The 57,671-nt window shown below is 39.0% G+C and carries 46 protein-coding genes, 1 tRNA gene and 1 pseudogene (2 of these 48 running past the window's edge); 34 read left to right on the forward strand and 14 right to left on the reverse strand.

Translation table 11 applies throughout. The features are described 5' to 3' along the window. The 12 genes and pseudogenes from R2Q84_RS21335 to R2Q84_RS21390 form a co-directional block, all read left to right on the forward strand. Window positions 1–968 carry the 3' portion of a HAMP domain-containing sensor histidine kinase gene (locus tag R2Q84_RS21335; RefSeq protein ID WP_316818631.1) on the forward strand. The gene continues 415 nt to the left of window position 1, outside the view, so the window shows 968 of its 1,383 coding nt (coding positions 416–1,383); its start codon lies off the left edge, out of view; the stop codon is at window positions 966–968. A 92-nt stretch (window positions 969–1,060) separates the two neighbouring features. Beyond that, complete coding sequence (locus tag R2Q84_RS21340; RefSeq protein ID WP_316818632.1) at window positions 1,061–2,203, forward strand: porin; 1,143 nt, start codon at window positions 1,061–1,063, stop codon at window positions 2,201–2,203. Between the two features lie 51 nt (window positions 2,204–2,254). Beyond that, window positions 2,255–2,557 (forward strand): urease subunit gamma, encoded by a 303-nt coding sequence (ureA, locus tag R2Q84_RS21345; RefSeq protein ID WP_316818633.1) that lies wholly within the window; start codon window positions 2,255–2,257, stop codon window positions 2,555–2,557. A 17-nt stretch (window positions 2,558–2,574) separates the two neighbouring features. Further along, window positions 2,575–2,871 (forward strand): annotated as a pseudogene (ureB, locus tag R2Q84_RS21350) (urease subunit beta); the annotation flags it as partial. An 87-nt stretch (window positions 2,872–2,958) separates the two neighbouring features. Next, window positions 2,959–4,809 (forward strand): urease subunit alpha, encoded by a 1,851-nt coding sequence (gene ureC, locus R2Q84_RS21355; protein WP_316818635.1) that lies wholly within the window; start codon window positions 2,959–2,961, stop codon window positions 4,807–4,809. Between the two features lies 1 nt (window position 4,810). Then, window positions 4,811–5,302, forward strand: coding sequence for an urease accessory protein UreE (locus R2Q84_RS21360; RefSeq protein WP_316818636.1), 492 nt, complete (start codon window positions 4,811–4,813; stop codon window positions 5,300–5,302). 1 nt (window position 5,303) lies between these two features. Continuing rightward, complete coding sequence (locus R2Q84_RS21365) at window positions 5,304–5,990, forward strand: urease accessory protein UreF (protein WP_316818637.1); 687 nt, start codon at window positions 5,304–5,306, stop codon at window positions 5,988–5,990. 9 nt (window positions 5,991–5,999) lie between these two features. Beyond that, the gene (gene ureG / locus R2Q84_RS21370; RefSeq protein WP_316818638.1) at window positions 6,000–6,614 is read left to right on the forward strand and encodes an urease accessory protein UreG; all 615 of its coding nucleotides are present in this window, start codon (window positions 6,000–6,002) and stop codon (window positions 6,612–6,614) included. 12 nt (window positions 6,615–6,626) lie between these two features. Next, on the forward strand, window positions 6,627–7,439 hold the full coding sequence (locus R2Q84_RS21375; protein WP_316818639.1) for an urease accessory protein UreD: 813 nt from the start codon (window positions 6,627–6,629) through the stop codon (window positions 7,437–7,439). A gap of 5 nt (window positions 7,440–7,444) precedes the next feature. Then, on the forward strand, window positions 7,445–7,786 hold the full coding sequence (locus R2Q84_RS21380; RefSeq protein ID WP_316818640.1) for a hydrogenase maturation nickel metallochaperone HypA: 342 nt from the start codon (window positions 7,445–7,447) through the stop codon (window positions 7,784–7,786). Between the two features lie 14 nt (window positions 7,787–7,800). Further along, window positions 7,801–8,508, forward strand: coding sequence for a hydrogenase nickel incorporation protein HypB (gene hypB, locus R2Q84_RS21385; protein WP_316818641.1), 708 nt, complete (start codon window positions 7,801–7,803; stop codon window positions 8,506–8,508). Then, window positions 8,498–8,983, forward strand: coding sequence for an urease accessory protein UreE (locus tag R2Q84_RS21390; protein ID WP_316818642.1), 486 nt, complete (start codon window positions 8,498–8,500; stop codon window positions 8,981–8,983). The genes hypB and R2Q84_RS21390 overlap by 11 nt, the downstream gene beginning before the upstream one ends. A 292-nt stretch (window positions 8,984–9,275) precedes the next feature. Here R2Q84_RS21390 and R2Q84_RS21395 read toward each other — a convergent pair whose 3' ends face one another. After that, window positions 9,276–9,485 carry a hypothetical protein gene (locus R2Q84_RS21395; RefSeq protein ID WP_316818643.1) on the reverse strand — a complete coding sequence of 70 codons (210 nt, stop codon included), beginning with the start codon at window positions 9,483–9,485 and terminating at the stop codon, window positions 9,276–9,278. A gap of 918 nt (window positions 9,486–10,403) precedes the next feature. Then, window positions 10,404–12,275 carry a RagB/SusD family nutrient uptake outer membrane protein gene (locus R2Q84_RS21400; protein WP_316818644.1) on the reverse strand — a complete coding sequence of 624 codons (1,872 nt, stop codon included), beginning with the start codon at window positions 12,273–12,275 and terminating at the stop codon, window positions 10,404–10,406. A 408-nt stretch (window positions 12,276–12,683) separates the two neighbouring features. Here R2Q84_RS21400 and R2Q84_RS21405 point away from each other — a divergent pair, with 408 nt between their 5' ends. Next, a complete protein-coding gene (locus R2Q84_RS21405; RefSeq protein WP_316818645.1) occupies window positions 12,684–13,625 on the forward strand; it encodes an alpha/beta hydrolase in 942 nt (313 codons plus the stop codon). A 349-nt stretch (window positions 13,626–13,974) separates the two neighbouring features. Here R2Q84_RS21405 and R2Q84_RS21410 read toward each other — a convergent pair whose 3' ends face one another. Beyond that, complete coding sequence (locus R2Q84_RS21410) at window positions 13,975–14,745, reverse strand: ABC transporter ATP-binding protein (protein WP_316818646.1); 771 nt, start codon at window positions 14,743–14,745, stop codon at window positions 13,975–13,977. Beyond that, on the reverse strand, window positions 14,742–15,764 hold the full coding sequence (locus R2Q84_RS21415; RefSeq protein WP_316818647.1) for an iron ABC transporter permease: 1,023 nt from the start codon (window positions 15,762–15,764) through the stop codon (window positions 14,742–14,744). Before R2Q84_RS21415 ends, R2Q84_RS21410 begins: the two co-directional genes overlap by 4 nt. Before the next feature lie 180 nt (window positions 15,765–15,944). Between R2Q84_RS21415 and R2Q84_RS21420 the strand changes: the two genes are divergently transcribed. The 8 genes from R2Q84_RS21420 (at window position 15,945) to R2Q84_RS21455 (ending at window position 31,343) form a co-directional block, all read left to right on the forward strand. After that, window positions 15,945–19,100 carry a sugar-binding domain-containing protein gene (locus R2Q84_RS21420; protein WP_316818648.1) on the forward strand — a complete coding sequence of 1,052 codons (3,156 nt, stop codon included), beginning with the start codon at window positions 15,945–15,947 and terminating at the stop codon, window positions 19,098–19,100. Between the two features lie 550 nt (window positions 19,101–19,650). Further along, window positions 19,651–21,768 carry a DEAD/DEAH box helicase gene (locus tag R2Q84_RS21425; protein ID WP_316818649.1) on the forward strand — a complete coding sequence of 706 codons (2,118 nt, stop codon included), beginning with the start codon at window positions 19,651–19,653 and terminating at the stop codon, window positions 21,766–21,768. Window positions 21,769–21,870: 102 nt separating this feature from the next. Next, the gene (locus R2Q84_RS21430; RefSeq protein WP_316818650.1) at window positions 21,871–22,449 is read left to right on the forward strand and encodes an RNA polymerase sigma factor; all 579 of its coding nucleotides are present in this window, start codon (window positions 21,871–21,873) and stop codon (window positions 22,447–22,449) included. A gap of 89 nt (window positions 22,450–22,538) precedes the next feature. Further along, on the forward strand, window positions 22,539–23,699 hold the full coding sequence (locus R2Q84_RS21435; RefSeq protein ID WP_316818651.1) for a FecR family protein: 1,161 nt from the start codon (window positions 22,539–22,541) through the stop codon (window positions 23,697–23,699). Between the two features lie 275 nt (window positions 23,700–23,974). Next, entirely contained in the window at window positions 23,975–27,514 is a 3,540-nt protein-coding gene (locus tag R2Q84_RS21440) for a SusC/RagA family TonB-linked outer membrane protein (RefSeq protein ID WP_316818652.1), read from the forward strand. A gap of 18 nt (window positions 27,515–27,532) precedes the next feature. Continuing rightward, entirely contained in the window at window positions 27,533–28,945 is a 1,413-nt protein-coding gene (locus tag R2Q84_RS21445) for a RagB/SusD family nutrient uptake outer membrane protein (RefSeq protein ID WP_316818653.1), read from the forward strand. Next, window positions 28,946–30,130, forward strand: coding sequence for a thioredoxin fold domain-containing protein (locus R2Q84_RS21450; protein ID WP_316818654.1), 1,185 nt, complete (start codon window positions 28,946–28,948; stop codon window positions 30,128–30,130). It abuts the gene before it with no gap. A 25-nt stretch (window positions 30,131–30,155) separates the two neighbouring features. Next, window positions 30,156–31,343, forward strand: coding sequence for a thioredoxin family protein (locus R2Q84_RS21455; protein WP_316818655.1), 1,188 nt, complete (start codon window positions 30,156–30,158; stop codon window positions 31,341–31,343). A gap of 6 nt (window positions 31,344–31,349) precedes the next feature. Here the strand turns inward: R2Q84_RS21455 and R2Q84_RS21460 are convergent, their stop codons facing one another. Both R2Q84_RS21460 and R2Q84_RS21465 read right to left on the reverse strand, forming a co-directional pair. Next, window positions 31,350–31,637 (reverse strand): chaperone modulator CbpM, encoded by a 288-nt coding sequence (locus R2Q84_RS21460; RefSeq protein ID WP_316818656.1) that lies wholly within the window; start codon window positions 31,635–31,637, stop codon window positions 31,350–31,352. 11 nt (window positions 31,638–31,648) lie between these two features. Next, window positions 31,649–32,575, reverse strand: coding sequence for a J domain-containing protein (locus R2Q84_RS21465; RefSeq protein WP_316818657.1), 927 nt, complete (start codon window positions 32,573–32,575; stop codon window positions 31,649–31,651). A gap of 202 nt (window positions 32,576–32,777) precedes the next feature. Here R2Q84_RS21465 and R2Q84_RS21470 point away from each other — a divergent pair, with 202 nt between their 5' ends. The 9 genes from R2Q84_RS21470 (at window position 32,778) to R2Q84_RS21510 (ending at window position 43,072) form a co-directional block, all read left to right on the forward strand. Beyond that, on the forward strand, window positions 32,778–34,049 hold the full coding sequence (locus R2Q84_RS21470; RefSeq protein WP_316818658.1) for a Gfo/Idh/MocA family oxidoreductase: 1,272 nt from the start codon (window positions 32,778–32,780) through the stop codon (window positions 34,047–34,049). Window positions 34,050–34,098: 49 nt separating this feature from the next. Next, window positions 34,099–37,521 (forward strand): family 16 glycoside hydrolase, encoded by a 3,423-nt coding sequence (locus R2Q84_RS21475; RefSeq protein ID WP_316818659.1) that lies wholly within the window; start codon window positions 34,099–34,101, stop codon window positions 37,519–37,521. A 29-nt stretch (window positions 37,522–37,550) separates the two neighbouring features. Further along, window positions 37,551–39,008 carry a Gfo/Idh/MocA family oxidoreductase gene (locus R2Q84_RS21480; RefSeq protein WP_316818660.1) on the forward strand — a complete coding sequence of 486 codons (1,458 nt, stop codon included), beginning with the start codon at window positions 37,551–37,553 and terminating at the stop codon, window positions 39,006–39,008. Window positions 39,009–39,239: 231 nt separating this feature from the next. After that, window positions 39,240–40,115 carry an RNA polymerase sigma factor RpoD/SigA gene (locus tag R2Q84_RS21485; protein WP_316818661.1) on the forward strand — a complete coding sequence of 292 codons (876 nt, stop codon included), beginning with the start codon at window positions 39,240–39,242 and terminating at the stop codon, window positions 40,113–40,115. 137 nt (window positions 40,116–40,252) lie between these two features. Continuing rightward, window positions 40,253–40,429, forward strand: coding sequence for a histone H1 (locus tag R2Q84_RS21490; RefSeq protein WP_316818662.1), 177 nt, complete (start codon window positions 40,253–40,255; stop codon window positions 40,427–40,429). A 61-nt stretch (window positions 40,430–40,490) separates the two neighbouring features. After that, the gene (gene dinB / locus R2Q84_RS21495) at window positions 40,491–41,591 is read left to right on the forward strand and encodes a DNA polymerase IV (protein WP_316818663.1); all 1,101 of its coding nucleotides are present in this window, start codon (window positions 40,491–40,493) and stop codon (window positions 41,589–41,591) included. A 57-nt stretch (window positions 41,592–41,648) separates the two neighbouring features. After that, window positions 41,649–41,870, forward strand: coding sequence for a hypothetical protein (locus R2Q84_RS21500; protein ID WP_316818664.1), 222 nt, complete (start codon window positions 41,649–41,651; stop codon window positions 41,868–41,870). 126 nt (window positions 41,871–41,996) lie between these two features. Further along, window positions 41,997–42,581 carry a hypothetical protein gene (locus R2Q84_RS21505; RefSeq protein WP_316818665.1) on the forward strand — a complete coding sequence of 195 codons (585 nt, stop codon included), beginning with the start codon at window positions 41,997–41,999 and terminating at the stop codon, window positions 42,579–42,581. Window positions 42,582–42,670: 89 nt separating this feature from the next. Further along, a complete protein-coding gene (locus tag R2Q84_RS21510; RefSeq protein WP_316818666.1) occupies window positions 42,671–43,072 on the forward strand; it encodes an OsmC family protein in 402 nt (133 codons plus the stop codon). A gap of 47 nt (window positions 43,073–43,119) precedes the next feature. On the opposite strand, the gene R2Q84_RS21515 is transcribed toward R2Q84_RS21510, so the two are convergent. Then, a complete protein-coding gene (locus tag R2Q84_RS21515; RefSeq protein ID WP_316818667.1) occupies window positions 43,120–43,524 on the reverse strand; it encodes a PleD family two-component system response regulator in 405 nt (134 codons plus the stop codon). Between the two features lie 108 nt (window positions 43,525–43,632). Between R2Q84_RS21515 and R2Q84_RS21520 the strand changes: the two genes are divergently transcribed. Next, on the forward strand, window positions 43,633–45,003 hold the full coding sequence (locus R2Q84_RS21520) for an exonuclease domain-containing protein (protein WP_316818668.1): 1,371 nt from the start codon (window positions 43,633–43,635) through the stop codon (window positions 45,001–45,003). Window positions 45,004–45,089: 86 nt separating this feature from the next. Further along, window positions 45,090–45,163, forward strand: a tRNA-Arg gene (locus R2Q84_RS21525). Window positions 45,164–45,323: 160 nt separating this feature from the next. On the opposite strand, the gene R2Q84_RS21530 is transcribed toward R2Q84_RS21525, so the two are convergent. The 7 genes from R2Q84_RS21530 to R2Q84_RS21560 form a co-directional block, all read right to left on the reverse strand. Next, on the reverse strand, window positions 45,324–47,042 hold the full coding sequence (locus R2Q84_RS21530) for a recombinase family protein (RefSeq protein WP_316818669.1): 1,719 nt from the start codon (window positions 47,040–47,042) through the stop codon (window positions 45,324–45,326). 613 nt (window positions 47,043–47,655) lie between these two features. Next, window positions 47,656–48,294, reverse strand: a complete 639-nt coding sequence (locus R2Q84_RS21535) for a hypothetical protein (protein WP_316818670.1) — start codon at window positions 48,292–48,294, stop codon at window positions 47,656–47,658. 147 nt (window positions 48,295–48,441) lie between these two features. Then, window positions 48,442–48,864: a hypothetical protein gene (locus R2Q84_RS21540; protein WP_316818671.1), complete on the reverse strand. Its 423-nt coding sequence runs from the start codon at window positions 48,862–48,864 to the stop codon at window positions 48,442–48,444. Between the two features lie 48 nt (window positions 48,865–48,912). Continuing rightward, on the reverse strand, window positions 48,913–51,252 hold the full coding sequence (locus tag R2Q84_RS21545) for a DEAD/DEAH box helicase (protein ID WP_316818672.1): 2,340 nt from the start codon (window positions 51,250–51,252) through the stop codon (window positions 48,913–48,915). Further along, window positions 51,249–51,947 carry a hypothetical protein gene (locus R2Q84_RS21550; RefSeq protein ID WP_316818673.1) on the reverse strand — a complete coding sequence of 233 codons (699 nt, stop codon included), beginning with the start codon at window positions 51,945–51,947 and terminating at the stop codon, window positions 51,249–51,251. Before R2Q84_RS21550 ends, R2Q84_RS21545 begins: the two co-directional genes overlap by 4 nt. Window positions 51,948–52,299: 352 nt before the next feature. After that, window positions 52,300–53,286: a retron St85 family RNA-directed DNA polymerase gene (locus tag R2Q84_RS21555; RefSeq protein WP_316818674.1), complete on the reverse strand. Its 987-nt coding sequence runs from the start codon at window positions 53,284–53,286 to the stop codon at window positions 52,300–52,302. Window positions 53,287–53,474: 188 nt separating this feature from the next. Beyond that, window positions 53,475–54,422 (reverse strand): retron St85 family effector protein, encoded by a 948-nt coding sequence (locus tag R2Q84_RS21560; protein ID WP_316818675.1) that lies wholly within the window; start codon window positions 54,420–54,422, stop codon window positions 53,475–53,477. An 867-nt stretch (window positions 54,423–55,289) separates the two neighbouring features. On the opposite strand from R2Q84_RS21560, the gene R2Q84_RS21565 reads away from it, so the two are divergent. Together R2Q84_RS21565 and R2Q84_RS21570 are read left to right on the forward strand one after the other, a co-directional pair. Further along, on the forward strand, window positions 55,290–57,062 hold the full coding sequence (locus R2Q84_RS21565; RefSeq protein ID WP_316818676.1) for an AAA family ATPase: 1,773 nt from the start codon (window positions 55,290–55,292) through the stop codon (window positions 57,060–57,062). Between the two features lie 95 nt (window positions 57,063–57,157). Then, window positions 57,158–57,671, forward strand: partial view of a DUF262 domain-containing protein gene (locus R2Q84_RS21570; RefSeq protein WP_316818677.1) — the 5' end (the start) only. The gene runs 1,376 nt beyond the window's last position; the window shows 514 of its 1,890 coding nt (coding positions 1–514); its start codon is at window positions 57,158–57,160; the stop codon falls past the right edge of the window.

A 57,671-nucleotide genomic window follows, 5' to 3' on the forward strand; every position in this document is an offset into this window, starting at 1 on the left:
TGGTTTCTTCAGCAGTGGATGAATTTGGGAAAGCTGAACATACCGATCTCAACCAGGCTTTGATATCGGGCGTGGCGATCTTCTTATTTTTTATCGTTTTGATCTCTTTCTATTTTGCTGATCGATTGTTGAATCCGATTGCCTCTATCAATAAAAGGATCGGATTGATCAATATCAGCAACCTTAATCTGAGGTTACCCCATAAAGCAACTAAGGAAAAAGACGAGATTGAAGTCTTGATTTCCAATATCAACGACATGTTGAACCGCCTGGAAATAGCGGTAAAATCTCAGCGTAGTTTTATCAGCAACGCATCACATTCATTGCGGACACCTATGACAATTATCAGTGGTGAATCTGAACTGGCACTGAATAGCCTGGACCCTAAACATCCTGCACATTACTCTCTGGAGATGGTTTCCAGAGAAGTTGACCGGATGAATTTGATTGTCAGCAACCTGCTTTTACTTTCTCGTACAGGATATGATGGTAAGGTGCAGAACATGAGTCATATAAGGGTTGATGAATTACTCTATAGTGTGAAGGAGTCTGAAGGATATCTGAATGATAACCATCGCATCTATCTGGACTTTTCGAACATCCCAGAGGATAGTAATTTACTAACCATTTATGGCAACCAGGACCTGCTTTTTATAGGGCTTTCCAACATTATTTCCAATGCCTGTAAATATGGCAATGACAAAGAGGTGAAGGTAAGTATTGAAGTGGTCAATTCGAAGATTGTTATACGGGTAACTGATCAGGGGATCGGAATTCCCGACCACGATAAACCACATATATTTGAATCTTTTTTCAGGGCCTCAAATGTGGGGAGTATTTATGGAAATGGGCTGGGGTTAGTGCTCGCGAAAAACATTTTTGAACTTCATGACGCTACCCTGACGATCGATTCTACTGAAGGAAAAGGCACAATTGTGACCATAACCTGTCCAATCGCCGATTTCTAATTTCGCTCTTATTTCTTACTAATTATACGTTAATCTTCGGTTTAGCGCATTTTTAGGTTAGCTGCCTATACTTGTATCGTAAGTTTAACGATATGAAAATCAGAACAAGTATAGGTATAGTTTTATGTGCAGTTTGTCCAATAGTATCATGGGCGCAAGCCCCCCGTGATTCTTCTATTTTTAACCTTAATATACTTGGGCGTACCTCATTTAATATCGGAGAAAAAAACGGTAAGGATTTAAATGCCGGCTTTAGACTGGATGAAACCAGACTGCTAATGAGTGGTCATGTTAATCCAGATCTATCTTATAAGGTGCGTTTCCGGTTGAATAGAGCTTTCAATACGACCAGTCAGGACAATGGATCAAGAGCGCTTGATTATGCACAGGTTAACTATCAATTCGGTAAACACAAAGAATGGGAAGTTGCCTTAGGTAAACAAGCCGCCGCGGTAGGAAGCTATGAATTTGTCAACAACCCGGTTTATGAATATGTATTCACCGATTATGTAGACCGTATTCTTAATCTGTTTGTAGTGGGTGCAACCTTCTCCTACAAAGTAAACCCAAACCATAATTTTCATTTACAAGTTTATAATACTTCTACTGAAACTTTTGATCAGCTGATCAAAAGCGCTGGTTATGGCGCAGGTGAATTGAAACCATCCGAAAGTCCGCTTGGTGCTTATTTAACCTGGGAGGGGAGTTTCCTCAATAAAACTTTCCATACCAAATGGTCATATAATTATTCGCAATTGGTAGCTGGAGCAGATAACCAGGCCATTTCACTTGCCAATATGTATAAGTCAAAGAAGACAAAAGTGTATTTAGACCTTCAATATTCCGATTATGGGGTGGATCATACCATGCTGGCATCTAATCCTGTTCATTCATTTTATGGAACTACGGGAACAGATAGAACCATGCTTAGGGATATTGCTTATAAAACTGCCGTATTGAGGGTAGATCAACAATTTAACAATAGCTGGAGCATTTCTATGAAAGGAGCCTATGAAACAGCTAGTGCGCGGAAGGACAAACAAATAGGTAAAGACTTTAGAAACAATTGGACAGGATTTGTTGCATTGGAACACAGACCGATAGCGAATAAAGACTGGAAACTTTTTGCAGGATACATTGGCAATACGGTTAGTTATAAAAATCGGATTGGATTACCTGCAGAAAGGAACAACCGCTTTATCCTCGGTACCTTTTTTAACATAACTGCTATTTAGTACAACGACAAAAATCATATAGATAATAAACTTTTAACATTATAAAATTTTATGCGTTTAACACCCAGAGAAACCGAAAAATTGATGCTGCATTTTGCAGGAGAGCTTGCTGCCAAACGCCTCAAAAGAGGAGTGAAGCTAAACTATCCGGAGAGCATCGCTTATATCAGTGCTGAAATTATGGAGAAAGCAAGAGATGGAAAAACTGTTGCGACCCTTATGGAATTCGGGACCAAGTTATTGAGTAGAAAACAGGTGATGGAAGGTGTTCCTGAAATGATCCATGATGTACAGATTGAAGTTACATTTCCAGATGGAACAAAGTTGGTAACCGTTCACAACCCTATTCGCTAATCCTTAAAATAAGAACAATGATACCAGGAGAATACATTATAAAAAAAGAAGATATCAAGGCCAACGAGGGATACCGTACGGCCCCGTGTTCAGTAACTAATACTGGCGACAGACCGATACAGGTAGGTTCCCATTATCATTTTTTTGAAGTAAACAGACATTTGCGCTTTGATAGAGAGCGCGCATTTGGGATGAGGCTCAATATTCCGGCAAGTACAGCGATACGTTTTGAACCTGGAGAAAGTAAAGACATCATCCTTGTTGAGATTGGTGGTAATAAAGAGATTCACGGATTCAATGGTCTGACCAATGGTAAGTATACCAATGAAAAGGTGAAAGCCGCTGCTATAGAAAAAATGGTAACAGAAAAGTATAAAACCGTAAAATTAAGATAAGATATTATGGCAGAATGGAATAGAAGAGAATGGATTAAGGTAGTTGGTATGACTGCCGTAGGTAGTGTAGTTGGTTTAAGGTCGCTAGGATTAGAAAAACTAGGCCTGGAAGCTGGTTCCGTTAAATATATTGATGGAGACCTTTACATACCCAGAGCAAAATATGTAGCCTTATTTGGTCCTACTACAGGTGATAAAGTAAGATTGGCCGATACAGAATTGTTTATTGAGATTGAGAAAGATTTCGCTGTATACGGAGAAGAAAATAAGTTTGGTGGTGGTAAAACCATCCGTGATGGTATGGGACAGTCGGCCCGTGCATTAGCAGATGAAGGCGTGCTGGACTTCTGTATCACTAACGTAATGGTTATCGACCATTGGGGTATTGTAAAAGGTGATGTTGGTATTAAGGATGGAAAAATTGTAGGTGTAGGAAAGGCAGGAAATCCTGATGTTCAGGATGGTGTAACCAAAGGAATGGTGATTGGTGCTTCTACCGAAGTACACAGTGGTGTAGGAATGATCCTTACCGCAGGTGGTATTGATACCCACATCCACTTTATCAGTCCAACGCAAGTTGATACGGCGCTTTATAGCGGAGTAACTACCTTTATCGGTGGTGGTGCCGGACCGGCAGATGGTACGCATGCTACTACAGTAACTTCTGGTAAATGGTATATGGAAAAAATGCTTCAGGCATTTGAAACGTTGCCAATTAACGTCGGTTTATTTGGTAAAGGAAACGTATCAACCATGACGCCTATTGAAGAAATGGTAGAGGCTGGTGCACTTGGTGTGAAGATTCACGAAGATTGGGGCGCTAATCCTGTAACGATCGATACAGCGCTTAAGGTTGCAGATAAATATGATGTACAAGTGGCTATTCACTCTGATACACTAAATGAGGCTGGTTTCCTGGAAGATACAGTTCGTGCAATTGACGGACGTGTAATCCATACTTTCCATACTGAAGGTGCTGGTGGGGGGCATGCTCCGGATATTATGAAAATTGCCATGTATCCTAATATTTTACCTGCATCTACGAACCCAACTAAGCCATACACCATTAACACGGCAGAAGAGCATTTGGATATGTTGATGGTATGCCATCACCTAGATAAAAATGTAAAAGAAGATGTAGCTTTTGCGGATTCAAGAATCCGTCCTCAAACTATCGCTGCAGAAGATATTCTTCAGGATATGGGGGTATTTAGTATCATGAGTTCTGATAGTCAGGCAATGGGTAGAGTAGGCGAAGTGATCACCAGAACATTCCAGACTGCTCACAAAATGAAGGTACAACGAGGTCCACTTAAGGAAGATCAGGGAAATGGCAATGATAATTTCAGGGTAAAACGTTACATCTCCAAGTACACGATCAACCCAGCTAAAGCGCATGGAATTGATACTTATGTAGGATCAATTGAGCCCGGTAAAATTGCAGATTTGATCTTATGGAAAGCAGAAATGTTTGGCGTAAAACCGGAGATCGTAATCAAAGGAGGAATGATCCTTGGTGCAAAAATGGGAGATGCCAATGCGTCTATTCCAACACCTCAGCCTATCGTATATAGAATGATGTTTGGTAACCATGGAAAAGCATTATCCAGTACCTGCTTCAACTTCGTTTCAAAGGTTTCTTTAGAAAATGGAAGCATTGATAAATACGGATTGGCACGTACCAGTTTACCGGTAAAAGGATGTAGAACTGTGATGAAAAAAGATATGGTTCATAACGATGCCATGCCGGATATTTCGGTTGATCCGGAAACTTATGATGTACGTGTAGATGGCGTAATTGCTACCTGCGAGCCTTTGGCTGTACTTCCTATGGCACAACGTTATTTCCTTTTCTAATATGATAAAGGTAGATCGGGTTATTGCTAATCTATATGACGATGCTAAGCGTTACTCCAACTGTAAAATTGATGTTTTACAAGTGGAGTGGTACGACACAACAAAGGGAATCCTGCGCATGCTAACAGATGGTGGACGTGAAATTGCGATCCGTCATCTGCCACAGGAGCAGCTTTATCATGGTGATATTGTGTACCAGGAAGGTAGAGATATCATTGTGGTACAGATTATCCCTGGCCCTTGTATTGTATTTAAGCCGGCTACATTGAGAGATATGGCCATCGTATGTTTTGAAATCGGTAACAAGCATATCCCGGTCTTTATAAATAAAGACAAAGAAGTCATTATCGCGTTTGAATCTCCCCTTTACCTGTTCCTGAAAAGGGGGGGATTTAAGCCGCGAAAGGAGGAGCGGATAATTGAAAGAACCTCTACGCTGATGATTCATAAATGGAGTACCTCAGGACAGGTTATTTCTTTAGCAAGCAAGTAAGATGAATGCACTACTGACACTATTACAGATTAATGACTCTGCATTTCCAATCGGCAGTTTTACACAGTCTTATGGATTGGAAACCTATGTAAGCAAAGGAATTGTGAACGATAGCAAAGCGGTAAAAGTTTATGCGGAAACGATGCTGCAACACAACTTTTATTATAATGATGCCGCATTTTTTATGCTGGCCTGGAAGATGTGTGAAAGTAATGCTACGAAAGCAAAAGTGCAGGAACTGGACGAACTGATCAGTGCTTATAAAGCGCCTTTTGAAATCAGAGATGCCAGCAGGAAACTCGGCATCCGCTTTTTAAAAGTGACAGAGAATCTTAAACCTGTACCGCGTTGTACAAAATACCTTCAGGCAATTAAACAAGGCGAGGTACACGGGCACTATGCGATGGCTTTTGCCATGTATGCGCATGCTGCTAAGATCCCGATGGAGGATGCATTACATGCATTTTATTATAACACACTAAACGGGATTGTAACCAATTGTGCCAAGCTGGTACCCATCAGCCAGATGGACGCTCAAAAGATCTTGTACAACCTTCATGGTTTAATAGATCAACTGGTGGAAACACAGAAGCAAATGCCCGAAGAACTGTTAGGGAGTTGCTGTATCGCTCAGGATATCAGATGTATGCAGCATGAAAAATTATATACACGGATTTACATTTCATAATGATATAAAATGGCAAAGAGAAAATATGTAAAAATAGGGGTCGCAGGCCCCGTAGGGTCGGGAAAGACCGCGTTAATTGAAAGGTTGACAAGAGCAATGTGTACATCATATAGTATTTGTGTGGTGACCAATGATATTTATACACGTGAGGATGCTGATTTTCTTCAAAAAAATTCATCACTACCAGCAGAGCGTATTGCTGGTGTAGAAACTGGCGGTTGTCCGCATACTGCAATTCGGGAAGATTGTTCCATGAATATAGAAGCAGTAGAGGAGCTGGCCGAGAAATTTCCCGATGTGGAGTTGATTTTTGTGGAGAGTGGCGGGGATAACCTAACTGCTACATTCAGTCCGGATCTGGCCGATTTGACCATTTTCGTGATTGATGTAGCTGAAGGTGAAAAAATACCTAGAAAAGGTGGCCCTGGAATTACCAGGTCAGATCTATTGTTGATCAATAAAATTGACCTTGCTCCTTATGTAGGTGCAGATCTTTCGATCATGCAAAGCGATGCAAAACGTATGCGTGGAGAACGTCCATTTATCCTGACCAATATGATGACCTTACAAGGTTTGGATGAGGTGCAGGATTGGATTAAGAAATATGCTTTATTAGAAGGGTAAAAGATAGATATCATGGATAGTGCAATAAAGATTAGCGTATGTGTAGAAGAGGAAAAGACTGTCCTGAAAGACAGCTTTTACAATATGCCATACAAAATAGTGCCTTATGGCGCTCAGCGTGATCACCAGCATCTGGAGTTAATCATTATGAGTTCTTCTCCGGGAATTATGGATGGAGATCATTTGAAAATTGATATTCAGGTAGGAGAGCAGGCCAATCTTCATCTGTACTCCCAGTCCTATAATAAGCTGCACCCCATGAAAACAGGGGCTACACAACAAACTGTAGTTAACGTGGGGAAAGATGCCTTTTTTCAATATATTCCATATCCGATTACACCCTTTAAAGATTCCATATTCCATACGGCGAATGAAGTGTATCTGGAAAAGGGAACTACTTTGCTTTGGGCTGATATCATCTGTGCGGGTAGGGTACATCGTGAGGAGGTCTTTCAATTTGAGAAACTGCACAGCACCACTAAAATATATAAAGAAGGTAAGATCGTTTATGTAGATAATCAGGTTTTGCAGCCTGCAGCTCAGCCTATCGATAAAATGCTGTTTCATGAGGGGTATACCCATCAGGCAACACTGATTATCGCTTCAGACTTTGCTTCAGCATTCAAGAAGGAACTGGATGAAATCTTTACAGGTGAATATGAAGACATCACTTTTGGATTTACCACCTGTGCCAAAGATATGATTCTTGTGCGCGCCTTAGGAAACAATGGAGACCTGCTCTATAATTTTTTGAAAGCAGTTGCCAGTATGTGTACAGAGTTTATCGAACATCAAACACCTGTAGCAGCGCTTACCGAAAGCTAATTATTATGCACGAAATAGCAATAGTGAAGGATATTTTTAAAACCCTGGAGCAAGCGTATCCAGAAACCTATGAAAATATCGCCAAAATAACAGTACAGGCTGGGTTATTATGTAACGTACAGCCTATTCTTATTCAAAATGCTTTCGAAGCATTTGTTTTAGAAGAAACGAGTTTTAAAGAAACGGAACTAGAGATTGAATTGCTGCCAATTATCGCTTACTGCAGACAGTGTACTTCGTCATTCGAGGTTCGCTTTCACAAATTTGTATGCGTGTGTGGCACTTCTTCAGATCAGATTGTGCAGGGAGAAGAACTTCGTATTAGTCAAGTAATTTTTAAAGATTAAATAACAATATAAACATGACAGCAACACCGAAAAGTAATCAAATGCCGGTAGGGTCGGTACAATGTGACAATACAACCTTGAATTTGTTGAAAGCTAACGATTATGTAGCTAAAGCAGTTCGCGATAAAATTCCTGGTATCTGTGTCATCAATATCTGTTCTTCTCCAGGTTCTGGAAAAACGACATTGATGCAGGAGACTGGTAAACGTTTAGGGAAAGATCTTAAAATAGCAGTGCTGGTAGGAGATCCTGAAACAGAGAGAGATGCAGTCCGTATGCGCGACGTTGGAATCAATGCCTTACAGATTGTAACAGGTGGCATGTGCCATATCGAAGCACAAATGATTTTGCAGGCTTTAGATCATATCGATCTGACAGATTGCGACCTGTTGTTTATCGAGAACGTAGGTAACCTGGTATGTCCTGCGGCTTTCGATCTTGGAGAAGACTACAGGGTAACCGTATTGGCTTCAACTGAAGGTGATGATAAACCTAAGAAATACCCACGTATGTTTTTAACCAGCGAATTGATGTTGGTTTCCAAAGCAGATTTATTGCCTTACGTTCCTTTTTCTGTAGAAGCGGCAGCTAAAGATGCCAGAGAAGTTAACCCTAACCTGGAAGTGATCTCTATCAGTAGCTTAAATAATACAGGGATGGATGAGTGGTGTAATTGGTTAAAAGCTAAAGTAGAAGAAAAAAGAGCGAAGAATGCTAAATAATGAAGTGATCAGGATAGACAGATTGCCTGTCGTACAACCTTTGAATAATCAGGAAGAAGATAGTCTGATCCTGGAATGGTATGAAGTAAATCGTACTATCATCAAAAGAGAAAGCATGGCAGGCAGGATGATTCACCTGGATAAACCTTCATCAGTAGTACTTAAACAAGGTTTAGTGATCTATCAGGATGCGCATGTCGTCATCCGGATATTCATTAAACCTTGTACCTGTATGGTGCTCCAATCTAACAATATGGAAGTGGTTGGTTTGTTTTGTTTCGATGTAGGAAACAGGCATTTGCCGATTTATATGATCGATGATAACAAGATTGCAATTGCTTATGATGGCCGGTTGTTTCCGGCCCTTCAGCAAAAATATGGTTCATCGGTTAGTTTAGCTAATTATAGGCTGGATCCAGCGCAGGTTATCAATTGTTATGGCAATATTTATGCGCAGACGGGTAAAAACAGTTAGATGTATCAATGTATAACTTAAGGTTTTGGGTTCATGGTTCGAACCCAGTTGGGGCCACTGCTTAAAAAGCCGTTTTTCGATAAGAAGAACGGCTTTTTTCGTTTCTAAATATTGATTTTTGTCGGCCAAAATGAGTTCGATTTTAGAATATAGTGTTACTCATATGTAACGTAAGCTTTTTGCATTCTTAAAGAAGACACTTATTTAGGGCTCTGCCTAACTGAAACGGTGATTTTTACTCTGATATAGAAAAGTGTTTACATTCTTTCATGCCAATTTATTTGTTTCCTTTTTAAATTTGACTTGGAAGTGATTTAAGGATAAATATTATACCGACCATAGTACAGATAACAACACTACCCCATAACCCAATATATGTTGAAAGCGTAGGGCCAATCCAATTCGTCTTTTCTGAACTTGGTTTTTCATTTTTAACATTCCGATATATAAGATATGCTGCTATTAAAAAGCCGATACCAGTAAAAAATAACTTTAAATCCATCTCATATATTTTTGGTTTTTCATGTATTGAATGTTTTATCTACTTGTAATTTGATCGTGATCTTGAAAGACACTTTTAATAGGATATCTTGAGTCGATCGCTTTAAAACTACTATTTTTAATTACACGTTTACAAAAGAGTTCTACATTTTTTCCGGCAGGTCAATAGTAATTATAATAAAGGATTTATTTTGACTAACAAATTCGCGAATAAACCTAAATCAGACAAGAAATGGTTCGAGAAGCACCCAGTTGGGGCCACTGGTAAAAAAGCTATTTTTCGATAAGAGAACGGCTTTTTCGTTTTATTAGCTGCTAAATTCGATTTAAGCCATATTTATGTGTATTCTGGTGACAGACATGCTTTTGTTGCGTAATTAACAAAACATGATTTTTAAATCCCTTGTACACTTGATATTTAGTACCTTTCATCACTGTAATGCAAATATGATGAATTCAGCTCTGTATCGATCCTTTTTAATTTCTTTCTCTTATGTATTCATGGGGACTATTGGAGTATTATCTGTTTACCCATCTTCACCTTTGTATGGAGATTGGGTGGTCTTTACGTTATTGTTAACCTTCCCTGTAACAATAATCAGTTTTGGCGTAATGTACGCTGAGCCGGATGCTACTATAATAGTATTAATTATTCAGCTATTTATGTTCCTAATAACATGGTGTCTTCTTTATAGATTTTTACAAGAGAAAAATAGTGATTAAAGGATGATTTTATAATGTCTTTCTAATTTGGAACGCAGTGAGTTCCGAATTGGCTTTAGTCAATTGTTTTATAATCAAATCATTGATTAAACCTAAATCAGATAGGAAATGGTTCGAGAAGCGCCCAGTTGGGTCCACAAACAAAAAAGCCGTTTTTCGATAAAAAGAATGGCTTTTTTGTTTTTAATCATATTTATTAATACCCTGGGTTTTGCATTATATATATGTTCAATATCATTTCCTTTTGAGGTATCGGAAATAGCTTTTGATAAGATTGAATACCTAAATTTGATTCCGCTAAACTATTCCGCTTCAAGAAAGCAAAAAATACCCCTTCATTATTCAGATCATCTTTTATTTCTTCCTGCAACAGAGGTAATATGTTGTTTTCGCTTGAAGCAATAGTTATTTTTCCATTTCTAACTCGTACTTGATTCAGTAAAGAAATAGCTTCTTCTTTATTATTCAATTTCAGATTGATTTCGGAAGCGAGGAGAATGACATCAGTATATCTGATGACATTACGATAATTCCCCTTTCCATATAAATTATAATCATTAGGTTTTGTAATACCTACAAATTGATCATAATCAACCCCGAAAATACTTTCATTAGCAGTAGTATGAACTTGAGGTTTACTGGCTAACTTATACTTTTTACTGTCTATAATTTGACTCAAATATTTTTTAGCAGCCGAATGATCTCCATTATCAGCAGCTATTCTCGCTGCAACAACTTTGGCAAAATCAGCGTCCTTTTCAAGATTATCTAAATTTTGAATCGTTTCATCCAGACCAGCTATCAACAATTCTGATATTTCCTTTACGTTAGTCCTTGCACGATTATCTTTATAATCTCGATAATTCTGACTATTAACAAACGGTACGTGTCCCCAAAAATTCATCAGAACCCAATAATTATAGGCAAAATATGGATAAGATTTATACTTAAATAATTTAAAAGAAGAAGATTTCGCAGCATTATCAATTATTGTATTTGCCCTGCCGATACTTTTGTACAGACCTGAATACAAACTAGCAATATTGGAATTGTTGGGAACAACCCTATGGAGATAAAAATCATTTTGCGGTAATCCGGAGATGGTTTTGCTAAATAATCCTTCAAGTTTGAAATATTCTTCCGTTGCCTTGGTAGTCTCAATCACCAAACTATTATAAGCAGCTAGATATGCCTGCTCGTTGGTAAAAAAATTATCAACGATTACATCATCGCTTCCTTTCAGCTCAACAGAAAAGACCTTACCTATCGAGAAGTCAGCTAAAGTAGTATTAAGCGCTTTATATCGGTTCTTCATATGATCAGAGATAATTTTAGAATTTAAACCTTCTAACCCCTGCTTTATCACTTGCTTTAAAGATTCTTCTATTAAACCATCGTTATCCATGTCTGTAGATAGGATACTCAAAAGTTCTGTTAATTTAGCATTATCTGATTGAGAGATATTCAACAATGCGGCAGAGATACCCAATAAAATATTAGAATTGTCATCGTTGTTTGTTAATGAGATTAATTCGCTACTTGTTGTAGGCGATGTTTTAACAAAGAAAGATGAGTAAATCTCACTTAGCGCTTGTTTCTTTGCTTCGTTAAAACTTTTCTTCTCCTTCTTCATTAAAGATCTAACTCTTTTCTCTTCAAGATGGCTCAGTACATTTACGTTTATATATTTGTTATTAGTAATATCGGCAATAGCATTTAATGTGATTTGAGAAGTAGAAAGATTTCCATTTAATTCGTTGAAGTAATAACCATTTACCGACAATTGAACATAATTAGATGCTAACTCAATATTAGCTAAAGAAAAGCCTCCTTTATCATCTAGTATTTCCGATTTAAAAGACCTACCTGTTGGATTCAGTTCTGAATTAAGTTCGTAGACTGTTACTACAGACCCTTGAACAAAAGGACCTTTCTCTACTGCTCCCTGAATAGTTGTTTTTTGTGGTGGCTCATTTATTGGCCCGTTCTTTTTAGAACAGGATAAGAAGAAAGTAATAGTTAATAATAAAACAAGTGGTCTAATATACCGGCTGATTAAGAGAGTCATAATGATGTTTTTATCGCAAAATAATAAAAAATATGTACTTCTTATTTCTAATAATTAAAGCTGACTGACAAATCACTAATTAAAAGCAAATAAATCAGATAGGAAATGGTTCGAGAAACGCCCAGCTGGGTCCATAAACCCTCTTTACAATGCGTAAATAGATTTTTGTTTTTACAGAAAATGTCATTCGTCACATTTTTCTCCCATTCCGTCACATTTTAACGAAAGCAAATTCCTATTGATCTAACTTTAAATTACGAATTCTAAAAGAGATTAAAACTAATTAGATTTTATCAAAACTTTTCCTGTTAGATTGTCTGAATCATTTTTATGATTGCGGTGTTCCAACACGCATGTATAGAAGTTTATGGCAATTTTGGGCTATACACTTGTAACAAAAAAATAAAAATGAAATCAATAACAACGTTTGTATGCATAATTTTCTTTTCAAATACATTAGCCTTTTCACAGACTTTTGAGAGGAAATTTGTCCCGATCAATAATAAACAAATAGCATATAGAACTTTTGGCATCGAAAACAGGAAAGATAATGAGCCAGTTATCGTTTTTGAATCAGGACTTGGTTCGGGAGGTGGAAGCTATGGAAGTTTATTCCCATTCATTCAAAAAAGCTTTGCAGGAATAGTTTATGATAGAACCGGAATTGGAGAATCTGAAATTGATACTTCCATAAAAACAGATGCAGACGTAATAAAAAGACTTCGCGATCTATTGATAACATTAAGAATAAAACCTCCATATTTATTGGTTGGACATTCCATTGGTGGACCGTTTATTCGTTTATATTCCTCGATGTATCAGGACGATGTTTGTGGTTTGTTTTTTATAGACCCAACAGATTTTATGTTGACAAAAGACGAGGACGAAAAAGTAAAAATAAATACATCCAGCGCAACAGGATATAGAGAGTTACTCATGAAAAACTATGATAATATCTTAAAAGATACTTCAATATCGAATGGTTTCAGAGATGAAGTTAAAAGAGAAAGGAACGAAATTTCGCCGGTATTCTTTAAAAGATACAACTCTTTGCAACCACTCAAAGACATTCCCGTAACAGTAATGATTTCATATAATAAGCATATAGAAAACTATGAAACTGAAATGAACGAAAATTTAAAATTGGGTATCAATCTAATCCCCTGGTGGAAAGAATTAGATCGATTAAGAATTTACCACTATGCAGAAATGATAAAAAATAACCGAGATAGCCGACTTATCCTATTGCCACGTTATAGCCATGGAATTCACCAGCAAGATCCAAAAAGTGTAGCAGAAGCGTTGATGGATACTTATGAAAAGTGTTTATCTGCCATAAATAATAAGTAAAACAAATCCTGGATTAAGCGCAAGTCAGAAAGGAAATGGTTCTGGAAATGCCCAGTTGAGCCCAAAACGAAACGTTTTTCAATAAGAAGTTATTAGAATATTTTGGGTAAATTATTTTAAGGTATTCTTATTCTATATTTAAGATAACTAAATTTCTCTTAAGTGAATTCATCTAGGCGTCAGCCTTCGGTATTACTAGGGCGTTAGTAGGGTGTTAGTAGGGCCTTACTAGGGCCTTGCTTTACCCCCTAACCCTAGTTAGGCCCTAGTAACGCCCCGTTAAGTATAAGTTAATGCTTAAGTAAATACAAACACAGACCGTCCTATACTTGAATACGTTTTCTCTACCTTAGAAACTTGGAACAATAATGGTTTTATTTTTTACCTCGATTTGCATAAGTCGCGTATCATAGAGGTCTTCATATATGTTCCTGAAAGGGTCTTCGGCTTTCAATAATTTACTGTCATAAGCCTTCCTTTCTTTAATGAAGTAACAGTGATCCGCATAAATGTTGGCCATATTTGGATCGTGCATGATACAGATTACCGTGTGGCCGTTACGGGAATAAGTCTTTAATTTATCCAGTACCAGGGTTTGGAAGTGGAGATCCAGGTGGTTTGTTGGCTCATCCAACACAAGGATTTTCGGGCCCTGTGCCATCACGCGACTGATGAGTACCAATTGGCGTTCTCCGCCCGAAAGATCAGTATAAGATTTGTCTTTAAGGTGTGAAATACCCATGTTCCTGAGGGTTTGTTTCACGATTTCATGATCTTCGCGCGAAGGACCAAACCTGTAGAAGGCCGCCCTTCCAGTGAGGACAACATCATACACCGAAAATGGAAAGATGCTTTGGTGAAACTGAGGAAGAAATCCAATGGTTCCGGCCAGGCTTTTTTCTGAAATGTCTGAGCGTTCCTGCCCAAAGAGTTCTATTGTTCCGTACTGGTAAGCATATTTACCAGTAATCAGGTTGAATAAAGTCGATTTCCCACTTCCGTTTCTTCCTAGTATAACGCTAAACTGCTCTGTGGCCAGAGAAAGAGAGAGCCCGTCCAGTATAACATTACCTTGTATAGAATAAGATAAGTTTTCAATGTTTATGGCAGCTATATTCATGACCAGTTGATTTTACGTTTTTTGATGAGGAATATAAAAAAGGGTGCACCTATGATCATCGTAAAGATTCCGATTGGAATTTCGTACGGGAATACTGTTCTGCAGAAATTGTCAATGATCAGCAGAAATGTTCCACCGAAGAAAATGTTTGCAGGGGTAGTTTTCGTATTACTTGCGCCAACAAGCATACGGGTAATATGTGGTACAAAAAGGCCGTATAAACTGATGATACCTGCGGAGGCTACTGCAACTGCAGTTACTACTGTTGCCAAAAAAACGGCAATGATTTTAATATAGAGTGGGTTTACACCGACGGCCCTTGCTTCATCATCTCCCAGTGATAGCAGGTTGAGTTTCCAGCGGATTAAGTATAAACCCAGAAGCCCTGCGGATATAGGAAGGACTGCCTGCTGAACTTTATGCCAGGAGCTTAAGTGCAGACTTCCCATCGTCCATTGTACAATGGCCTGTAATTTAAATGGGTCGCTCATGTATTGGACTAAGGCAAGGCTGGCTGTGAACAATCCCGAGACAATCATCCCTGCAAGGATAATGGTTATCGATGACGAATTTCGGCTATATCCAAATATATAAGTCAGCGTAACTGCGGCTGCCCCGAAAACAAAAGCAGAAATATGTAGTGATAATAAAGGTATCAGTATAGCAAGCGAAGCACCAAAAGCGGCTCCGGAAGATATCCCAAGAATATATGGATCTACCAATGGGTTTCTAAAGATGGCCTGTAGCACACCTCCGGAAGTAGCGAGTGCAGCACCTACAAGGAAAGTCATCAATGCTCTTGGCAAACGGATATTGAAGATGACGTTTTCAACCACCTTTGATCCGGTATGGCTGCTATCTACAATACTCCTGATCCAATCCCAGAAAGCGGTTATGCCAATATTGTCGGACGAGCCTATCATTAATGAAATCAGTAAAACAGGAATGGGCAAGCCGTATATAATGGCATTGCTAGCTATTCGCCGCATTGTTGTAAGACTGAAATGTGTTGTTTTCATATTACAATTATATAATGATACCATATGAATGGTATAAGCTAAAAATTAGAATAGCATTAGAATTTGTAATGAGGGTATTGTAATAGGAATGAATAATCCATTATTAAGGTTATAATGTCCATTTTTCGAAACTTAGGTTCAATTATATTTGTGATTGAAGTTTAATTTTAATTCTGGTTTATGAGGTTTTTTACCATCCTTTTCTTTTTTGTTCTATTTACTCAATCAGTTTTCTCGCAGGAAAGTCTTTCAATTGCCGGCTCCTGGGATTTTCAATTAGATCCTGCTGGCAACGGAGAAAAGGAGCATTGGTATCAGCAGAAATTTAAAGATAACATCTCCCTTCCTGGCTCCACCGATGAGGGTAAAAAAGGGACTAAAACAAAAGGAGCTGATTATGGTATTTTATCAAGAGCCTATAAATATGTTGGTAAAGCATGGTACAGTAAAGAAATCAACATTCCTGTCGCATGGAAAGGTAAGGATGTTGAATTGTTCCTGGAACGTGTGATGTGGGAATCGAAGGTATGGATAGATGGTAAGCCGTTAACAACACGTGATGCCCTGGCTGTACCACATTTGCATTCCCTTGGTAAATTGAAACCGGGAAAACACATTTTAACGCTCAGGATTGATAATGGATTGATCTACAATATAGGTGATAAGGGACATGTTTATACGGAGTACACACAAAGTATCTGGAATGGAGTTGTTGGGAAAATGGAGTTGCGGGCAAAGGCCAGTACAAAACTGAGTGATTTGCAGTTATTTCCCGATGCGGCGAAGAAGAGTATTGCCATGAAATTGAAGTTGGAAAATCCTGCTGAGATGAAGGTTGTATATACGATAGTGGATTTACAGACAGGTAAAAACGTATTCAGTAAAAGGCTGGCACTAACGGATGCAGATCAGCAAACGCATCACCTGCAGCTAAATTTTCCCATTAAATTATGGGATGAGTTTTCACCCAACAGGTATCGTCTCATAGCAGAACTGCAAAATAAAAACAAAACCGAAGTTAACTTCGGCTTTCGCAGTGTCAGTCATTCTACTTCAAAAATTCTGATCAACAATGCGCCTGTGTTTATGCGTGGAAATCTGGATTGTGTTCATTTTCCGTTAACGGGGTACCCCTCATGTGATGTAAAAGAATGGGAAAGAATTTTTAAAATCTATAAATCATACGGACTTAACCATGTTCGTTTTCATTCATGGTGTCCTCCGGAGGCGGCTTTCGAAGCTGCGGATAAACTTGGAATTTATATTCAGGCCGAAACAGTCTGGATTGATTGGTGGATGACTGATCCGCCTAAAGACAGACCAGATATGCTGACGCAGGGATTACCGAAGGGCTTGGGAAAAAATCCTTCTGCAGATCAATTTGTACAGGATGAATTACAACGTATGGTTGATGCTTATGGAAACCATCCTTCATTTACCATGCTTTGTATCGGAAATGAATTGGGGAATTCTGATTTCGATATTATGCAAGGTTGGATTAACAAGATAAAAGAAAAGGATAATAGAAGAGTGTATTCAGTGTCTACAGCAAGAAAGATTATGCCGGTAGATGATTTTTCTGCTACCCATAATATTCCAAATGTTGGCGGTACTTATGGATTGCAGGGGACAGGAACGAATTATGATCTGGAGAAGAACTATTCCAAAAGTAATATCCCTATTATTGCCCATGAGGTAGGTCAGTTCCCAATTTATCCTTTGTGGTCAGAAATTGATAAATACACGGGGGTTCTAAAAGCACGTAATCTTGAAGTTTGCAGAGCTTCTGCTATTGCCAACGGTTTAGAAAAACAAGACCAGCAATTTCATAAAGCCAGTGGCGCGCTGCAAAGGGTCTTATACAAAAGTTTAATCGAGAATTTTTATCGTACCCCTTCCTGTGCAGGTTTCCAGATGCTTAGTCTGCAGGATTATCAGGGACAGGGTGAAGCCCTGGTTGGTTGGCTGGATGTGTTTTATGACGATAAGGGAACCACATCGCCGGAGTACTTTAAGCAATACAACAATGCGGTGGTTCCACTGGCCAGGTTTACGAAGGCGGTATGGGAAAGTAAAGAAACATTTAATGCTACCCTTGAGTTGGCCAATTACGGAAGTGGTGACCTGTTAAATAAGGTGAACTGGGAAGTCAGGACGGCTGATAACGTTGTTTTGGGAGCAGGTTTATTGAGCCCTGAGGTAGTTAAAAGAGGAGAGGTAAAACAAATAGGTGCCATAAACGTAGCTTTAGCCGGTGTAAATAAAGCAACTAAGGCTAAATTACTGCTGACGCTGCCTGGAACAACATATCGTAATGAATGGGATTTGTGGATTTATCCGGATCAAACCGATCAACTTAGTGCTGGAAGTGTAATCGAGAGTGATGTACTTGATGAAAAAACACTGGCTGCATTGCAAGATGGAAAAACAGTATTGCTCTATGCTTCGAAACTAGGAGGTACTGATAACTTTAGACCTGTATTTTTTACCCCCTTGTTTTGGTCAAATGTGTTTTTTCCGGGGCAGGAGAATACCACATTAGGTGCGTGTATTGATGATAAACATCCTGTGTATCGTGATTTTCCAACGGATTCCTGGACAGATTGGCAATGGGAATCTATCAGCAGGGGAAGTAGGGCATTTAAACTTGCCGGCTGGCCTGAGCGGATCAGGCCTATGGCGCAGCCGATCAGTGATTTTCATATCAATGAAAAGTTGGGCGCCTTGCTGGAGTGTAAGGTTGGAAAAGGTAAGCTGCTCATTTGTGGTTATGATGTTCAGTCTCCCAAAAATCCAGTCGCAAGACAATTTAAGCATAGCATACTGAACTATATCCAAACAAAGGAATTCAATCCTGATACGGAGGTAGAGGTGGAAACATTGAAAAAAAGTTTCCCATTAATAGAACTGGCCGAAAGCAAGACTCCTGTGCCAGCAGCCTTTTCTGACGCTTTATTATATCTTAAGGCTAAAGAAAACGTAGAAGTGTTAAAGCGTAATACCAGGTATGAGTTTCGTGGTAAAGAGGGGATATGGGAGTGGGACAATAAAGCTGCGTGGTATGGTAAAAAAATGGAAATAGAAATCAATCCTCCTCAGGGAGTGATTGGAGAGCTGTTTGTACATTTTACGGATTGGAATAATGAGGGGCGTATGGCTAAAATCTGGGTTGAAGGTAGGGAGTTTACTACCGGTAAGCTGGATAAAGAAGGTAAATGGATAAAGCTGTTTGTAATGAGGGAAGATACCAATGATGGAAAACTGAAGGTTCGTATTGAGTCTTTGGCAGGAAGTAATGCAATGATCGATGAGTTAGTATTTGTAGAAAATAAATAAACTGCATACGGGTTTTGTATACGAACTTACATAATTAAAGGAACGCAGAATAACATTTTGTGAAGCATCTGTAATCAGTCGCTTCACATTATTTTATATAAGTAAAATTCAATAAATCCGTGATTTCGGTTGAATTTTCAATTATTTATGCATCAGTTAGTTATCTTTTTAGATTTGTTGATACAGTTTACGAAGCTGTTTTGTAGAAAAGCAGCTTTGTAAACAGAAACTATAATATCGACAGGCTAATGATGACATAAAATAACAGAACAACATATTCCTTACTTCTTAACTGAGGTATTAATTAAAGAGTCTCACTTGACAAATTCTCACAAGTGCCGGAGTAGAGACAATAGATTAGTACCCGTAATAAATATTGTTGTACTTTTGAAGTGCACTATGGATTTACGGGCTCTATTGTAAAACCATACTCCAGGTCGTGAGAAGCCAGTCAAGGTGGTATTTAGAGTTCGCTATAGTGTAAAAAGTCATTGTATCATCTCTAATTTCCTTTCCGACTCATTTTATTTATCAATTAAAATGAGATACGATGCACAATCAAATCACACCTTATAAAGTTCCTCTCAATAACCATGTTTTAGCAGTTGAAACCCTTGAAATGCTAAAATCAAAGATTTTTAGAAACCGCCTCTCCAGATTTTTTCGCTATAAAGTACATACCTATGAAGAAGATGCCTTATCGTTGACCGGGAGTTTTCATTGTGGAGGTGTTTATGAACAGAAGTTACTGGTGCGTCCGGATAGTTTAGAAATTTCCTGCAATTGTAATGTGCTTTTTAAATCAGATCATCTGTGTAGTCATGTCGTCGAATCATTGGTGTTTTTTACGCAAAAGCATGGCTACGATTGTTTTACAAGCGCAAACGTATCTTCTATATTTCCTGTAATTTCAATGAGTATAGATATTTTAGATGGTTGCTTTGACATTACCGTGTCTGTAAGATTTGGAGATATCAGTTTAACTTTAACGGAAATTAGACATGCAGTTTTAAAAAAATTGCTGATGATAAGATTATCAAATGGAAAAATTGGCCATTTACCAGATACATTTTTTGAACAACTAAGTCCGCTAATTGAAAAAGGAACGCTTAGCTGTAATAGTATAAAGGTTCCAACTCAGCATTACACGTTGATAGCCCCCTTACGTGATAATATAGTATATTCTGAACAGATGGATGAGGTTTTTAAAAGTGCAAAATTGTTAGATGAGCAGACAAAAATACCTTTAGTCGGCGTACCGGAAAATTTGAATGCGGTACTACGACCATATCAGCAGATTGGTTTCAGTTGGTTGTCTCATTTGGATCGGTTAAACTGGGGCGGTTTACTGGCAGATGATATGGGATTAGGCAAAACGTTACAGGTACTTAGTCTGTTGCAGGACCTCAAAAACAAAGGACAGAGAGCCGCACCCCATTTGCTGATCGCACCGGCATCTTTGCTTTTTAACTGGTTTGAAGAAGCAGCCAGATTTTGTCCTGAATTGAATGTAATGGTTTATCACGGCCTTAAACGTGAAAAAGATGAAGAGAAGCTGATGAAGTATGACCTGATCGTAACTTCCTATGGTACAGTTGCTGTCGATATTTTACGTTTTAAAAAGATGAAGTTTCAGTATCTTATTTTAGATGAAGCGCAGGCGATTAAGAGCCCTGCATCACAAAAGTTTAAGATGGTCAGTTTACTGGATGCACAAAATCGGCTTGCACTTAGTGGCACTCCGGTTGAAAATAACTCGACAGACCTCTATGCCTTAATAGATTTTACAAATCCTGGGTTTTTGGGTAGTTTGAAAATGTTTAAAAGCAATTTCGCAACTAAAGGTGGTCATAAAGATACAGACCGTTCTGCCGCCTTGCTTAAACTGACAAAACCTTTTATTTTACGCCGTACTAAAAACCAGGTAGCAACAGATTTGCCACCCAAAACGGAAATGACCTTATGGTGCGAAATGGAGCCCGCTCAGCGCAAAATATATGAGGAGTACAGGAAAGGCTTTAAAGCATATCTGACAGAAAAAATTGATAAAGATGGTTTAGAAAAGTCTAAATTGTACGTGCTGGATGGTCTGATGAAATTAAGGCAGATCTGCAATTCGCCGGTTTTGATAAAGGATACTCTTCCTTTTGATGGTACTTCCTGTAAAATCAAGGAGTTGTTAGAACATGTAGTAGAAAAGACTGCGGGACATAAACTATTGGTGTTCTCGCAGTTTACCGGGATGTTGGGGTTGATCAGGACAGAGCTGGAGCGGGAAGGGATTGGTTATGCCTACCTGGATGGTAAAACAAAACTAAGCATGAGAAAGAAGGCAGTATCGGATTTTCAGGATAATATATCCAAACGTGTGTTTTTAATCAGTTTGAAAGCCGGCGGAACAGGTTTGAATTTAACCAGCGCGGATTATGTTTATTTGGTCGACCCATGGTGGAGCCCTGCTGCTGAAGCACAAGCTATTGATCGTTGTTACCGAATAGGACAGAAAAAACATGTAATGGCATATAGGATGATTTGCAGAGATACCATAGAAGAGAAAATATTAGAAATCCAGGATAAAAAAAGAAAACTGGCCGATCAATTACTTCCTACAGGTGATGGGGGATTGGGCCAGTTAGATAAAGCTGATATTTTGAACTTGTTCGAATAAGGTAAGCAGACCTATAAATGAGTGTATTTTGTTCTGTAATCCAAAAATTTTCTTTAACATTGGCTCTGCTTCCCCTGGAAATATTTTGGGGAGATTTATAAAATGATCGACTACAGGATTCTTGCTGATGATGATTTGGCCAGCCTTTTAAGGTCGGGGAATGATGCAGTCTTTAAAGAAATTTATCAGCGCTACGATAAACTCTTGTTTCTTTATGCATTTAAAAAGCTAAGAAATGAAGAAGAAGCGAAAGATGTAGTACAGGATGTTTTTTTATGGATGTTAAAGAACAGGGAAACCTTAACCTTAAAAACAACTCTATCTGGTTACCTGTATAAATCGGTACTGAACAAGGTCTTTGATATTTTTAAACACAAAGACATCATCCGTCAGTATATTGAAAGAACGGACCTGGCTATAGATGTGGATAGCGTTGAAACAGACTACCTGATCCGGGAAAAAGAAATAGCCGCTATTATTGAGCGGGAAATTGCGGCTATGCCTGCCCGGATGCGCGAGGTTTATGAACTAAAACGTAAAAGTTACCTCAGTACGAAACAGATTGCCGAACAGTTAGGTATATCAGAACATACCGTTTCTACACAACTTAAAAATGCCATGAAGTACCTCAAAGTGAAATTGGGCGTCGTAATTTATGTGCTGTATATCTTGAATTCTTAAGTTTTTTAACTTTTTTTCAGAATCATCTACCTAATCGGTATTTCTGAATCGCCTTTATTATAGATCGGGAATATTATCCCCGTTTTAATATGCAAAGGGAAGAATTAAAAGCAATACTGGAAAAGATCAGATCGGGGACTTATAGCACGGAAGAAGAAGCGGTTGCTAAATATTGGCTGCACTACTTGAATCATAAAGAAAGTGTGGAATATAATGAGCCGCAACTGGATCAGATTGGCCAGGATATGTGGTCGAACATTATAGCCGGGCAGGAAAAACCCATCGCTAAAGTCAATAAATTATGGAGTCGTATTGCGGTGGCTGCTTCAATAATTGTAACTGTAGCTGCGGGAATCTGGTTTTATCAATCTTCAGTCACTACAAATCATAAAGATATCATTACCGCGCAAAGTATATTGCCTGGCGCAAACAGAGCGACACTTACATTGGCCAATGGTAAGACAATAAATCTTAGCGATGCCAAGAGTGGGGTAGTAATAGGTGCGGAGCAATTGGCTTACAATGATGGGAGCTTAATTCCGGATGGAAACAGCAACGGGAATTTGGCGGGAACGGAACAGATACAGCTGACTACACCGCGTGGTGGAACCTACCAGGTGCAGTTGCCTGATGGTACAAAAGTATGGCTCAACGCAGCTTCCAGCTTAAGCTATAACACCATTTTAAAAGATGGAAACAAGGTACGGAAAGTGAAGTTGAATGGCGAAGCCTATTTCGAAGTAGCGAAGGTGCTGAATAAGGATAAAGGGACAAGAATGCCATTTATTGTAGAGAGTAAAAATCAGCAGATTGAAGTGCTGGGCACACATTTTAACCTGAACAGTTATACCGATGAAAGGGATAGTAAAACAACATTGCTGGAAGGAAGTGTAAAAGTGACTGCGTTGAAAGCGGAGATGATATTGAAACCTGGGGAGCAGGCTGTATTAATGTCCGGCACTAATTTAAGTACTTCAACAGTGGACGTGGAACAGGTTGTTGCATGGAAAAATGGGGTATTTGTGTTCAGGGACGAGAACCTGGAAAGCATTATGCGGAAAATATCCAGATGGTATGATGTAGAGGTCCTTTATTCAAATGATGCGCCAATGGATGCAACATTTGGTGGTTATGTATCCAGATCAAGAAACCTGTTTGCCGTGCTGGAGCGGATGGAAAAAACAGGTCAGGTTAAATTTAAAATAACGGGAAGACAACTCACCGTGTTGAGCAATAAAGAAAAAGAATAAACCTAAATCAAAAATAAACCAAAAGATATGAAAAGACAGTTACAAATTTAGCGGCAGGCTTAAAGGCTGGTTGAAAAACCGGGAAGTGCTACCAACACTACCCGGAACAGTTTGAGCCAACCTTCCCAATCCGTAAACGGACCAGGGAGAATATATCATGTGAATCAATAAGTATCAACTCAAACCAATTCAAACTTAGGTAATATTGTGCAACAAAGCAATATTAAGGGTCTGTCGTCGACCGCTTAAGTTTGAATACAAACAACGACGAAAGTATGAAAACGAATGCTTTTAACCTGGGTGTGCCGCATATGTGGCTTCCGCCTAAATTACTACTGATTATGAAACTAGTGGTTGTAATGATGATAGCGAGTCTGATGCAGGTTACCGCTGCGGGATTTGCACAGAAGATAACATTAAAAGAAAATAACGCGACACTATCTACCGTAATAGAAAAACTGAGAAACCAGACGGGCTATGATTTTCTGTTTGATTTTAAGCTGATAAAAAATGCGAAAAGGGTAAATATTGAGGTTAAAAATGCGAGTCTTCCCGACGTCCTGGGTACCTTGTTCAGGAATCAGGATTTAAGTTATTCCATCAAAGATAATTTTGTGGTGATTGAAAAGAAAACGCCGACTTTTATAGATAACCTGCTGGCCCGATTTCAAAAGATTGATGTATATGGCAGGGTGTTCGACGAAGATGGAAATGTTTTACCGGGCGCAACAGTAAAAATTAAAGGTAGTACCAAATCTGTAATCACCGGGTCGGACGGGGTATTTACCTTCTCTGATATTGAAGATAATTTAGTATTGGTATTTTCTTATATCGGTTACAAAACACAGGAAGTTTCTATCATAGGTAAAAAGATGCCTTTAAAGGTGGTGCTGTTAGCTGCACGTAGTGAGCTGGAAGAAGTGAATGTAAGTTATAGTACCGGGTATCAGCGTATCCCAAAAGAAAGCGCGACCGGATCGTATGGCATTATCACCGCTGAAGAACTAGGTAAAAAGGTAGCCCCTGGTTTGTTGGAGCGGTTGGAGGGCACCACATCTGGGTTACTGATCAATGTAGGGACACCGGATAGGAGCCTGACCACCAACAGGGACAATTTTACCATCAGGGGAACATCAACCATAAATTCAGAGAAAAAGCCACTTATTGTTTTAGATGGGTTTCCTACAGAACTGGATCTGGTAAACATCAATCCTGATAATGTAGAAAGCATTACTGTTTTGAAAGATGCCGCGGCAGCCAGTATCTGGGGCGTAAGGGCGGCAAACGGGGTAATTGTTATCGCTTCTAAAAAAGGAACTTATTCCAACAGGGCGGTGGTGAGTTATTCCAGTAATTTTAACCTTACCGGCCGACCAAGACTGGATTATAGAAAGGTACTGAATGCTGAACAGTATCTGGATTATGAGAAGGAGATGGTGGACAAAGGTTTGCTGCCCGCTCAAAAATTGGCCATGTCGCTTTACCCGCAACCTTTAACACCAGGCGCGGACTTAGCCCTGCAACTTAAAAAGGGTACGATTAGCCAGCAACAGTACATCGCTGAAACGCAGCGCTTAAGTCAGCTTAATGTGAACAATCAATATCAGCAGTATCTTTTGCAATCTCCTTTTGCACAGCAGCACACCCTGAGTGTTAGTGGTGGTTCAGCGATCACCAGGAATTACCTGTCGGCCGCCTACAACGACGAGCGTACCAATAGTAAAGGCGATTACAATAACCGGATGGTGATCAGCTTTAGCAATGAAACTAAAATCACACCGAAGCTTACTGTTTCTGCCGAAACTTTTATCACTTTATTAAAACAGAAAAACAATGGGATAGGTCTTAGAGGAACACAGCCAGGTACCAATACCTTGTTGCCTTATGACCAGTTGGTTGATGCCAGTGGAAGTGGTGTGAATTTCTCTTATAAAACCAATGCCCGTACGCTTGACTCTCTTCAAAACAAAGGATATCTTCCCTGGAAATACAATTACCTGGATGAACTGGCAGGGGCTGATAATACAAACAGATCTGTTGCTTATCGCTTAACCGGAGGGGTAAATTATAAAACGATGCCCTGGATGAGTGTGGATCTGAAGTATATGACGGAAAGATCATTTACGAAAACCAGGAACTTTTATAACGAGAATACTTATACCACCAGGGATCTGATCAACAGGTTTACCACCACGGATACCCATGTCAGAGGTATTCCGGTAGGAGGTATATTGAATCTGGACGATGTGGAGCAGAACAATTATAACATCAGGGGGCAACTTAATTTTAATCCTGATCTTAAATCAGCAGGCCGTTTAGATGCAATTGTAGGTGCAGAGCTGAGACAAACGTTAACCTCCGGATATGGGAATACGCTTTATGGCTACGATGACAGGTTGTTGAGCTCAACAGCGGTTAATTTTTTCCAGACTTACAAAACCGCTGATGGCAATGTAAAGATTCCATATCCACAAAATGTGATGAACAGGAAGGACAGGTATGCCTCTGTCTTCGGAAATTTTACTTATACTTATAAGAACCGCTATTCGCTCTCAGGAAGCTTCCGTAAGGATGATTCCAATTTGTTTGGGGCCGATAATGAATTCCGTACGGTTCCTTTATGGTCGCTGGGTGGATTGTGGCGTGCCAATGAAGAGGAATTTATGGTGCCTGCGAAATGGCTCTCTAAGTTAAATTTTAGAGCTACAGTAGGCTATAACGGTAACTTAAACAAAGAAACTTCTCCTTATCTGACGATGCAGCAATCGGGCATCGATCCTATCAATGCGGATCCTTATGCCAGCATTACCAACCCGGCAAACCCACAACTGAGATGGGAACGCGTGCGGACATTTAATCTTGGAACAGATTTCTCTTTGTTCAATTACAGAATAAATGGTACAATAGATGCCTACTGGCGAAAGAGTCTGGATTTGCTGGGCCCGGTAGAGATTGATCCTACTTTTGGTTTCACTTCACTTAGAGCAAACCAGCTGGAAATGACCGGCAGAGGGGTCGATATTGAGCTGAATGCCAAAGTGTTTAACAGTAGTGTGTTTAGCTGGACACCTTCACTGAGTGTTTCCTTCAATAAAAACAAAGTGGCCAAAGCCTATTTCCAGCAACAAACTACGCAATACTATATCAGGCCGGAAAATCCGATTCAGGGGCAGCAGCTTGGTAGTTTGTATACTTACCGGTTTGCCGGCCTTAATGAGAATGGAAATGCCATGATTTACAATGGTAAAGGTGAAAAGATATTGGCTGATCTGAATACTTTTGACGAGAAAGATATTAATGCCGTAGTTTACCAGGGTAATACGACACCGCCATATTTCGGAGGTTTCGCCAATACTTTCAGGTATAAAAATTTTGAACTGTATACCTTGTTGACTTTTAAAGCGGGGCATAAGTTTATGCGGACGACCACAGATCAGGTTTTTGAACTTCCTTATACCAGGGTCGCTCATTCTGATCTGGCTATGCGATGGAGGGTTTCGGGAGATGAACTGAAAACAAATACCCCGGCAATAGATCCTTTACATACCGGTACTTATCGTTACATCAATAGTGATTATTTTGTGGAAAATGCCAGCTATGTGCGTTTTAGGGATATCTCACTTGCCTACAACATCCCGGTGGGCCAGCTAAAATGGAATGCTTTTCAGGCGCTGAACGTTAGTGTCACGGGACGAAATCTGGCGTTATGGACAGCAAATAAGAAAGGGATAGATCCCGACTACCTTGATGCCCTCAGATCCTCAGTTCTGCCACCCTCTAAATCATTTGTATTTAGTATTAAAGCCACATTTTAAACCTTAATCTTGAAAACTATGTACAACTATAGATATTGTTATTCGTTACTGTTGCTATTGGTGCTTTCTGTAAGCTCCTGCAGGAAATTCGTAGAACTTGAACCTCAGGGCAGGGTAATCCCTAAAACAATTGATGACTATAAATTATTGTTAAATAATGATGCGGTATTTAATCTCTCGCATGGCACTACAGATTTTGTAACCGATGACATTGCCATGCTGGATGATAACCTGATTGATGGATTTCAGGAATCGAACCTGATGATTTACAAATGGACGGAACAGTTTTATCAGGCTAATGAGGACGATCCGGAATGGAACCTTTATTATAAACAGATTTATACGGCAAACGTAATCATCCAGGGAATTTCAGAAATAAAGGGCGGGGATGAAAAACCGAAAACGGAATTGATTGCCGCGGCCAAAGTACACCGGGCTTATGCTTATTTCGGGTTGGTTAATATGTATGCAAAGCAGTATGCACCCGCAAGTGCGGCAACAGAACCAGGTGTACCTTTACTTATTGAACCGGATTATACCCAGGTATTGAAACGGGCGAGTGTAGCTGAGGTATACGGTTTGATTGTCAGTGATCTGGAAGCTGGGGTGGCAGACCTGGTACCACTGCCCCGGGTTAAGAATTACACATCGAAGGCTGCTGCGTATGCTTTGCTGGCACGTACTTATTTACAGATGGGCAATTATCAGGCTGCACTGACCAATGCCAATTTATGCCTGGGTTTACAGTCAGCCGTTTTTGACCTGAATCCTTATTACACTGGTAGCGGGCCAATGGGCTGGATGGATGGTTTTAGTTTACCGCAGAGCCAGGATAACGCTGAGGTTATCTTTATTAAAGTGAGTTTTAACGGGGGTGAAAACTTACCGCTTAGTCCTGAATTACTGAATGTATTGGGTACGAAAGATCTTAGACGACATTTTTTTACTTATGAGGTGCCGGCAACAGGTGATCCTGTCGGCCTTTTTGAAAACCCGGGAACTTATCATGCCTATTGGGCACCTTTTGAAACTAAGTCTGGAACGATACAGGAAGGGCCGACTGTGCCTGAAATGATGCTGATTAAAGCGGAATGCCTGGCAAGGACACAACATGGACAGGATGGTCTGGCGGTAGTGAACCAGTTGCGCAAGTTTAGGTTCAGGACAGCTGATTATACCACACTGGCAGCCGGGAATGATGAGGCCGCACTATCGCTTATTTTGGAGGAACGCAGAAGAGAACTGTTCGCAAAGGGATTCCGTCTTTTTGACCTGAAAAGATTAAATGCCGATCCGAAGTTTGCTAAGACAATAACGCATCCGCTTAAAACACAACAGCTAACATTGGCGCCGGGAAGCAACCGTTATGTATACCCGATTCCACCTAAGGTAGTGAACAACAACAAGGGAATGATACAAAATCAAAGATAAATGATGAAAAGATATATAATGATGCTGTTCCTGATTACAGGTTCGGTAGGGAAGCTTTGTGCCCAGGGAATTGAATTTAACCATGGTAGCTGGGCCGAAATTAAGGCCCGGGCGAAACAAGAAAATAAACTGATATTTTTAGATTTTTATACGGTTTGGTGTGCGCCATGTAAGAAAATGGCTATGGAGGTTTTTCCTTTGCCGGCAGCAGGGGCATTTTATAACAAGCATTTTATGAATGTAAAGGTTGACGCGGAAAAAGGGGAGGGAATTGTATTGGCTAAAACCTATCGCCCTTCAGGTTATCCGACTTTAATTTTTACAGATGCGGAAGGTAAACAGCTTTACCGGACAACGGGTGCTGAAACTGCGGAAGAACTGATTAAACATGGAAAGATCGCGCTAAACCCGCAGGAAGATTATGAACGCCTGAAAGACCTGTATGCTAAAGACGAACTGGAAAAGAACGATCTGTTTCGCTATATCATCATTCTGAAGGCGAAGGACGATATAAAGGGGGTAAATGAGGCATTTGACCGCTACTTCAAATACATCAACAGGCCCGGAAAGGATGTTTTGGAACTGATGAAGGAATATGTGAGTTCCAGCAATTCAGCTACTTTTAAATACCTGCAGTCGCACAAAAATGAGTTTTATCGCTTAGCGGGAAAAAAAGAAACCGATGCCTATCTGAAGGGTATACTGCTAAAAGAATTGTCTGCTCAGTTTTTTTACTATGGTAAGAACGAACCTTTGGAACGTTACCTGGCTGCGAAAGCGGCTTTGAAACAAAAGGTTAGCCTTACGGAAAAAGAAGAATTGGGAATAGATAAGTCTTTTTACAGCAATGCGAAAGATGAAGATCATTACATGGAAAAAGCCAGTATGCTGGTGAAGAAATATAGTTATCATAATGATGAAGAGTTGAGTATGATTCTTGGCGAAGCTTATCTTATTAAAAAGGAAGAGCATCTGCGACAGTTTAAAAAGTGGGCGGAAATGGCGGTATCGTTGAAGGATAACGCTTTAAATTACTTTGGTTTAGCCATGATTTATGATCGCTTAAACGATAAAAACAATGCTTTAAAATACATTGACCTGAGTATTGCTGCATCAAAAAGAGACGATGATGGTAAAGTAGAACAGATTGATCAGTTTAAACAACAAATTTTAAAAAAGCCGTAAACAAAATCCTATAAATAAAAACATCATGAAAAAGTACTTATATATATTAATATGTCTGGTTGGAAGTCAGCTTGGTACTGCTTACGCACAAGGCATAACATTTCAACACAGTAGTCTGGCCGAAGTAAAAGAAATGGCTAAGGCTAAGAACAAACTTATTTTTATTGATTTCTATACCGACTGGTGTGGCCCTTGTAAAATGATGAGTAAGGAAGTCTTTCCGCAAAAAGAAGTAGGCGATTTTTACAATGCCAACTTTATTGCGGTTAAGATTGATGCGGAGAAGGGGGAAGGGCCGGCCATCGCTAAACAGTACGGGATTAGTGGTTATCCTACTTTAGCCTATATCAATTACAAAGGGGAGGTGATGCATAAGTTTGTTGGATCTACCGGGGTTACAGAATTCATTGGGCACGGAAAGGCGGCTCTGCTGCCACAGGGTGATTATGAAAAGCTGAAGGCTGGATTTGCCAAATCTGAATTGAGCAATGACGAGCTGTATGCTTATCTGTTGATGGTAAAAACGAGAGGTGATGAAGCTGCGGGAGATCAGGTATTTGATATTTACCTGGAAAAAGTAGCGAAAGTTGATGCCAGAACATATGATTTAATTGTAAACCAGGTTAGAAATACGGATAGCAAAGGTTTTAAATACATTGAGCAGCACCGCGATGGCTTTGGCGCTGCTGTGGGCAAGGATAAACTGGACGGCTATATAAAAAAACTTTATCTGGACGAGTTTCAATTGAAGGTTTGGTACAAGACTTATAAAACATTGAGTGATTACCAGCATGCGAAAGCGTTGTTAAAGACCAGGGTGGAGTTAAGTCCGAAAGAGGAGCTTGGCTTCGATACAGATTTTTACCTGCGTGCGGAGGATGAGGACAACTATGTGTTAAATGCGAAGAAACTGGTTGAAACCTATTATTACAACGACGATCTGCGGATCAGTAATGTCCTGGGCGGCGGTTCAAGACTGGTGAAAAGTGAGAAAAACCTATTGATTGTAAAAGGTTGGGCTGAACGGGCCTTGGCGTTAAACAATAATTTTATCAATAATGCTTCACTGGCTATGGTATACAAAAGTTTAAAAAATAAGCCGATGGCAATAAAGTATATAAATATATCTATCGCGCAATGCAGGCAGGAAAAAAATGGTTATGATGAACGTGCGGAAATGCTGAAAAAAGAAATTGAAGAAGCTGCTTATTAAAGCTGGCTATTTACCAACAGCCAGCTGTTGTTTCAGTTGCTGGATTTCTTCCTGCATGCTGCTCACCTTGTTTAGCAAATGCCTGATGGCGTCGATACCTTCAATGTTGATTTGCAGGTCATAATGAAAATGAATGTACCGGTCTATTTCCGGTAACTGTTCCATACGGATAAATTTCTCCTGATCAATATTGGTCAGGAGGATAATTCCCGTTTCTTCTAAAGAATCGATAAATGAAGGTTCGATGTCGTATCTGATGCAATATTCTGTGATTGCAATTAAATCTCTTTCCATAATTCCTTTTTTTAATAAAGTTTCCGTAGTTCTTCAAATAATTCTCTTTGTTTGTCGGTTAACTCGGTTGGAACTTTAACTGTATAAGTAATATATAGGTTGCCGAAATGTCCATCCTTTTTGTAAACAGGGAAGCCTTTGTTTTTTAGTCTTACCTTAGTCCCGTTTTGCGTACCAGCTGAAACTTTAAGCTTCACTTTAGTATCAAGTGTATCGACAGTAACTTCTCCGCCTAACACCGCGGTAAATAGATCGATCTCTTTGTTGACGTATATGTCGTCATTTAACCTTTTAAATACTGGATGTTCAACAAGGTTAAAAGTGATATATAGGTCGCCATTAGGGCCGCCGTTCTGCCCGGGGCCACCCTGACCGCTTAGTTTTATGATTTGCCCGTCAGCAATTCCGGCAGGAATAGTAATGCGCAGGTTTTTACCATTTACGGTTAAAGTCTGTTTGTGTGTGGTATAGGCATCCATCAGGTTAAGTTTCAATTCCGCCTGGTAATCATGCCCTTTATATTTTACTTGTCCGCGCCCCTGTCGGCGACCACCAGCTGTACCAAACATCGATTCAAAAAAATCAGAGAAATCGCCACCTCCAAAATCATCCGAGGTATATCCACCAGAAGAGGAGCTTCCAAAAGGATTTCCGGTTCCCTGATAAGTAGCGTGTTCTCCCTGCGATTGTTTTTGCTGTTCAAACTGATCGGCATGTTTCCAATGTTCCCCATACTCATCATATTTTTTACGCTTTTCCGGGTCGCTTAAGGCCTCGTTGGCTTCATTGATTTGCTGGAATTGCTTATTTGCTTCTTTGTCGTTAGGATTCAAATCCGGGTGATATTTCCTGGCCAGTTTCCTGTAGGCTTTTTTAATGTCATCCTGAGATGCTGTTTTTTCAATCCCTAGAATTTTATAATAATCAATAAATGCCATAGTAGTTATGGATAATTTTAATTAAGTACGGACAATAACTATGTTTTTTAAATAATAATAATAAATTTGAAAAAGATAATCCTATGGGAACGTGTGTATTCTAATAGTATTACAGTCTATATACCTGGATTGTTTTACGCTCAACTATATAAAACCATAAAAACTAACCAAATCAAAATATATAACACACATTTAAGTATATATGAAACCTAACCAACCAAGCTCAAGAAGAGACTTTATTACCAAAACTGCGGTAGGACTGGCCGCATTTACCATTGTACCCCGACATGTTTTAGGTGGACAAGGATTTCTGGCGCCTAGTGATAAGCTAACCAAAGCCGTAATCGGCGTTGGTGGAATGGGTAGAAACCACTTTCCGTATGACGGTACCCAGGTGGTTGCTATTTGCGATGTAGATAAAAGGCATATTGCGATGTCATTACCAATGTTAGACAAGGGAGTAAAAACCTTTAGTGATTACAGGGAAATGATTAAGCTTCCGGAAGTTGACATTGTACACATTGCAACACCGCCGCACTGGCATGGTATCATGTCTGTTGATGCTGCTAACGCAGGTAAAGACATCTGGTGCGAAAAACCAATGACCCACACCATTGGTGAAGGTAAAAGAGTAATGGAGGCCGTAAAACAGAACGGCCGTATGTTCAGATTGAATACCTGGTTTAGATTTAAAGATACTTTTTATGGTTTAGGTACTACCGTTAAACCTGTGAAAAAATTGGTTGATAGTGGTTTGCTGGGTTGGCCTTTAAAGGTTACAGTAAGCAGGCACACTGGTTATGACTGGAAGTTTTTCTGGGTAGGTAAAGACAATTTGCCACCTGAGCCGGTTCCTGCCGAATTGGATTACGATTCATGGTTAGGTCCTGCACCTTACAAACCATATAGCACACACCGTGTTCATTCTACATTCCGCGGATATTGGGATTATGATGGTGGTGGGTTAAGTGATATGGGACAACATTACCTGGATCCGATTCAGTACTTTTTAGGTAAAGATGATACCAGTCCTGTATCTGTTGAAATTGATGCACCTCAGCAACATACTGATGCAGTAGGTATTTGGAGAAGAATAACTTATACTTATGCTGATGGTTGCCAGATTATCTTAGATGGAGAGGCTAAAGATGCCAACGTTCCATATATTGAAGGGCCAAAAGGGAAACTTTATCCTGGTTTTAAATCAGATATCCCTGATCTGGATCGTAAGCTTGCTGCCTTCCCTGATCCGGCACCGCAAATGACGGACTTCTCGGAGTCGGTTAGAACAAGACAGATTTTTGCATTAAATGAGCAAAACGGTCACCGTTCTTGTAACATCATCAATATCGGGCTTGCCGCTTTACGTTTAGGTCGTAACCTGAAATTTGATCCGGTTAAACAAGAGTTTATTGACGATGAAGGTGCTAACAGGTTGATAAACCCGGTAATGCGCGCACCGTTTACCATCTGATAATTTTCATTTTTTAATAATTTAAATAAAACATTTTATCCATACGATAATGATAAAAAAGATATTATTTATCCTGTTTGCGGTTGTATTGTTGCAAGGCAACGTTTTTGCGCAGGGTAAAGCTGACGAGCGTACTATAACTACCCGTATAGCAGATTTATTAGCTCAATTGCCAGCAAAGGATGCTAAGCAATTAAAAGACAACATGCAGGAAATTGCCATGATGGGAGAAGATGGCTATCTGACCCTGATCAGTGGATTAACGGCACCTGGAAAAGGAAACAATGCATTGCTTGAATACGCTATAGGCGGTTTTACAGGTTATGTAACCCAGCCAGGACAAGAGGCTTCAAGAAAAATGAGCGAAAGCGCTTATTGTAAGGCCTTAAGTAAACTATCTGATAAACAGAATAAATCATTCATTCTTAGTCAGCTGGAACTGGTTGGTAAAAACGATGCTGTTTCCAGCATTCAACCTTATTTAACAGATGCCCAACTTGCAGACCCTGCGGTAAGAGCATTGGTTAAAATCAACACCCCTGCTGCTAAAGCTGCTTTATTGGCTGCTTTAGACAAAGCTAATGGTGCTGCAAAAATTTCTGTGGTAGAAGGGCTTGGCGATAGTCGTTATAAAGCTGCTACTACTGCACTAGCTACTTTAACTACAGGCGGTAACGATCTGGCTAAAATGGCATTGTACGCCCTGGCAAATATTGCTGACCCTGCTTCGGAAGGTGTTTTAGCAGCGGCTGCTGAAAAAAGTGGATTTCAGTATGAAAAAACGGATGCAGTTGGTGCTTACATGCGTTATGCGGAGCAATTGATGAAAAATGGCGATAAAGCTGCCGCTAATGAAATCGGAAAGAAACTGCTTACTAAAGCAATTGCCGACAATCAGGTTCATGTTCGTACTGCTGCATTGAAATTGGTATCCGATTTCAGTAAAGCACAAAGTGATGAATACCTGTTGGCTGCAATGAACGATAAACAATTTCAATATCGTGCAGCAGCATTAAAGCTTGCTTTGTCAAACATCACACCGGAAACTGCCGGTCAATGGGCTAAAAAGATTGCTAAAGTAGACCCTGCAACACAGGTAGCTATTTTAAATATGCTTGGCGATTCTAAAATAGAGTCAGTACTTCCAGCTGTTACCAGCTTGTTTAAAAGCAAAGATGCTGCTGTAAAAGCAGCTGCCCTTGATGCTGCCGGTAAAATTGGTGGTGAAAAAATTATTGGTGATCTGCTTAAAGTAATGGGTAAAGGTAGTGCTGAGGATATTTCGGCTATTTCTGGTACCATTTTAAGGATGAAGGGTGAAGGAATTACTCCAGCTGTAGCTGCATTCATTCCTAAAGCAAAACCAGAAGTTCAGGTAGCGTTAATCAATGTATTGGCTTCAAGAGCTGCAAATGCACAGTTAAGTACTATAACGGGGCAGCTGAAAAATAAAAACACTGAGGTTAAAAAGGCAGCCTTTGCTGCACTTAAACAGACAGTTACAAGCGAAAACCTTCCTCAATTGTTTACTTTGCTAAATGAAACTGCTGATCAGGCAGAACTTGTAAAAGTTCAGGATGCCATTATCGCAGCATTAAAAGAGACTAAAAATACAGATGAGCAGGTTGATATGGTGTTACAGCAGATGGCTGGCGCATCAGCTGATAAAAAAGAATTGTTTTATAAAGTGCTGGCAAGTTTAGGTGGAAGCAAATCTTTAAAAGCAGTTTCTGAAGCATTTGCTGCAGGTAATGAATCCACTAAAAAAGCTGCCGTTACTGCACTTTCTTCATGGGCAGATGCTGAGGCAAAAGATGAACTGATTAAAATTGCCCGTCAGCCGGCTAATGCCGATTATGTAAATCAGGCGATTGATGGTTATTTACGTTTGGTAAGAAGTTCTAAATATCAACCTGAGCAAAGATTATTGTTATTGCGTGATGCAATGGCAGTATCGAAAACACCAGCTCAGCAACAACAAATATTAAAAGACATCGAGTCAGCAAAATGCTTAAACTCTTTATTGTTTGCAGGTAAATACCTGGATAATTCAGCATTACAACAAGCTGCTGCGAATGCAGTGATGAACATTGCGCTTGCTGATAAGTCTTACAATGGCGCTTTGGTAAGAAGCCTGATCAATAAAACTATCGCAACGATTAAAGGCCCTGATGCTGGATACCAGATCGAGGCTATGCGTAAATATCTGGCAGAAATGCCAGAAGGCGAAGGTTTTGTATCGATGTACAATGGGACAGATCTTACAGGTTGGAAAGGTTTAGTAGGCGATCCGCTGAAAAGAGCTAAAATGGATGCTAAAACGTTAGCTGCTGCGCAGGAAAAAGCTGATGTGGCTGCACGTGAGAGCTGGAAACCAATAAACGGCGAATTGCAGTTTATGATCCATGGCGATAACCTGGTTACAGAGAAAAAATATGGTGATTTCGAAATGCTGGTTGACTGGAAAATCATTGATGATAAAAAAGGTGAGGGTGATGCTGGTATTTATTTACGCGGTGCACCACAAGTACAGATATGGGACAATGCCCGTGTAAAAGTAGGAGCGCAAGTTGGATCAGGTGGTTTGTACAACAACCAGGTAAACGAAAGTAAACCACTTAAAGTAGCCGATAATAAATTGGATGAGTGGAATACCTTCCGTATTTTAATGAAAGGTGACCGCGTAACTGTTTATCTGAATGGTCAGCTGGTAACCGACAATGTTATTCTGGAGAACTACTGGGATAGAAAGATGGCGATTTTTGCTGAAGAGCAAATTGAGTTACAGGCGCACGGATCGCCGGTGGCTTACCGTGATCTTTACATCAGAGAAATTCCGCGTGTAAAACCGTTTGAGTTAAGTGCGCAGGAAAAGAAAGAAGGTTTTAAAGTGTTGTTCGACGGTACGAACATGCACAACTGGACAGGAAATACTACGGATTATGTTATTGAAGATGGAAACATTGCTATCCGTCCGAAACCAGGAAAAGGATCAGGTGGTAACTTATTTACTAAAGAAGAGTACAGTGATTTTGTGTTCCGTTTTGAGTTCCAGTTAACGGAAGGTGCAAACAACGGTTTAGGAATCAGGGCACCTTTAACAGGTGATGCTGCTTATGAAGGTATCGAATTACAGATTTTAGATAGCGAAGCGCCAATCTATAAAGATTTGCAGGTTTATCAGTACCATGGTTCAGCTTATGGTGTCGCCGCTGCAAAAAGAGGTTTCCTTAAACCAGTAGGTGAGTGGAACTATGAGGAAGTAATTGTAAAAGGGCCAAAAATTAAAGTGATCCTTAACGGAACTGTAATTTTGGATGCTGACATTACCGAAGCGAGGAAAAAAGGTGCTTTAGATGGTAAGGATCACCCGGGTTTAAAACGTGATAGTGGGCATATTGGTTTCTTAGGTCATGGTTCTCCGGTACAATTCAAAAACATCAGGGTTAAAGACCTTAGTAAGAAGAAATAATTTAATATCGTATCTAAAAGAAATTAAGCATGATTGATGAGCATAAAGACTCAGCAGTAAATAATTCCAGAAGAAACTTTATTAAAAACACAGCGCTTGCCGCTGCAGGATTTATGATTGTTCCGCGCCATGTATTGGGGGGCAGAGGTTTTTTAGCACCCAGCGACCGTTTGATGGTTGCCGGGGTTGGTGTAGGTGGAAAGGGACAAAGTAACCTTGCAAGTATCTATAATGGTGGTAAATCAGAGATTGCATTCTTATGTGATGTAGACGATAGAAGAGCTGCCAATTCAATTAAAAGCTTTCCCAAAGCGAAGTATTATAAAGACTACAGGGAAATGCTGGATAAAGATGGGAAGAACATTGACGGGGTAGTTGTTTCTACCCCTGATCATAACCACGCGATGATTGCTATGGCAGCTATGCAGCTGGGTAAACACGTTTACGTAGAAAAACCATTGTCGCACGACATTTATGAAGCACGAAAGCTGACTGAAGCTGCTAGTCGTTACCAGGTCGTTACCCAGATGGGTAATCAGGGGGCTTCTGGCGATGGTGTAAGACAGTTGCAGGAATGGTATGATGCCGGCGTAATTGGTAAGGTCCATACTGTTTACTGCTGGACCGACCGTCCTTCCTGGCCTCAAGGTATTTTATGGCCTTCAACTAATGGTGAAGTGCCTAAAGAACTGGATTGGGACCTTTGGTTGGGTAGTGCACCTTACAAGCCTTATATTGAAAAGTTAGTTCCTTTTAACTGGAGGGGCTGGTGGGATTATGGTACAGGTGCAATTGGAGATATGGGCTGCCATTTGGTAGAACCACCTTTCAGGGTATTGGGACTGGATACACCAATTGATGTACAATGCAGTGTAGGTAGTATTTACGTAGATGAGTTTAAACGAGGATACTTCCCTGATAGCTGCCCGCCTTCAAGCCATGTGATCATGACATTTGAAAAGACTAAAAAAACGAAAGGCAACGTACAGATCCACTGGATGGATGGCGGAATTAAACCTGCCCGTCCGGAAGAACTGGGACCTAACGAACCTTTTGGTACAAACGGAGTGATATTTGAAGGCACAAAAGGTAAAATGATGTGTGGTGTGTATGGAGCAGATCCCAGATTACTACCATTGTCGCGCAACAATGAAGTGCATACCAAACAAAAAATAGAACGGATTAAAGGTGGTGTTGAAGGTCATTACTGGCAATGGGCAGAAGCTGCTATAGCAGGTTATGGAAAGATGCAGCTGAGTTCACCATTTGAAATTGCGGGCCCGCTTACAGAGACGCTTTTGATTTCTAACCTGGCCATCAGAGGTACGGATGTACAGCGACCTAAAGCGAATGGTAAAGGTTTTGAATATCCGGGCAGAGATATAAAACTCCTTTGGGATAAAGAAAACCTCCGCGTAACGAACTTTGACGATGTAAATCAGTTTGTAAAACGCGAGTACCGCCAGGGCTGGAGCTTAGGTATGTAGTTAAGTTATTATATTTTTTGATAGGGGGAGGCTGTTCATTTGATCAGCCTCCTTTTTTTTGCATAAAATTTAATTCTTATTTAAGGGGACAATATGAGGTTAAACCTAATATTGTGCGGTAAAAAGACTAAAAAACGGTGATAAACGTTGGTTTTTTATTAAGCAAATCCAATGTCATTTAAGCTTTCGAACTTTGAGATGAAAGAAGGTTAAATGTTATTGATTTAATGTATGCAGCAATTCAGAATACTGGCATCAGTTACCCGGAGGGATTCTAATTCTATAGAACGATATTTAAATGAAATTGGTAAAATAGGCTTGCTCAGTATAGAAGAGGAGGTTGCTTTAACCCTACGGATCCGTAACGGAGAGGAACGGGCTGTACAGGAGCTGGTTAAGCGTAATTTACGATTTGTCGTATCTGTAGCGAAGAAATATCAGGATCGCGGGTTAAAACTTGCGGATTTAATCAGCGAGGGCAATATAGGTTTAATCAAAGCAGCAAAGCGTTTTGATGCGAGCAGAGGCTTTAGGTTTATATCTTTTGCGGTCTGGTGGATCAGGCAGTCTATTTTAATGGCTCTTGCAGAACAGAAGCGTTTGATACGGTTACCAGGAAACCAGTTGGTACAGATTAACAGGATCAATAAAGCTATCGGAGTATTGGAACAAAAGTTTGAAAGGGTACCTACATGTCAGGAAGTAGCGGAGCATACGTTACTTTCTGAAGATCACGTTGCCCGCTATCTGGAAGGTGCTCTGCTACCTTATTCTTTAGACAGTATTGTAAATGAAGGGTCCGGCTTTACTTTAATAGATACTGTGGGTGATCAAAATATTCCCGGTAGCGATCACCTTACTTTTAAGAGTTCTCTTGCTACCGACCTGAATCGTGCGATCAGTGTTTTACCTAGAAGGGAGCAGTTGATTTTAATGTTCTTCTATGGGATCAATGGTTATCCTAAGATGAGTCTGGAGGAGATGGAGCCTCTTCTCAATTTAGGCAGGGAAAGGATCAGACAATTAAAAGATAAAGCCCAGCGTACGCTGACGCTGAAATGCAACCATATTTTGGCCGAATATTACTTTGATAGCGACAATAAATAGTAGATAAATGCCCTTAAAATAACTGCTGACGAAAAAAAAAAGTCTCTGTTCATAAAAATTCATTTGGTGAAAATCCAATAATTATTAACTTTAGAGCGTTATATCATATATTTTAAAATCTTAAACGAAAGAAAAACATGGAAAAATTTTCAAAATTGAAAGAACTAATCGCTGGCGTTGAGGCTGATGCAGACAAATTTTATAATTCAGGTAACGGTGCTGCAGGTACAAGAGTACGTAAAGCAATGCAAGATTTAAAAGGTCTGGCACAAGAAATCCGTGCTGAAGTAACAGAGAAAAAGAACGCAAAATAATATTCTTTGATTATTTTTAGAAAGGTCCCGCTTTTGTCGGGACCTTTCTCGTTTATAAGCAATGGACGGTATAGATAAAAAGCAACATCGTAAGATAATTCATATTGATATGGATTCGTTTTACGCGTCCGTAGAACAGCGTGATAATCCCGATTTATTGGGAAAAGCGATTGCTGTTGGAGGCTCTCCGGAAGGGAGAGGGGGTGTTGTGGCTACAGCAAGTTACGAAGCCCGTAAATATGGTGTGCGTTCCGCCATGTCAGCTAAGCAAGCGTTAAAACTCTGTCCTCATATTATCTTTTTATATCCAAGATTTCCGGCTTATAAAGAAGTATCCAGGCAAATCAGGGAAATCTTTAGCCGATACACAGATCTTATTCAGCCTTTGTCTTTAGATGAAGCTTATCTGGATGTAACAGAAGATAAGCTGGGCATAGGATCAGCCATCGACATCGCGAGGGAAATTAAGCGGGCCATCAAAGAAGAATTGAACCTTACTGCTTCGGCTGGTGTATCTATCAATAAATTTGTGGCTAAAATCGCTTCGGATATGAATAAACCAGATGGGTTGACTTTTATCGGGCCATCTAAAGTAGAGAAATTTATGGAGCAGCTGCCGGTAGAAAAGTTTCATGGTGTAGGAAAGGTTACTGCCGAGAAAATGAAATTGAGAGGTTTGCACTACGGGGCTGATCTGAAAAAACTAACAGAAACGGAGTTGGCTAATTTGTTTGGCAAAAGTGGCAGGTTTTTCTATAAAATTGTGAGGGGAATAGACGAAAGACCTGTTGAACCCAATCAGGAAACCAAATCAATTGGTGCCGAAGATACGTTTTCGTACGACCTGACTACGGTTGAAGAAATGGAGATGGAGATAGAAAAGCTGGGCAGGGTAGTATTTAGCAGAATGAGGGCCTATCATTTAAGCGGCCGAACGGTAACGTTGAAAGTTAAGTTCAGTGATTTTAAGCAAATCACGAGAAGTAAATCTTTTGCGGAGGGTTTTACGATGGAGGAGCAGATTACTGATGTTGCAAAGGGATTATTGAAGGTGATTGATTTTAATGGGAAAAGTGTAAGACTGCTAGGTGTCTCCTTGTCTAATTTTGACAATCTGCAGGGAAATGAATCTCAAATTTACCAACCCAGGTTGTTTCCTTAGCATATATGATTTTTTAAGTTACCTTTGTCGGTTAGAGATAAGATTATGGGGTTGCCAATGCGTATTACATATAAGGATACGGACTATATTTACGAGATATTAAATAGTTCTGCTATCAATAAGGAGACAACTGAGCTTCGGATTAGTTTTGATAGACAGGAAATTGTTTTAGTGAAAGATGATAAAAATGTTTGGGTTCAGAATGATGGGGGCATAAAAGTAGAGCCTGAACTTGCCCAGGCGTTGGGAAGATCTGTTTCCCTGAGATTCAGAATGTAGCTGAATTTTCGGTGTTTTAAATAATCATATTTTTTTTCTTAAACTCGTTGCAATACACTAAATTGTATAGTGTTATCCTTATGGGTAATATTTATTATTTAAGGAACCAGTTTATTTAAAAACACTATGAAAAAGTTATTTTCAATCCTGGCTATTTTGGGTTTATGTGTAAACCTGAGTATGGCCCAAACCCCATCAGTTTCGACAGCTAAACAAGAGACTGCTAAAGCTAAGGCTGATGCAAAAAAGCAAGCTGCCAAAGTTAAAGCCGATGCAAAAAAAGCTGAAGAAAAGAAAGATGCGGCAGCTGTAAAGCTAAAAAAAGATGGGACTCCTGATAAACGTTATGCCAATACCAAGGAGGTGGCTAAGGAAAAAGCACAAACAGTAAAAACCACTACAAAAAAAGCAGCAACGAAAGAAGTTGCAGCTGCATCTGTTCCGGGGCTGAAAAAAGATGGTACACCTGATAAGCGTTATACTGCCAGTAAAGAAAAAGCTGCAGCATCTGCAGCCACCGCAAAGAAAGAAGCTACCGTAGCTAAGGCAAAAACTACAGCTGCAGCAGCGAGTGTTAAAGAATACAAACCTACAGTTGACAGGAGTTTAAAAGGTCCTAACGGCGAGCAGATTTTAACCGGTCCGCGCGGAGGAAAATACTACATCAATAAAAATGGTAATAAAACATATGTGAAAAGAGAGGCTGAATAATCTTTTCTTTAACTTAAAAACGACAAAAGGCTGGAACATTTTCAGCCTTTTGTCGTTTTAATCGTAAATTACAAAATAAAAAAACAGATATGTCAGGCAGCCAGATTACCGCAATTACCGAATTAGACCGTTCGCATTATAAAACTAAAGTATATTCAGGGGGGCACTTTATTTACGCTGATGAACCTGAAGATATTGGGGGAACAGACGAAGGTATGCCGCCCGGAGCCTTATTGTTGGCCAGCTTGGGTAGTTGTACAGCCATTACGATTAGAATGTACGCAGACAGGAAGAATTTTAACCTGGATGCAATTAAAATAGATCTGGCTATTTGTAAAGAAGAAGAGATGAATATGGAGACCAGAATTACACGGAAGATAGACCTTGTAGGTGATCTTACGGACGATCAGCGCCAACGTTTGATGGTTATTGCAGATAAATGCCCTATTCACAAAATTTTAAGTAATCCTATAAAGATTGAAACGAGTTAGGTTTGTTGTGAAGAATTATATACAATTTAGTACTATTAATACTCAAATTAGTACAATCCTCCAGAAGTAGATAATTGGTTTTTTACTTTAATCAACAGGTGTTCAATGTCAAACGGTTTTGATAGGAAGTCGTTTGGCGAGCCTGGTAATTTTAAGAAGCTTTGTAGGTTGTGGCTTGCTGATATCATTACAATAGGGATGTACTTGAAGATTGCATGAGATTTAATTGATTTACATATTTCCCTTCCGTCCATTCCACCAAGCATTACATCTAATAGGATAAGGTCCGGTCTGATAGATGAGATAACATTAAGTATGTTTTTTCCTGTTGTTAAGGTCGAAACTTCATAACCTTCATCTTCCAGTATAATTTTAATTACATCTACTATTTCGCGATCGTCATCGACAGCTAATATTTTTTTAGACATCACTTTTCGTATTATTAGTTCCAATAAATGTTATACCATTTACATGCCATACATAAAAGTAAGTAGAAAAAAATGTTTGAATACTAAATTTATTAGCATATTTGCGAGGTAAAATGTGTAAATTTAAGTTGAATGTTGTATGCTGTTGTAGATATTGAAACCACTGGCGGTTTTGCCGCTGGGAATGGAATCACAGAAATTTCTATTCTGGTTCATAATGGGGTAGAAGTGATCAGTATTTATGATACCTTGATTAATCCTGAGCAGGATATACCACCATATATCGAATCGCTTACGGGTATCAGCAATGACATGGTGATGGATGCCCCGGTGTTTAGCGATGTGGCTGCAGAGATTTATGAGTTGTTACATGATAAGGTCTTTGTAGCACATAATGTGAATTTTGATTTTTCCTTTATAAAGCACCAGTTAAACAGCTGTGGGTATGAGCTGAACTGTAAAAAGATATGTACAGTAAGGTTAAGTCGTAAACTATTTCCGGGGTATAGCTCTTATAGCCTTGGTAAGCTTTGTACGGCTTTAAATATCAATATCAATAACCGACATCGGGCTGGGGGAGATGCGGCTGCTACAGCAGAGCTTTTGACCATGTTATTGAATGCGGATACGGAGGGTGTTATTGCCCAGACGTTAAGTCGTTCGTCGAAAGAACAGTTGTTGCCACCTAATTTGCCTAAATCGCAGATCGATCGATTGCCGCGTTCACCTGGAGTTTATTATTTCAAAGATCAGAAAGGAGAGGTGATTTATGTGGGGAAGGCTAAAAATATCTATAAACGTGTTTGTTCTCATTTCACAGGGAACAATACTGGTAAGCAGCGACAGGATTTTCTGGCACACATTTATAGCATCGATTTTGAAGTCTGCGGAACCGAACTGATGGCGTTTATTCTTGAAGCGGCAGAAATTAAGCGTTTGTGGCCTCAAAACAACCGCGCTTTAAAGCGATATGAGCAAAAGTATGCTATGTATCTCTTTGAGGATCAAAATGGCTATATGCGCCTCGGAATTGATAAATACAAGAAACAGCTAGCGGTATTGTATAGCTTTAATACTTTATTGGAGGGGTATGATTTGCTTAGATTGCTGATTAAAGAACATCTACTTTGTGAGAAGCTTTGTTTCATTCAAAAAAACAGGGCTTGCTGCACGGCGCATGAAGAAGGCAGGTGTAGTGGGGCATGTGTGGGTAAGGAATCTGCTGCGGCTTACAATGTAAGGGTAAAATATGCGATAGCTTATTTGAAATCTATCCTTCCTACGTTTGCGGTGATTGGTGAAGGCCGTACTGAAGATGAGCAAAGCTGTTTGCTGGTAGAGGAGGGTAAGTTTTATGGAATGGGCTATATTTCACATCATGTTGATATTAACGGTGCGGAAATGCTTAAATCGGTATTACAACCATATCCTTCGGACGATTATATCCTGAATTTGATCATTAATCATGTGGAACAGTATCCCCAAAGAAAAATAAAGGTCTGATTTATAAGTTTGTTAGCATGAAAATAGCAAATAGATTTGCGAGTTTACATCTTAACTTCTATCTTTGCCGCTCCTAACAGGGAGATGCCTTGGTAGCTCAGTTGGATAGAGCAACGGTTTTCTAAACCGTGGGTCAGGGGTTCGAATCCCTTCCAGGGTACATTATCTAAAGCCTTAACAGATTGTCTGTTAAGGTTTTATGCTTTTAAAATGAAGTGAAAAATCAATAGTTTTAGCTTATTTTAAGCTAATTTTACCTCCTGTTTAATCCTTAATTAATTGTTTAGCAACTATTTAGAAAAATCAGTTTTTTGACATTTTTATCGATATTTTTGCTCTTTTTTTTGATTATCAGTGTGTTGTGTTGGAGTGTGTTCTAGCTGCTTGTTTTGGAGGTCAGATTTTATGATTTCCGCTACTAATTCAGTTATCAGATCAATGAATTGAGATTCTTTTTCAATTTCTTCCGGCTTTCTTTTTTGATCTGTTGTTCTCCTTGCTCTTCTCATTTGTGGGGTGGTTAATCCGAATTCGTCCTTGTTTATTACTTCTGTTGTTGATGATTTAAGCTCTGTAATCGATAATAAAGCCTTCACGCCACTTTTTTTAAGGTTGAATTGTAGGCATTCGTTAAAATACGATGAGGTAAATAAACCCGCGTCCCATGTAAGATTATTCCTAAAGATTATACGAACTAGCATGTGTTTTTGAAATACAGTAGATGTATTATAAATCTTATAAAGATTAATTCTACCAGAACTGAACTTCTTAATCAGGTTTTCAAGGTTTTTCTTCTTATTTATGTTTGCCTGAAATGTCTTTTCTATAACTGCTCTTTCTGATTTTGTTCTTACTGACCAATCCTTGTATGTTGTAATGGAAATTTGGTCGGTTATGAACTTATTCTCCAACTGTGCTATTTTTTTGTTTAGGCCCTCAATAGATTTTATTCTTTCTTTTTTGAGATCATATTTCTTATTTGATAATTCATTCAATAGCATGGATAAAGCTTGATTTAATGAATCTACGATGCTTTTTTGAAGCGTTATATATCTTAATAACTCCTCAAATTTTCCATGTATTTCTTTGCCAGGTATATTGGTGCCAGGGTGATCAGTACATTTGTAGTATAAGTAGTATTTATTTTTGCCTTTTGTCCACCCTGCAGTTAGATTTTGACCACAGGGACATTTTATGATTCCTCTTAATGGGAAGTCCTCATTTTCTCTTGCACGCTCTGTACGTTTGTTTTTCAGTAATTTCTGAACTCGCCAAAAGTCGACCTCAGAAACAATAGGTGGGTGCAGGGCTCTGACATATTTCTCTGGGAGATTTTTGTATGCCGGAACCTTTGTCAATCCAGCATAAACGCAATTTTCCAAAATATTTCTTATTGTACTATTCCCTGTGTTTTTGAATCCTAAAGATATTATGCTTTTATGTATCACATTTGGAGGAACTCCAAACTCATAGTCCCTAAAGATTTTTTCAATTATAAAAGATTGAGACTCGTCAATCTCTATAGTACGGCCGTTACCTGAGTTTTTAAGATTTCGGTAACCAAATGGAGCTTTGCCTAGATGTCTGCCATTTTCTTTCGCATTTCGAATTCCTTGTCTTGTCCTGTTTCTAATGGTAAGAAGTTCACGATTAGCTATAAGATAATCAAAAGCCCGTTTCATAAACACATCAGGATCTGATGTGTCTAAATCAATAGGTTCGTTGGTGGAAATCACTTTTACATTGTGTTTTCGCTCTAGTTCCGCAATCTTTGTTAAAGCTTCAGGAAGATTTCTACTGAAGCGATCGTGATCAAGAACAACCAAGTACTGGCATTTTCCTTTATGTTTTTTGATGAATTTTTCTAATTCAAGGTAATTGCGCCTATCAAAGGTATCACTGCTTTCACCATTGTCTTTGAAGATTTCCAAAATTGTCAACTTGTTTCTTTTACAATAATCCCGAATAATGGATTCTTGATATTGTAAAGATTTAGATTGATCTTTTGTACTTAATCTTAAGTAGCCTACTGCTTTCATGTTTTGATATTAAATTAATTAACAATTGACTAAGAAAGATCAAGATTTTTTATAATTATGATTGAAATAACAAGGGTATTTATCTTATAGGAGCCTTTATGGGAGATGGTTTCATGTATTTCAGTGTATCACTGCTATTTTAAATATATAGGTTTAGTTATTTGTGTAATTCAAAATTGCCTTATTAAGGAAATGTGTGTTAGCTTAAACCTATATCAAAAACACTCAATGTATATTTAAATGTATATTTAATTACGTTAAAAAATGACTTGTAAAAGAAACGCCGATAAAATTAATCTCTGATAAAAACAAGATTTATACTGATTCAATGAAAGTTTTAGGTGAATATATTCAGATCGAAAGACGAATAGAGAAAATAAGCAAATCTAATACGGTTCTGTAGTTTTTAAAACTAGAGATTACTGGTGATACAAATATTTTTTGAGAAGGATGTGATGACCATCAACAGGACAATCCAGAATGATATTTTAGGTAGAACAGGTAGTTTTTCTTGAACGTGGATTTGATTTTAATCTCTTTGTTTTTGCTTTAGTTTTTTATCCGAAGACATGTCAATGGCCTTGAGTGACTTTTTCCAGTTTATTGGCTGCTACTAAATCAATAGGTGCTTAGGCTGGATGATCTGCTTGATCTCACTTGGGCTGATCTGATGATTATTTGCTGTTAGTATTCTGCAGGCGAGTGTCTGTAATGCCTCCCAGGAATGTGGTCGGTCAAAAAGATTGACGATGTGGGATCGGAAATCATTTTCCATGTCTGGTTTGTGTAGCCCTGTTTGTTTAAAAAAATCTATCACCGCCCAGCATGCATCTTTATCAGATCCATTCCGATAAGTTTCAAGGTCATCAATACTTGATCCATTAATGTGTTTTAGCTCTGCAATCGGGCCCGCAATAGCGACGGAATATCGGATAATTCCGGCCTTGGTAATTGGTTGTATGTTGGATTCTGTAAGGACATCTTTGCCTTGCTTTATTTTTATCATCAGCTCCAGGTAAGGTTTTGAATAACCGTAATTGTATTCGGTTTTTCCTTCCCATTGTCCAGATTGATTTAAATAGATTTGACAATTCTTGACCTCGATGCCCAGATATAATGCACCCATTATATGCCCGGCCTCATGATGGGCAACTAAAACCTGCTCTGGAGTATGATTTTTGAATATTTTTCGAATTGGAGTTTCTTCTAGTGGCACGAAAATATAGAATAGTTTTTTTAAGAACGTTAACATTTGTTCGTTTTTTGATATGAGTAATTTACTAAAATGCTGCGGGATGCGCGATGCTTTTATCAACATAGTCAACACCGGTGGTCTATGCTATATTATTTGGATTGATGTATTACTTTTTTATGTTGGCAACAGATCATCGCCAAAATTCTATTTAAAAAATATTTGCAAAAATATTTGGATTAGTGCTAGTCCTCCAGTTAAGTAAATTGAATATCGAGCATAATCCACTGCCTTTTTAGATAATCTAGTAGCTTCTATCGATTCCCGTCTAGCAATCTCTGAATTTTCCCTTGCTTGTTGCAAGGCCTCATAATTCAATAGATAGCTGTAAGCTTCCGATTTCAGATAAAACTGCCCTACATAATTGCCATTGCAATCTCTTTTAGGTCTATCTCCATTCTCATCGAGAAAATCCTGTCTAAATAGGTGCTGAAGTTGGCTGTCATAATGTGTTGGTTTGTGATCCGCATAAAATCTCAAGTCATTCTCTCTGACATAGGTAAAGATATTTTCATAAGTAAATCCTTCTAATGTACTGGCGTACTTTAAAATTTTGATGTAGGTGTCCATGTGTTGATAAAATGTTATATGATCAAGTATGTGTAATCTTCTAGTTTTTTATAGGAAGCGTTCAATAATTTGTGCTTGTTCTGCGTCTAATTCCGAAATAGAGGTGTTAAATATGATTTGGTTCTCGTCAACACTATCTACATAATTTTGAATCCATTCTACGTCATCGAAGCTGAATCCATATTTTAATAACCAGATTTCTAAGTCATCATTTGTTCCATATTTGATATAATTCCACATCGTTAAGGCTCTTATGTCTTTTGTCTTTTCGTAATATAAGAGAAAGGCAGCACATAAAGGGTCTGTAAGAGAATGTCCGATTACTTTGTCCAGATAGTCATATGTGTCGTAGACCAACCTGTCGTAATCTAAATCCAAAACGGACTCATTTGAATCAAACAAATTAGGGGCCCTTACTTTTGCATTTGGTAATGGTGCAGCCATTGGAGAACGTTTAATTTTAATAGCCTTTCTCAATTCGGCTCCTTCAGTGGCAGTAATCTCATTTCTCTTTACCTTGGCAATTATTAGTCGTTGTTCTGTTCTATCGGTGAGGTAAGCGTGTCTTAAACTGACAATTTCTGCGAAAGATTTGCCTTGTATCTGCCATAGTAACAAAGGAATAGAGGCACTTAGAATTGCTTTTTCAGACTTGGTCAGATCCTGCCTGCGCAGATGGGCTATAAAGATATTCTGAAAGGCCTGCTTGATTTTTTTTCGGTAGTGGGTTGTTAAATTGTAATATTGTCTACCTCGAATGGCAACATTGTCAATCAGTAAATGGTCTAAAATGTATAAAATATCTGTATCCAAATCGGCCACATTAATTCGGTTCACCTGACTCTGTGTTAATTGAAGTTCGTCGTTAAACGTGTCATTTTTAATCGCCTGAACAATGTCTTTCATATCTTCAGAAATATTAGCTAGCTTATCATCCAGTAATGATGTAGCCCGGATTGACGAGGCTTCCTGCATTCTAGATTTAAAAGTTGGCATGTTTTTTTCTTCAATAGTGACATACCCAAAATCGAAACTGTTTTTTGTCTGGGTACTTCGGCCTGCTCTACCAATTAGGTTCTTGAGATCTAAATTCTTCTGATTATCTGTTCCATTAAAAACAAAATTATTAATCCATACCACGTCAAATGGCATATTTATACCTTGGATTAGTGTCGATGTTGAAAAACAAATTCTCGCGAAATTATTATTCACGAAAGCTTCGATAATCAATCTGGCTTTTAGAGGTATCGAACCATGATGAATGACAATGCCTTTTTCCATCATTTCAATTAAGTTGGAGTGCTTTTCCCTTCCACGTACAGAGGCTCCTATAAAAGTTCTTAACTCCTCTATATATTCGAGTGCTCTAGGATCAGTCAGTTTTTGACAAACGTCGATATACCGGGCAAAATCCAGCAGAAATTCTCCTTTATAAATTTTGCTTTTGGAAGTATAGATCAATACGGTGCCATCTTCACATAGCTTTTTCAGTATGATGTCTTCTTGAGCCAAAATGATTTCTGGATTGGCACTGGTATCAAATGGGGAGAAGTAGCTAAACTTGTCATTTTTTGTAGACAGGTAAATTTTGCCTACGGAATATTGCTTGTAGCAGTAATGATCGGCATTTTGTTGGAAATTATGCTTAGAGAGTTGTGCTTCCGGATTCTGGATAAATGGGTGGGTGAAAACCTTGCGTGCGTTTGGTACAAATTTATCAACTCGTCTGACAAAGGAATCAAATTTCATTCCTCTCACATCCTCATCCGCAATTTGTGCTTCATCAAATAAAAACAGCTCAATATTGAGTCTGGATATATGCTTGAACAACTCGATTCCACGTTCTGGGGTGATTATATATATTCGTCGTTTTGTTTTAAAAATGTTTACAATCTCTATAAATTGAAGTACCAATACATCCTTGTCCACTAAGGCGCTTAAAATGTGCATATATTCCGCAATTAAGGCTCTTGAAGGAACGACAATAATAATGTCACCACTGGCTTTGCTGATGATTTCTCGAAAGAGAAATGACTTGCCTGCGCTAGTGGGTGCTGAAAAAGAGAAGTAAATATTATCTTTAATTTTTTTAAAAGCATCAGCTTGAACTGGCGTAAAACGCCTGCCGGTCTCTTGCTCGATGGTATCGGCGAGGATAGCGTAAATCTCCTGCATCAAACCGGTCGCCTCAGAGGTTTTGTAAAACAGGCCAATTATGCTGATTAGATTTTTCTCATACTGCTTAAACGTCTCTGGTTGAAATTTTTTCACGTAGGCGAGGTACTCGAAATCTACAATATTTATAGGGCCACGAGTATGTATTTTGTTCATCATGGATTGCATCAGAGAATTAGTGTCCTCTCTGTTAACAATTGCACTTAATTTCATACTTGTACGCCGATTAAGTATAACTCATTATGTACCATTAGCTTCTGTGCAGAAGCTGTCTTCAATGCCTTCTCAAATATTTTATTGTGATCTACTGCATTTAAAGAAAAAGCTGCAATAAAGCCCTTTTTGTGATTTAAAGCATTCGTTATTGCATTGGCCGAGCAGAAGTTTTTTAAGTCTGTAAGTTCCATTAAATCCTTTTTATCATCCACAAAATTGACTATCTGGTCTAAAGCAAGGGTATAAGGGCTGTCTGAGGTTTTGAACTTAGCTTCTCCATAAATTATAAGCTCGGTAGAGCTTTCTGTGTGAAAATCGAAACCTGGATTTCCAGATGCCTGTTCTTTCCAGAGCTCAGCTAGCGCTATTTTTGTATGTCCATGCTGGATATTGAGGGCGTTCCCCGCTGAATCAGAAACAAGGTATTCACCGAAATCGGAAGTCACCTTGTCGTCTACCTTCATTAAAATGTTTTCTACAATTTTTTTAATAGTCTTTTCAGCTCTTGCGTCATAAGAGACCCTATCTATGGGGCCTAAAGATGTAATCCAACTTCTATTGGTAATAGTATCGATAATGGACTTAGCCCGTTTTTTTATATCCAGTATTTTAACATGTATCAAATATACCGCACAGGCTGTGGTAATGCCATGGTGAGACATGTCTATTTTTTGAGCGCTAACAATTTGCATTTCTATATTATTATTTCAGAACCAATTATAAAAATTGGTATCAATAGTTTTATTGGTTTATTTGGTTACTCAGTTCTAATCGTAAGTTAATTGCCCTCTACTAGGGTTAACAACATAATTCTGTGATCTTCATTATACTCTGTAATTCGAATATAATAAACCTTTAGGTAAAGTCTTAATTTTTTAGGAAAAAAGCATTGTGAATTTGCAATCGACGTATTTGATTAGAGCACTAAAATCGCGTTTGAAAGCCTATATAAAAGTCTGATTTTATTGGCGTGTTTTAGCGTTTAAGGTATATTGTTTAATCCTTTGTATAGAGTTACGCTACGCGTGGATTTGGTCTTTTCTGTTAAATACTCTTCCTTTTTTGTACTTTGGGAAATGAAATTTTTGGAACTAAGGAATCGGGGTATTTAATCGATAGGTCTTTTACATATTTCCTAGCTTTTTGCATTCTTCTATGATCCACGCTATTCATATACGCTATCCATCCATTTATTTCATAGAGAAGAACCATGTTTGTAGGTTCATTTGCGACGGCTAGTTTATGTATTTTGGCTCTGACCTTTTTATATTTGTCTTTGCCTATACCTACGTTTTCACCAGATATGGTCAGACCAGTAATGACTTTTGCCCTAGAAGAACCTGAAACACGTGTTTTTTTTTTGTTTATTTGGAATTTCTCATCGTTTATGATCTTTGTGATTACTGGAATAATCTGAACGACTTTTACAGGGCTGATCCCAGAAAAAGATAAATCATCGGCATATCTGGTATAGTTTATCCCTCTTTTTCCAACATAGCCTTGGATTCTTGCATCCATTTGCCATGTGGCTAGGTTAGCGAGTTTAGGGGAACAGGGCCCTCCTTGTGGTAAAGCTCCATTGTGTACACATAGTTTGGTAAGGATTGTTGAAATTAGTTTACCATACCCTATTGAGTTAAAAATATTATAAACGTGCTTTTCCGAAACAGTAGGAAAAAAATCCAGAATGTCCATGTTTATTACGCATGTTGCCCCCTTATGAGGCTCTGCATTTTGAAGGGTCGAAGAACCTTTTTCAAATCCTTTACACGAATTAGAGACCTTAAGTTTATTTAAGAGATTTACCAATATCCAGGATTGCAATCCTTTTAATTTTTTGCTTGGTTGACTAATCTGTCTTAATTTTCCCGATTTTTTCGGAATCTGATAAGTCAGGTAATGTTTGTCTGAATGTTGAGAGAGTTGAAATATTGTGTATTTAGAAACATGAGTGAGCGCAGAAAAATCATCCAACCCCCGGATAACGGGTAGTCCAAGCATTTTCAATTTGATGGTGTCGGTCTGGTTCATAAAAGTTTGAAGGATAAGATAGTATTTACATCATAATTTTTGAGAGAATTGTAAAGGATTTCGGGGGCCCCTCTGGGGTGGAATCCTTTACAATTTTAGATTATAAAGTTGTGTTTAAAACTCGGATGCCGGATCAACATCCACTCACTTTCGACTGCAAGCAGTGTCTGGTGTCTAAATATTTTATCTTATACCTTCATTCTTTTATTTCTATTTTTCAAATTTAATATTTCTAGTCGAAGATCATCAATAGCCAAAGTTCTTTCTGGCTCTTTGTATCTGCTATTGTGTTTTCTGAAGCTTAAAAATTCTGCACTTCCAAGTTGTGTTAAAACATAGCCTTTGGCTGTAAGTTCAACCTGACGCTTTTTGGTTAATATCGAAAGCGCTGTAGCTGTAGAACTCACTGCGTGTTGTGTGTTCTCTAATGCATAGCCTACCATTTTAACTAAGGTGTTTTTCGTGACTGGTTCCATTAGAAAAATTGAGGGTAGTAAAAATTTGTCTAACTGTAAGAGCGTAATTTCATTCTTATCTCTTTTTGTTTTCAGTTTTCTAACCGAAGACACGATTTTTTCTACCTCCCTATCATTTGAAAGAATATTCAGAAACGATAGTCTACTTGTCCCCTTACCAATTTCTGTTGGATTAATAAATACGACATTGTTATTATTAGCCTGTTTGATTAGTTTTATAGGGCCCTGATTCACAAAACTCTTATCCTTCTTGTACTTTTCATCAACTACGCAAATTATCTTATTCCTAAGCTTTTCGTTTCCCACGAATGCACCTAACTCTGCAAAAGACCCAGGACTTTCGGGAATGATTACGACTGCGTCAACACTATCAGCCAAAAGGTTTTCTAAGGATAAAAGATCCAAAGAGTTTGAGCTGTATAAAATTTCGTCGAAAAGGTCCTCTGGGTAAATCAGGTCTATATAAAGGTTGTAGAAAAAGCTGCCTTTCAGAACTTCCGATACCTTGTGACGGATAGTAGTTTTTTTTGTTAAATCTGCACCACATAAAAAGACTGTTGTTTTGAAATCTATCGCAGAACGAAAGATATTATCACGAATTCTTTTAGTAATAACCTTACAGGCTTCATCAGAAAATTCATCAATATTACTAATGGGCATACCAAATTTTTCTACTAAAGGTATGGAAAGTTTATGACAATGAGAGTCAGGAATGATATCAAGAGCTAAACGGCCTTGGGAGTGTGTTTTTTATAAAGAGTAAGCTCCTAGTGTGAATTGTGCTGTTTTTAAACCTAGCCATCAGATCAGTCACAGTGTCTAGTCGGTTTGGCAAGAAATGGTTATTGTTTGCCATTTAGGGATGACGCTCGGTACTTAGATTGATTGCTACTAAAGCTGATAAGAAGAAATAGAAATTTTAGATATGTGATTAAACAGATCGAACTTGTTTTTGAGTTTGCTCGATAACCTTTTTAAGACAGAAATGATATATTTGGATATCTAAGTATGCACTATTCGATAATTAATGCTTTCGGGTTGTTTGGGGCTTAGGTATGAACTTTCAAACAATTATTCTATGCGGTATTTCAGAGATGTAAACCATTTTTTGTGCCAAGATGAGAGGGACTCTTTGTTTATCTGTGGAGAAAGTGTTTTTTGGCTTTGGCCAAAATGCTTTTGGACTTTTCGAAATTTTAACTTTCCCTACTTACCATGCCTATAAAGATTAATTTAAAGGGACAGCCAGATACGGATGAGTATAGAGCTGGCGCTGAGTTAAAATTACTTTTTGAAAGCGTTAAGGACAATCTAGATGGCGATATCACGATTGTGACCAATGTCACGTTGTTTGGCCAAGAAGTGAAGGATGTTGACCTAGTCGTCTTTGGTGAACTGGGTTTGGGCTTTAGTAGAAAGCTTAAATTCCGCCCTAGGGACGAGGAAGAGTATATAGAGAAGAATGTTTACTTCAGTAACTTCTGTTTCTGTATCGAACTCAAAAAACATGGACCAAAGGATATTCATATGGGGCCTCAAAATAACATATTGGTAGAATACCATGGCAAGAAACATGATGTGACCTATCAGAGTGAGCGGCAGAAATATTCCGTAGTTCGCTACCTGAAGAATGTGATCCAGATGGAAAGGTCGGTTTTCGTAACCAATTTTATCTGGCTGAAAAATGTAAGCTCGAAAGAACTTTCCGAACTTAAGCATCAAGGGGAGCACAATGTATTGCCCAAAAATTTTAGCCTGAAATGGCTTTTAATGTTGGTGCTCTCTCAGAGTAAGCCTTATGAAAAGGGCATGGGAAAGAACCCATATTGGGCTTCGAGCTCCTGGGATTCCAGAGTGGTACCAGTGGAGAAACTTGGGGCAGCATTTGAACTTTTTGAGAATATTCGTAAGAACGTAGGGAATATTACACGTTCCCACTTCGAACGTATGTCTAAGAAGATCCTAAAGGATCAAAAATTTGCTGAGGCTATTTTGGACAGCTCCGACAAAGGGGGGAAGTTCGTAATTATCCAGGGAAAGGCGGGGACGGGGAAAACTGTAAAGTTGCTCAATATCGCTTGTGACCTTTGCCTAAACTATCAGAAGCGTTGCTTGATCCTGACTTATAACTTTACCCTGGTAGCCGATATCAGGCGTACACTGACATTCGCGCATATACCAGATGGGGTTGGTAGAGAGAGTGTTAGGATTATGACGCTCTTCAAGTTCTTTATCGATCTTTTTGAAGGCTTTGGAATATATACAGGAAAGGATGTGCTCGATGATCGCGAGTTTTTCAGGAATTATGAAACTTACTGTAAGGAACTGGCCGAGTTCATTAGGACGAATAAAAAGTCGGAGATTGAGATCGAAGAGATTATGCAACAGAACCATCAATTGGTCAACTGGGATTATATAATGATTGATGAGGCGCAGGATTGGAATCCGTTTGAGGTAGAGATTCTCTACTCAATTTTTGGTCCCGACAAGATAGTAATCTCTCAAGCTCCCGATCAAAAGGTGCGAGCATCGAATGATCCTAAATGGGTGAAACCTAAATGGAGGTTGGATCATGATTTTGTGCAGACCAATGAACGTAAGTCCTTTAGACAAAAGGCCAATCTAGTGAGTTTTGTGAATCAGTTCGCTGATAAGCACCACTTGGCTTGGGAGCTAGAGCCAAACGAGGAATTCGTAGGGGGCAGAGTGATTATTACTACGAACTATGATCTTAATGTCCATAAGAATATTTATGCGGACTGTTTAAAGAGTGGGAACAAAGCTTATGAGATGCTTTTTCTTGTTCCGCCATCTAAGATTGTCAATGATGCGGATAAAATGGTCAGTTTTAAAAGGAACCCCCAGGATACAGAGGTAGTAAGTAAATTGGTTAAGCAGAAGCACTGTTCCTTGGTAGATGAGTTTGAGGGCCAGATCAAGTTTTGGGACGGCACAAATAAGGAACTTAGGCGAGATTATCCTGTAAGTGTCGATCAGCATCGACTCATTCAATATGAATCTTGTAGAGGATTAGAGGGCTGGTCCGTGGTCTGCATTGAGATGGATGAACTGGTTCGTTCCCTGATGGGAAAGTACCGAGAAGATCCTGGGAAAATGGAACTGGCATTGGAGTCCGAGGAGGAGAAGAGGGATCGTTTTGTGTTCATGTGGGCGTTAATCCCACTGACCAGAGCAATAGATACATTGGTGATTACCATCAAAGATCCGAAATCCGCTTTAGCCCTCAAGCTTCGGGAGATCTATGAGGAGAATAGGGAGTTTGTAGAATGGAGAGTGTAATAATATTAAATAGAAATTTAACATTGAGGTAAATGGAAGAAGGCAAAAAAAGAGTCTTATTATCTTTTAAAAGTATATCGGTTTTTTAAATAAACATGATAAATAGTCAATATCGGTATATGGTGGATTTAATAGAGAACAAAAACAATTCCTTAACATTACGGACAATATATGACCTGCTCGGCAAAGAGAACATGGAGGAATTCTTTATACCTTCTTATCAGCGGGGATATCGCTGGAATACTGAACAAGTTATACTGTTGCTGGAGGACGTATGGGACTTTGCGCGCCGTAAGATCAAGCGAGAGTTAAAGGAGAATGAGTTTTATTGCTTGCAGCCAGTGGTGGTCAAAGCCCAGACCATTGATGGTAGGGAGAAATGGGAGGTTATCGATGGTCAGCAACGCCTCACTACGATAAAGCTCATTGTTCGTTATCTGGTAACGGCATTGAAGACTTCGGTAAAAGAGGAGTACAATAGGGAAGAGTTTTCGATTTCCTATGGTACCAGAGTTTCTAGTGAGGCTTTTCTCAATGAAATCTCAATCCTTTATAACCAAACAGTTGAGCGGGAGAAGAATATCGATTTTCATTATATGTCTCGGGCTT

Source organism: Pedobacter nyackensis, assembly GCF_032678475.1.
Lineage (GTDB): Bacteria > Bacteroidota > Bacteroidia > Sphingobacteriales > Sphingobacteriaceae > Pedobacter > Pedobacter nyackensis_A.

Bases quoted from the DNA above. Each gene is read 5' to 3' on its own strand.
- R2Q84_RS21340 (WP_316818632.1), top strand. From the start codon at position 1,061: ATGAAAATCAGAACAAGTATAGGTATAGTTTTATGTGCAGTTTGTCCA.
- ureA (WP_316818633.1), top strand. From the start codon at position 2,255: ATGCGTTTAACACCCAGAGAAACCGAAAAATTGATGCTGCATTTTGCA.
- ureC (WP_316818635.1), top strand. From the start codon at position 2,959: ATGGCAGAATGGAATAGAAGAGAATGGATTAAGGTAGTTGGTATGACT.
- R2Q84_RS21360 (WP_316818636.1), top strand. From the start codon at position 4,811: ATGATAAAGGTAGATCGGGTTATTGCTAATCTATATGACGATGCTAAG.
- R2Q84_RS21365 (WP_316818637.1), top strand. From the start codon at position 5,304: ATGAATGCACTACTGACACTATTACAGATTAATGACTCTGCATTTCCA.
- ureG (WP_316818638.1), top strand. From the start codon at position 6,000: ATGGCAAAGAGAAAATATGTAAAAATAGGGGTCGCAGGCCCCGTAGGG.
- R2Q84_RS21375 (WP_316818639.1), top strand. From the start codon at position 6,627: ATGGATAGTGCAATAAAGATTAGCGTATGTGTAGAAGAGGAAAAGACT.
- R2Q84_RS21380 (WP_316818640.1), top strand. From the start codon at position 7,445: ATGCACGAAATAGCAATAGTGAAGGATATTTTTAAAACCCTGGAGCAA.
- hypB (WP_316818641.1), top strand. From the start codon at position 7,801: ATGACAGCAACACCGAAAAGTAATCAAATGCCGGTAGGGTCGGTACAA.
- R2Q84_RS21390 (WP_316818642.1), top strand. From the start codon at position 8,498: ATGCTAAATAATGAAGTGATCAGGATAGACAGATTGCCTGTCGTACAA.
- R2Q84_RS21395 (WP_316818643.1), bottom strand. From the start codon at position 9,485: ATGGATTTAAAGTTATTTTTTACTGGTATCGGCTTTTTAATAGCAGCA.
- R2Q84_RS21400 (WP_316818644.1), bottom strand. From the start codon at position 12,275: ATGACTCTCTTAATCAGCCGGTATATTAGACCACTTGTTTTATTATTA.
- R2Q84_RS21405 (WP_316818645.1), top strand. From the start codon at position 12,684: ATGAAATCAATAACAACGTTTGTATGCATAATTTTCTTTTCAAATACA.
- R2Q84_RS21410 (WP_316818646.1), bottom strand. From the start codon at position 14,745: ATGAATATAGCTGCCATAAACATTGAAAACTTATCTTATTCTATACAA.
- R2Q84_RS21415 (WP_316818647.1), bottom strand. From the start codon at position 15,764: ATGAAAACAACACATTTCAGTCTTACAACAATGCGGCGAATAGCTAGC.
- R2Q84_RS21420 (WP_316818648.1), top strand. From the start codon at position 15,945: ATGAGGTTTTTTACCATCCTTTTCTTTTTTGTTCTATTTACTCAATCA.
- R2Q84_RS21425 (WP_316818649.1), top strand. From the start codon at position 19,651: ATGCACAATCAAATCACACCTTATAAAGTTCCTCTCAATAACCATGTT.
- R2Q84_RS21430 (WP_316818650.1), top strand. From the start codon at position 21,871: ATGATCGACTACAGGATTCTTGCTGATGATGATTTGGCCAGCCTTTTA.
- R2Q84_RS21435 (WP_316818651.1), top strand. From the start codon at position 22,539: ATGCAAAGGGAAGAATTAAAAGCAATACTGGAAAAGATCAGATCGGGG.
- R2Q84_RS21440 (WP_316818652.1), top strand. From the start codon at position 23,975: ATGAAAACGAATGCTTTTAACCTGGGTGTGCCGCATATGTGGCTTCCG.
- R2Q84_RS21445 (WP_316818653.1), top strand. From the start codon at position 27,533: ATGTACAACTATAGATATTGTTATTCGTTACTGTTGCTATTGGTGCTT.
- R2Q84_RS21450 (WP_316818654.1), top strand. From the start codon at position 28,946: ATGATGAAAAGATATATAATGATGCTGTTCCTGATTACAGGTTCGGTA.
- R2Q84_RS21455 (WP_316818655.1), top strand. From the start codon at position 30,156: ATGAAAAAGTACTTATATATATTAATATGTCTGGTTGGAAGTCAGCTT.
- R2Q84_RS21460 (WP_316818656.1), bottom strand. From the start codon at position 31,637: ATGGAAAGAGATTTAATTGCAATCACAGAATATTGCATCAGATACGAC.
- R2Q84_RS21465 (WP_316818657.1), bottom strand. From the start codon at position 32,575: ATGGCATTTATTGATTATTATAAAATTCTAGGGATTGAAAAAACAGCA.
- R2Q84_RS21470 (WP_316818658.1), top strand. From the start codon at position 32,778: ATGAAACCTAACCAACCAAGCTCAAGAAGAGACTTTATTACCAAAACT.
- R2Q84_RS21475 (WP_316818659.1), top strand. From the start codon at position 34,099: ATGATAAAAAAGATATTATTTATCCTGTTTGCGGTTGTATTGTTGCAA.
- R2Q84_RS21480 (WP_316818660.1), top strand. From the start codon at position 37,551: ATGATTGATGAGCATAAAGACTCAGCAGTAAATAATTCCAGAAGAAAC.
- R2Q84_RS21485 (WP_316818661.1), top strand. From the start codon at position 39,240: ATGCAGCAATTCAGAATACTGGCATCAGTTACCCGGAGGGATTCTAAT.
- R2Q84_RS21490 (WP_316818662.1), top strand. From the start codon at position 40,253: ATGGAAAAATTTTCAAAATTGAAAGAACTAATCGCTGGCGTTGAGGCT.
- dinB (WP_316818663.1), top strand. From the start codon at position 40,491: ATGGACGGTATAGATAAAAAGCAACATCGTAAGATAATTCATATTGAT.
- R2Q84_RS21500 (WP_316818664.1), top strand. From the start codon at position 41,649: ATGCGTATTACATATAAGGATACGGACTATATTTACGAGATATTAAAT.
- R2Q84_RS21505 (WP_316818665.1), top strand. From the start codon at position 41,997: ATGAAAAAGTTATTTTCAATCCTGGCTATTTTGGGTTTATGTGTAAAC.
- R2Q84_RS21510 (WP_316818666.1), top strand. From the start codon at position 42,671: ATGTCAGGCAGCCAGATTACCGCAATTACCGAATTAGACCGTTCGCAT.
- R2Q84_RS21520 (WP_316818668.1), top strand. From the start codon at position 43,633: ATGTTGTATGCTGTTGTAGATATTGAAACCACTGGCGGTTTTGCCGCT.
- R2Q84_RS21530 (WP_316818669.1), bottom strand. From the start codon at position 47,042: ATGAAAGCAGTAGGCTACTTAAGATTAAGTACAAAAGATCAATCTAAA.
- R2Q84_RS21535 (WP_316818670.1), bottom strand. From the start codon at position 48,294: ATGTTAACGTTCTTAAAAAAACTATTCTATATTTTCGTGCCACTAGAA.
- R2Q84_RS21540 (WP_316818671.1), bottom strand. From the start codon at position 48,864: ATGGACACCTACATCAAAATTTTAAAGTACGCCAGTACATTAGAAGGA.
- R2Q84_RS21545 (WP_316818672.1), bottom strand. From the start codon at position 51,252: ATGAAATTAAGTGCAATTGTTAACAGAGAGGACACTAATTCTCTGATG.
- R2Q84_RS21550 (WP_316818673.1), bottom strand. From the start codon at position 51,947: ATGCAAATTGTTAGCGCTCAAAAAATAGACATGTCTCACCATGGCATT.
- R2Q84_RS21555 (WP_316818674.1), bottom strand. From the start codon at position 53,286: ATGAACCAGACCGACACCATCAAATTGAAAATGCTTGGACTACCCGTT.
- R2Q84_RS21560 (WP_316818675.1), bottom strand. From the start codon at position 54,422: ATGCCCATTAGTAATATTGATGAATTTTCTGATGAAGCCTGTAAGGTT.
- R2Q84_RS21565 (WP_316818676.1), top strand. From the start codon at position 55,290: ATGGGGCCTCAAAATAACATATTGGTAGAATACCATGGCAAGAAACAT.